This window comes from Streptomyces sp. 7N604, from assembly GCF_052245475.1.
In the GTDB taxonomy this organism is placed as follows: Bacteria; Actinomycetota; Actinomycetes; order Streptomycetales; family Streptomycetaceae; genus Streptomyces.
In genome coordinates this window covers 55,640-112,570 of sequence record NZ_JBQQBX010000013.1, presented here as the reverse complement: position 1 = coordinate 112,570, position 56,931 = coordinate 55,640, and the positions used below count along the sequence as shown (strand labels likewise).

At 68.3% G+C, this 56,931-nt stretch carries 46 protein-coding genes, 1 tRNA gene and 3 pseudogenes (1 of these 50 running past the window's edge); 17 read left to right on the top strand and 33 right to left on the bottom strand.

The window, feature by feature from the left end:
- The first annotated feature begins 12 nt into the window (after positions 1-12).
- The gene (locus tag ACTWP8_RS16185) at positions 13-462 is read left to right on the top strand and encodes a very short patch repair endonuclease (protein ID WP_443322864.1); all 450 of its coding nucleotides are present in this window, start codon (positions 13-15) and stop codon (positions 460-462) included.
- Here ACTWP8_RS16185 and ACTWP8_RS16180 read toward each other — a convergent pair.
- Complete coding sequence (locus tag ACTWP8_RS16180) at positions 397-1,554, bottom strand: DNA cytosine methyltransferase (RefSeq protein ID WP_443322863.1); 1,158 nt, start codon at positions 1,552-1,554, stop codon at positions 397-399. The two genes, ACTWP8_RS16185 and ACTWP8_RS16180, sit on opposite strands and share 66 nt — an antisense overlap.
- Positions 1,555-1,714: 160 nt before the next feature.
- Here ACTWP8_RS16180 and ACTWP8_RS16175 point away from each other — a divergent pair, with 160 nt between their 5' ends.
- A complete protein-coding gene (locus ACTWP8_RS16175) occupies positions 1,715-2,470 on the top strand; it encodes an HNH endonuclease (protein WP_443322862.1) in 756 nt (251 codons plus the stop codon).
- Positions 2,471-2,496: 26 nt separating this feature from the next.
- Here the strand turns inward: ACTWP8_RS16175 and ACTWP8_RS16170 are convergent, their stop codons facing one another.
- Positions 2,497-3,129, bottom strand: a complete 633-nt coding sequence (locus ACTWP8_RS16170) for an ATP-binding protein (RefSeq protein ID WP_443322861.1) — start codon at positions 3,127-3,129, stop codon at positions 2,497-2,499.
- Positions 3,130-3,348: 219 nt separating this feature from the next.
- Between ACTWP8_RS16170 and ACTWP8_RS16165 the strand changes: the two genes are divergently transcribed.
- The gene (locus ACTWP8_RS16165; protein ID WP_443322860.1) at positions 3,349-4,194 is read left to right on the top strand and encodes a helix-turn-helix domain-containing protein; all 846 of its coding nucleotides are present in this window, start codon (positions 3,349-3,351) and stop codon (positions 4,192-4,194) included.
- Positions 4,194-4,403: a DUF397 domain-containing protein gene (locus tag ACTWP8_RS16160; RefSeq protein ID WP_443322859.1), complete on the top strand. Its 210-nt coding sequence runs from the start codon at positions 4,194-4,196 to the stop codon at positions 4,401-4,403. The genes ACTWP8_RS16165 and ACTWP8_RS16160 overlap by 1 nt, the downstream gene beginning before the upstream one ends.
- A gap of 189 nt (positions 4,404-4,592) precedes the next feature.
- Here ACTWP8_RS16160 and drmB read toward each other — a convergent pair whose 3' ends face one another.
- From drmB to ACTWP8_RS16135, 5 genes are read right to left on the bottom strand one after another with little or no spacing between them, the layout of a single operon-like run.
- Positions 4,593-6,539: a DrmB family protein gene (drmB, locus tag ACTWP8_RS16155; RefSeq protein ID WP_443322858.1), complete on the bottom strand. Its 1,947-nt coding sequence runs from the start codon at positions 6,537-6,539 to the stop codon at positions 4,593-4,595.
- Complete coding sequence (locus ACTWP8_RS16150) at positions 6,536-9,985, bottom strand: helicase-related protein (RefSeq protein WP_443322857.1); 3,450 nt, start codon at positions 9,983-9,985, stop codon at positions 6,536-6,538. Before ACTWP8_RS16150 ends, drmB begins: the two co-directional genes overlap by 4 nt.
- 2 nt (positions 9,986-9,987) lie before the next feature.
- Positions 9,988-11,718 (bottom strand): NERD domain-containing protein, encoded by a 1,731-nt coding sequence (locus ACTWP8_RS16145; RefSeq protein WP_443322856.1) that lies wholly within the window; start codon positions 11,716-11,718, stop codon positions 9,988-9,990.
- Positions 11,718-13,283: a hypothetical protein gene (locus ACTWP8_RS16140; RefSeq protein WP_443322855.1), complete on the bottom strand. Its 1,566-nt coding sequence runs from the start codon at positions 13,281-13,283 to the stop codon at positions 11,718-11,720. The genes ACTWP8_RS16145 and ACTWP8_RS16140 overlap by 1 nt, the downstream gene beginning before the upstream one ends.
- On the bottom strand, positions 13,280-13,879 hold the full coding sequence (locus ACTWP8_RS16135) for a hypothetical protein (RefSeq protein ID WP_443322854.1): 600 nt from the start codon (positions 13,877-13,879) through the stop codon (positions 13,280-13,282). Before ACTWP8_RS16135 ends, ACTWP8_RS16140 begins: the two co-directional genes overlap by 4 nt.
- A 1,095-nt stretch (positions 13,880-14,974) precedes the next feature.
- On the opposite strand from ACTWP8_RS16135, the gene ACTWP8_RS16130 reads away from it, so the two are divergent.
- The 3 genes from ACTWP8_RS16130 to ACTWP8_RS16120 all read left to right on the top strand — a co-directional run bounded on the left by ACTWP8_RS16130 (position 14,975) and on the right by ACTWP8_RS16120 (position 19,468).
- Positions 14,975-15,190 (top strand): hypothetical protein, encoded by a 216-nt coding sequence (locus ACTWP8_RS16130; protein ID WP_443322853.1) that lies wholly within the window; start codon positions 14,975-14,977, stop codon positions 15,188-15,190.
- A 736-nt stretch (positions 15,191-15,926) separates the two neighbouring features.
- Entirely contained in the window at positions 15,927-16,754 is an 828-nt protein-coding gene (locus tag ACTWP8_RS16125) for an FAD binding domain-containing protein (protein WP_443322852.1), read from the top strand.
- Positions 16,751-19,468 (top strand): molybdopterin-dependent oxidoreductase, encoded by a 2,718-nt coding sequence (locus ACTWP8_RS16120; protein ID WP_443322851.1) that lies wholly within the window; start codon positions 16,751-16,753, stop codon positions 19,466-19,468. Before ACTWP8_RS16125 ends, ACTWP8_RS16120 begins: the two co-directional genes overlap by 4 nt.
- 262 nt (positions 19,469-19,730) lie before the next feature.
- Here ACTWP8_RS16120 and ACTWP8_RS16115 read toward each other — a convergent pair whose 3' ends face one another.
- The 4 genes from ACTWP8_RS16115 to ACTWP8_RS16100 all read right to left on the bottom strand — a co-directional run bounded on the left by ACTWP8_RS16115 (position 19,731) and on the right by ACTWP8_RS16100 (position 22,424).
- Positions 19,731-20,081 (bottom strand): DoxX family protein, encoded by a 351-nt coding sequence (locus ACTWP8_RS16115; RefSeq protein ID WP_443322850.1) that lies wholly within the window; start codon positions 20,079-20,081, stop codon positions 19,731-19,733.
- 228 nt (positions 20,082-20,309) lie between these two features.
- A complete protein-coding gene (locus ACTWP8_RS16110) occupies positions 20,310-20,528 on the bottom strand; it encodes a hypothetical protein (protein WP_443322849.1) in 219 nt (72 codons plus the stop codon).
- Between the two features lie 610 nt (positions 20,529-21,138).
- Positions 21,139-21,753, bottom strand: a complete 615-nt coding sequence (locus ACTWP8_RS16105; RefSeq protein ID WP_443322848.1) for a hypothetical protein — start codon at positions 21,751-21,753, stop codon at positions 21,139-21,141.
- Between the two features lie 77 nt (positions 21,754-21,830).
- A complete protein-coding gene (locus tag ACTWP8_RS16100; RefSeq protein WP_443322847.1) occupies positions 21,831-22,424 on the bottom strand; it encodes a hypothetical protein in 594 nt (197 codons plus the stop codon).
- A gap of 485 nt (positions 22,425-22,909) precedes the next feature.
- Between ACTWP8_RS16100 and ACTWP8_RS16095 the strand changes: the two genes are divergently transcribed.
- Positions 22,910-23,728, top strand: coding sequence for an IPT/TIG domain-containing protein (locus ACTWP8_RS16095; RefSeq protein ID WP_443322936.1), 819 nt, complete (start codon positions 22,910-22,912; stop codon positions 23,726-23,728).
- Between the two features lie 191 nt (positions 23,729-23,919).
- On the opposite strand, the gene ACTWP8_RS16090 is transcribed toward ACTWP8_RS16095, so the two are convergent.
- Entirely contained in the window at positions 23,920-24,294 is a 375-nt protein-coding gene (locus tag ACTWP8_RS16090; RefSeq protein WP_443322846.1) for a hypothetical protein, read from the bottom strand.
- Between the two features lie 22 nt (positions 24,295-24,316).
- Positions 24,317-31,258 (bottom strand): golvesin C-terminal-like domain-containing protein, encoded by a 6,942-nt coding sequence (locus ACTWP8_RS16085; protein ID WP_443322845.1) that lies wholly within the window; start codon positions 31,256-31,258, stop codon positions 24,317-24,319.
- 235 nt (positions 31,259-31,493) lie between these two features.
- Between ACTWP8_RS16085 and ACTWP8_RS16080 the strand changes: the two genes are divergently transcribed.
- Positions 31,494-31,733, top strand: a complete 240-nt coding sequence (locus tag ACTWP8_RS16080; protein ID WP_443322844.1) for a hypothetical protein — start codon at positions 31,494-31,496, stop codon at positions 31,731-31,733.
- Between the two features lie 47 nt (positions 31,734-31,780).
- On the opposite strand, the gene ACTWP8_RS16075 is transcribed toward ACTWP8_RS16080, so the two are convergent.
- Entirely contained in the window at positions 31,781-31,966 is a 186-nt protein-coding gene (locus tag ACTWP8_RS16075; RefSeq protein WP_443322843.1) for a DUF6817 domain-containing protein, read from the bottom strand.
- 258 nt (positions 31,967-32,224) lie between these two features.
- On the opposite strand from ACTWP8_RS16075, the gene ACTWP8_RS16070 reads away from it, so the two are divergent.
- A complete protein-coding gene (locus tag ACTWP8_RS16070; protein WP_443322842.1) occupies positions 32,225-33,187 on the top strand; it encodes a LysR family transcriptional regulator in 963 nt (320 codons plus the stop codon).
- Here the strand turns inward: ACTWP8_RS16070 and ACTWP8_RS16065 are convergent.
- From ACTWP8_RS16065 to ACTWP8_RS16040, 6 genes and pseudogenes are all read right to left on the bottom strand, one after another.
- A pseudogene (locus ACTWP8_RS16065) lies at positions 33,156-34,369 on the bottom strand (ABC transporter ATP-binding protein). The gene ACTWP8_RS16070 and the pseudogene ACTWP8_RS16065 overlap by 32 nt on opposite strands.
- A 19-nt stretch (positions 34,370-34,388) precedes the next feature.
- Positions 34,389-35,222, bottom strand: a complete 834-nt coding sequence (locus ACTWP8_RS16060; RefSeq protein ID WP_443322841.1) for a carbohydrate ABC transporter permease — start codon at positions 35,220-35,222, stop codon at positions 34,389-34,391.
- Positions 35,222-36,100: a carbohydrate ABC transporter permease gene (locus tag ACTWP8_RS16055; RefSeq protein WP_443322935.1), complete on the bottom strand. Its 879-nt coding sequence runs from the start codon at positions 36,098-36,100 to the stop codon at positions 35,222-35,224. The genes ACTWP8_RS16060 and ACTWP8_RS16055 overlap by 1 nt, the downstream gene beginning before the upstream one ends.
- Positions 36,101-36,171: 71 nt before the next feature.
- Complete coding sequence (locus ACTWP8_RS16050; RefSeq protein ID WP_443322840.1) at positions 36,172-37,452, bottom strand: ABC transporter substrate-binding protein; 1,281 nt, start codon at positions 37,450-37,452, stop codon at positions 36,172-36,174.
- A gap of 307 nt (positions 37,453-37,759) precedes the next feature.
- Positions 37,760-38,566: a hypothetical protein gene (locus ACTWP8_RS16045; RefSeq protein ID WP_443322839.1), complete on the bottom strand. Its 807-nt coding sequence runs from the start codon at positions 38,564-38,566 to the stop codon at positions 37,760-37,762.
- Between the two features lie 420 nt (positions 38,567-38,986).
- The gene (locus tag ACTWP8_RS16040; RefSeq protein ID WP_443322838.1) at positions 38,987-39,481 is read right to left on the bottom strand and encodes a COG4315 family predicted lipoprotein; all 495 of its coding nucleotides are present in this window, start codon (positions 39,479-39,481) and stop codon (positions 38,987-38,989) included.
- Positions 39,482-39,699: 218 nt separating this feature from the next.
- On the opposite strand from ACTWP8_RS16040, the gene ACTWP8_RS16035 reads away from it, so the two are divergent.
- Positions 39,700-40,692, top strand: a complete 993-nt coding sequence (locus tag ACTWP8_RS16035) for a CHRD domain-containing protein (protein ID WP_443322837.1) — start codon at positions 39,700-39,702, stop codon at positions 40,690-40,692.
- 45 nt (positions 40,693-40,737) lie between these two features.
- On the opposite strand, the gene ACTWP8_RS16030 is transcribed toward ACTWP8_RS16035, so the two are convergent.
- A complete protein-coding gene (locus ACTWP8_RS16030; protein WP_443322836.1) occupies positions 40,738-42,093 on the bottom strand; it encodes a DUF445 domain-containing protein in 1,356 nt (451 codons plus the stop codon).
- A gap of 289 nt (positions 42,094-42,382) precedes the next feature.
- Here ACTWP8_RS16030 and ACTWP8_RS16025 point away from each other — a divergent pair, with 289 nt between their 5' ends.
- Positions 42,383-43,693, top strand: a complete 1,311-nt coding sequence (locus ACTWP8_RS16025) for an SGNH/GDSL hydrolase family protein (protein ID WP_443322835.1) — start codon at positions 42,383-42,385, stop codon at positions 43,691-43,693.
- 133 nt (positions 43,694-43,826) lie between these two features.
- Here the strand turns inward: ACTWP8_RS16025 and ACTWP8_RS16020 are convergent, their stop codons facing one another.
- The 4 genes from ACTWP8_RS16020 to ACTWP8_RS16005 all read right to left on the bottom strand — a co-directional run bounded on the left by ACTWP8_RS16020 (position 43,827) and on the right by ACTWP8_RS16005 (position 47,244).
- Positions 43,827-44,519, bottom strand: coding sequence for a DUF1707 SHOCT-like domain-containing protein (locus ACTWP8_RS16020; protein WP_443322834.1), 693 nt, complete (start codon positions 44,517-44,519; stop codon positions 43,827-43,829).
- A 90-nt stretch (positions 44,520-44,609) separates the two neighbouring features.
- Positions 44,610-45,611, bottom strand: coding sequence for an ABC transporter ATP-binding protein (locus ACTWP8_RS16015; protein ID WP_443322833.1), 1,002 nt, complete (start codon positions 45,609-45,611; stop codon positions 44,610-44,612).
- 9 nt (positions 45,612-45,620) lie between these two features.
- On the bottom strand, positions 45,621-46,451 hold the full coding sequence (locus ACTWP8_RS16010; RefSeq protein ID WP_443322832.1) for an ABC transporter permease: 831 nt from the start codon (positions 46,449-46,451) through the stop codon (positions 45,621-45,623).
- Positions 46,444-47,244 (bottom strand): ABC transporter permease, encoded by an 801-nt coding sequence (locus ACTWP8_RS16005; protein ID WP_443322831.1) that lies wholly within the window; start codon positions 47,242-47,244, stop codon positions 46,444-46,446. Before ACTWP8_RS16005 ends, ACTWP8_RS16010 begins: the two co-directional genes overlap by 8 nt.
- Before the next feature lie 224 nt (positions 47,245-47,468).
- On the opposite strand from ACTWP8_RS16005, the gene ACTWP8_RS16000 reads away from it, so the two are divergent.
- Positions 47,469-49,736: a transglycosylase domain-containing protein gene (locus ACTWP8_RS16000; protein ID WP_443322830.1), complete on the top strand. Its 2,268-nt coding sequence runs from the start codon at positions 47,469-47,471 to the stop codon at positions 49,734-49,736.
- A 74-nt stretch (positions 49,737-49,810) separates the two neighbouring features.
- On the opposite strand, the gene ACTWP8_RS15995 is transcribed toward ACTWP8_RS16000, so the two are convergent.
- Complete coding sequence (locus ACTWP8_RS15995; protein WP_443315454.1) at positions 49,811-50,113, bottom strand: GroES family chaperonin; 303 nt, start codon at positions 50,111-50,113, stop codon at positions 49,811-49,813.
- A gap of 100 nt (positions 50,114-50,213) precedes the next feature.
- Complete coding sequence (locus tag ACTWP8_RS15990) at positions 50,214-50,534, bottom strand: DUF3618 domain-containing protein (RefSeq protein ID WP_443322829.1); 321 nt, start codon at positions 50,532-50,534, stop codon at positions 50,214-50,216.
- A gap of 133 nt (positions 50,535-50,667) precedes the next feature.
- Between ACTWP8_RS15990 and bcp the strand changes: the two genes are divergently transcribed.
- Together bcp and ACTWP8_RS15980 are read left to right on the top strand one after the other, a co-directional pair.
- The gene (gene bcp / locus ACTWP8_RS15985) at positions 50,668-51,135 is read left to right on the top strand and encodes a thioredoxin-dependent thiol peroxidase (protein ID WP_443322828.1); all 468 of its coding nucleotides are present in this window, start codon (positions 50,668-50,670) and stop codon (positions 51,133-51,135) included.
- A gap of 71 nt (positions 51,136-51,206) precedes the next feature.
- A tRNA-Leu gene (locus tag ACTWP8_RS15980) sits at positions 51,207-51,291 on the top strand.
- A gap of 66 nt (positions 51,292-51,357) precedes the next feature.
- Here ACTWP8_RS15980 and rdgB read toward each other — a convergent pair.
- The 4 genes from rdgB to ACTWP8_RS15960 form a co-directional block, all read right to left on the bottom strand.
- Positions 51,358-51,960, bottom strand: coding sequence for an RdgB/HAM1 family non-canonical purine NTP pyrophosphatase (gene rdgB / locus ACTWP8_RS15975; RefSeq protein ID WP_443322827.1), 603 nt, complete (start codon positions 51,958-51,960; stop codon positions 51,358-51,360).
- A 32-nt stretch (positions 51,961-51,992) separates the two neighbouring features.
- Complete coding sequence (locus ACTWP8_RS15970) at positions 51,993-52,364, bottom strand: hypothetical protein (protein ID WP_443322826.1); 372 nt, start codon at positions 52,362-52,364, stop codon at positions 51,993-51,995.
- A gap of 208 nt (positions 52,365-52,572) precedes the next feature.
- Positions 52,573-53,304: a ribonuclease PH gene (rph, locus tag ACTWP8_RS15965; RefSeq protein WP_443315363.1), complete on the bottom strand. Its 732-nt coding sequence runs from the start codon at positions 53,302-53,304 to the stop codon at positions 52,573-52,575.
- 75 nt (positions 53,305-53,379) lie between these two features.
- Positions 53,380-53,712, bottom strand: a complete 333-nt coding sequence (locus tag ACTWP8_RS15960) for a glucose PTS transporter subunit EIIB (RefSeq protein ID WP_443322934.1) — start codon at positions 53,710-53,712, stop codon at positions 53,380-53,382.
- A 118-nt stretch (positions 53,713-53,830) separates the two neighbouring features.
- On the opposite strand from ACTWP8_RS15960, the gene ACTWP8_RS15955 reads away from it, so the two are divergent.
- Positions 53,831-55,102, top strand: a complete 1,272-nt coding sequence (locus ACTWP8_RS15955) for a PTS transporter subunit EIIC (protein ID WP_443322825.1) — start codon at positions 53,831-53,833, stop codon at positions 55,100-55,102.
- Positions 55,103-55,270: 168 nt separating this feature from the next.
- Entirely contained in the window at positions 55,271-56,572 is a 1,302-nt protein-coding gene (locus ACTWP8_RS15950) for a PTS transporter subunit EIIC (protein ID WP_443315364.1), read from the top strand.
- Positions 56,573-56,619: 47 nt separating this feature from the next.
- Here ACTWP8_RS15950 and ACTWP8_RS15945 read toward each other — a convergent pair.
- Both ACTWP8_RS15945 and ACTWP8_RS15940 read right to left on the bottom strand, forming a co-directional pair.
- Positions 56,620-56,840, bottom strand: a pseudogene (locus ACTWP8_RS15945) (hypothetical protein); the annotation flags it as partial.
- A gap of 57 nt (positions 56,841-56,897) precedes the next feature.
- Positions 56,898-56,931: pseudogene (locus ACTWP8_RS15940) on the bottom strand (hypothetical protein); its annotated part runs 17 nt beyond the window's last position; the annotation flags it as partial.

The following is a 56,931-nucleotide window of genomic DNA, read 5'->3' as shown; positions in this document are numbered from 1 at the left end:
ACGGCGAGAGACATGGTCAACGACTGGACACCTCCGGACGGTTCGTGGGCATCATCGGCGGCCAGACGCCGGAACATGCAAGCCATCCGGAACCGCGACACCAAGCCAGAATGGCTCATCCGTCGGCTGGTGCACGCGCAGGGGTTGCGCTACCGCGTTGCCGCGCAGCCCCTCCCGGACCTCCGCCGGACGGCTGACATGGTCTTCCGTCCCGCGAAGGTCGCAGTGTTCATCGATGGCTGTTACTGGCATGGCTGCCCAGAGCACTATGTGCCCCCTCGGACCAACCCCGGTTACTGGTCAGACAAGGTGGCCCGCAATGTGGCTCGTGATCGCGAGACAGATCAGCGGCTCACTGACGCAGGCTGGACCGTACTCCGCTTCTGGGAGCATGAGTCAGCCGACACTTGCGCGCTCAAGATCGCTGCCACAGTCAGCAAGCTCCGCCCGAAGCGGCGCTGATGGCCCCGGAACGAGATCAAACAGCACCTCCTCTTGAGCCGCCTCTGGTCTGGCCTTGAGACCGGCTTCGAGGGCTTGCTTAATCTGGATTCCCACGGCTTTCGCTACCGGCGGCGGAAAAGCATTGCCCACTTGTCGGTAGGCCGCGGTCTTCCGACCTGCGAATTTCCAGTTGGCCGGGAAACCCTGGATGAGCGCTGCCTGCTCGACAGTTAGCATCGGACCTCGGTCGCTATAGAGATCGCGACCGCGATCGCAGTCTCTGGGATCGTTCGCCACCCCGAGCCCATTCACCCCCAGCGCTTTCCAGGCTTCTTTGGCTCGACTGGGGCCAAGATCTGCGCCGCCGTGTTTCTTCGATCCGCCAACTAGCGTCGGAGCGATGCCCTGCTTGGCCTGGCGATACCACTTACGGTAGGCGGCTTCCCAACCGTCGCTGCCGTCGTCCTTGAATCGCTTGCGCATTGACGTGCGCAATACCTCGCCAACGGTGCGCATCTTGCTGTTCTCGGGGTTCGGCGCTTCATAGTGCTTCGCAAACTCCGGGCGCATTGCAACGAGGATCGCCCTCGGGCGGAGCTGCGGTACCCCGTAGTCACAGGCTTCCAGTACCTCCCACATGCAGATCTCATAACCGGCTTCCATCAGACGCCGTTTGATGACGTTCTCACGGTAGTCATGGAATTTCTGAGGAGGCTCCAACAGCCCCCTGACATTCTCAATCATCACGGCCCTCGGCTCCAGGAAGTCCACGAGATCAAGCATTGTCGGGAAAAGGTCTCGGTCATCATCAGGGCCGAGCTGCTTGCCAGCCACGGAGAACGGGGGGCATGGGACGCCACCCGCCAGGAGATCAAGTTCGCCCCTTTTGAGCCCAAGAGTCCTAGGGTTGAGCTGGGTCAGGTCGCGCTTCAAGACTCTGCAGTCATCCCACCCGCGTTTCTCCTTATTGAGCTCAAGAGTCTTACATGCGTTGTCATCGATCTCGATCAAGGCAAGGTGCCGGAACCCCGCCTCGTGCAAGCCGACAGCCTGCCCGCCCGCCCCGGCGCAGATCTCCACCGAGGTGAACTTGGACTCAGTGCGGGTCATGCACCCTCCCTTCCAGACTTGCCACGGCGGACACTCATTGCAATCCGCCCTCACAGAGGGTGACAGACCCCACTGACAACGCGACCTCCCCAGTGTGCAGTACGCCTCGCGCTGCTCCGCAGTCGCACACGCCACAACGAACGCCCATACGATATTGCCCATGCGAAGCCCTGCGTGGACCACCTGGGACGAACTGCTGCTGGCCTGTGCCCTCGTCGTCGAGAACGACTGGCGTGAGCTGAGACAAGTCGATCGCCCGGTTCGAGAGCTCTCCGACCTGCTCCGCGCCCTGCCGCTGCACGGAGTTGCCGCCCGCAAGATCCCCGAGTTCCGATCCACGGGGAGCGTCAGCCACAAGACCGCGGACCTCGCCACGAACCACCCCGCCTACGCCGGGAAAGCCACCAGGTGCGGCCGCCTGGACAAGGAAGTGATTGCGGCGTTCATGGCACGTCCGACCGAGATGCTGCAAGCCGCGAGCGCGATCAAGGAAGGCATCGGCTCCGGTGAGCTCTCCCGAATACCCGAGCAGCCAGACGAGGCCGCGGAGGATGGGACCACCTCCCTCGAGGGGCGTCTGTTGGCTCGGTGGGCAATCTCCCGTGAACGCGACCCCAGGCTCCGGCGCTTGAAGATAGAGACGGCGCGCCGCCTCGGCCAGCCCCTGCAGTGCCAGGTCTGCGCATTCCACTTCGGTCGGCATTACGGAGCACTCGGGGAGGGCTACATCGAAGTGCACCACCTGCTGCCCCTCCACATATCTGGGCTGCGAGAGACCAAGCTGGATGATCTCGCCTTCCTCTGCTCTAACTGCCATCGCATGTGCCACAGAAGCCGACTCGGGGAATCATGGCGCACCCCGGCAGACCTCCGTGCTGAGATCGCAGCAGCTGACAGGATCGCTGACAGCCAGTAGTTCCGCAGCCTCCCTTCGCTCCATGGTCAAGCCGCCTCGGAATCGGCCTCGTAGTGCATCTGGGCACGGTCGAGGAAGTCATCGGGGTCACCGCCCTGGGCCACCAGCCAGTGGAGGAGGTCAGCAATGAGATTCGTCGCGACGTCTTCCAGAGCGGAGAGGCAGCGGATGGGCCACTGGGTGAGCTCGGCTACCTCACGCCCATAGGACTCAAGAACCGACGCAGCCCGCTGGATGCGGAAGCAGTTCTGACCGGGCTCAATGGGTAGCTCACACCAGACTGCCTTGCCACTTGCTGTCAGGAGTGTGCCGCAGTCGCGCGCCATCGCGGCAAGCATGTGCAGACCCCGTCCACACTCTTCATCGCACGTGGCCTGAAGCGGCGTTGGGACCTTCTGGCTCTGGTCGTGGAGTTCGACGCGGACACGTCCAGCACAGCGCTCCAGGACGAGTGTGGCCGGCGCTCCCGCCCCCACATGCTTGATGATGTTGGTAGCGAGCTCCGTGATCGCTAGCTGCACGTCTCCTACAGCAGCCGTCAGCCCCCATACGGCAAGCTGCGTTCTCGCGGCTCGTCGAAGAACGGACAGTTCAGCCGGGTCCGCCTCGAAGGGCAGTACGCAGCGGAGTCGGTTTTCAGTGGCTTCATATCCGGGCATGGCCAGACTCCCTCCCGCGCCACGACGGCACGGCGCCCGCCGTGTTTGTACGGCTGCGCTGCGTAGCGCTACGACTGGAGTATGGCATTGAGAAGTCTTGCTGTGTAACTTCTCACGAAACCCGATCGGGTGAAACTGGGGCTCCGTCAACTTCGCAGCGCCATAGCCTGATTGCTGCTGGCCCGGTGACAACCGGGCCATGAACAGGAGGTTTCCGTCATGCCAGCGAGGGCGACCACACGTCGGCGTCAGCTCGGCGCGACCATGCGCAAGCTCCGAGCCCGCAAAGGCATGACGCTGGAAGAGGCAGGTCGTCTCGTCGGCGTATCCAAGGCGACCGTAAGTCGCTACGAGACACAGGAAGGACCAGTGAAGTGGCTCGTAGTGGACGCCCTCTGCCGTGAGTACGGTGCGACCGAAGCCGAACGCGAGGCCGTCGTAGCACTGGCCAAGGATGCGAGGCAGCAAGGCTGGTGGAATTCCTTCGCCGACTCCATCCCCGAGAGCATGAATCTCCTGCTCACCCTGGAGGACGAGGCCGTACGCGAAGATCACTTCGCCTGCCTCTACGTACCTGGGCTCCTCCAGACCCGCGCCTACACGGAGGCCGTGCAGCACGCCTCCGAAATGCGGCTCGCCCCGGAGGAGGTCGATCGTCTCGTCGACATCCGCATGAAACGCCAGGAGATCCTGCGTCGCCCCAAGCCTCCGCACCTCTGGGCAATCCTCGACGAGTCAGTGATCCGCAGGGTGGTGGGCTCGCGGAAGGTGATGCGCGAGCAGCTCGACCACCTGCTCGCGGCCAACGAATCACCGGACATCACGCTCCAGGTTCTGCCGTTCGCCAAGGGCGCCCACTCGGCAGCCATGGGGAGCTTCGTGATCCTCGGCGGTGCCGAGCCCTCTCTGGACGTCGTGTATGTGGACATCCATGTCGGATCGCTGTTCATGGAGAAGGAGGAGGAGTTGGACCGATACCGGCTTGCCTTCGACTACCTCCGTGCTCAAGCGTTGGACATGGCGGCCTCGTCCGCCCTCATTGAACGCGTCCGTGAGGAGATGTGATGCTCGAGGGGTCCCCGGCGATACCGACTGACGGCTGGTTCAAGTCGTCATACAGCGGAGCCAACACTACTGAGTGCGTTGAGGCCGCTTTCATGCTGAACGGGACTGCCGTACGGGACTCGACAGACCCGCACGGGACAGTGCTGACGTTCTCGCGCCAGGCATGGACTGATTTCTTGGCGGCCGTCCGGCTCGGGAAGTTCCGCTGAAGCCGCGCGCCCTGCTGGCCTCTCTGGGTCGCCGCCAGTACCCAGTACAGGCTCTAGAGAGGTCGAACCCATCGTCAAGGCGGGCCTGTTGTACCGGTCGGCTGAGCCCGTGCTTCGACCGCCCAGCGGCACACCCTGAAGGCGATGACAGGTAGCGTCGCGGATCTACGAGCGCAGCGCGTAGATGCCTTACGTCGAAAGCACATTGAAGAAACCCATAGCGGAGTCATCGAGCGTTCCGACCACCAGGGCGCGATCGAGGAAGCGATTGAACTCCTCGCACGCGGTCTCGGGAAGCAGCGCGCAGCTGTGGCAGGCGGCGAGGTTGCACGAGTCCGGCCCCTGGCCCCGGCTGTCGATGCACACAGGGTCGGCGGAGCACCAGCCTGCGGTGGACACGGCGCTGCGGAGGGTCGGCTCGAAGCGGCCGGGCTGGCCCATGCGTACCAGGCCGCCGAGGGTGCCTTCCGAGTCTCCGGCCGCGGTGTAGATGAGCATGCCCGCCATGCCGTCGTGGCCGTCTTCCACGTAGAGGCGTTCGCGTAGGGAGGCGGAGCTGTAGCCGCACTCGTACGTCAGCTGGTTGATGAGGAGGTGGGCGAGGGTGTGCACAAGCACCAGCCTGGGTGTGATCTCGCGCTCACCGAGACGGCGTTCCTCTGCGGCCTGGTGGAACGCGGTATTCATGGGCTGCAGCCGGGTCCGCGCCTGCTCCTCCCATGCTGCCAGTCTGGTGGAGTCGAGTTCGAGGTAGATCCCCTCACCGAGGACGGTATACGCGGGCAGCCAGGACTCGTGCGGTGGGGCCTGTTCGCGGCGCAGAAGGGCGAAGCGGCTCGCAGTCTCCGTGTCGTACTCGGCGAACACTCGGTTGAAGCCCCAGAGTGCGCGGGTCTCGCGGAGCTTCTCTACCAGCCGGATCCGCGGAATGAGAGCGGACACTGGCGCCTCGTACACATTATCCGCCTGGCGTACGACGAGGTCGGGCGATTCGGCGGTGTCCCGGATGCGCTGATACTCCAGACGCCGGAACGGTGCTTGGCTGCGGTCGGGTACCTGCGCGAGAGCGCCTGGTGGGCTCGCTTCCTGCTCACCGGGCTCGTCCCGCTCGACCACAGCCAGCGCCGCCTCGAGCTGCTCGTTGTCGAACGGCTCGAGGAGGTAAGAGGCGCTGACTTTCGCCGCAGCCTTCCGGAGCCTTGCAGCGGTGATCGGGATTCCCTCTTCGTCGAGGATGTCGTGCAGCCGAGACCGCACCCGGACGATGACACGCTCCTCGAGGGCGGCGACCACCGCCGGGTCCGCCGCGCCAGCGGTTGCTTCCTCGGGGATGAAGATGGAGCTCTTGATCAGTGCGTAGTACACGTTCGCCGCGCCGCGCAGTGCCGCGCGAAGGGGCTTGCCGCACGGTTCGCCGTCCGTTTCGGAGATGCCTAGCCAGGGTGCGGCACCACGGCAGGAGTACTGCGCGCCGTGCTCCAAGTGCTCCGTTAGGTAGCTGGATTCGTCCCCATCCGAGGAGCGGACGACGGAGGTGATCCCTTCCAACGGGCGGCGCTTGTCACATCCGGTGCAGATGACCGTCTGCGATGCCAGGGTGCCACCTCCGGAGGTGCGCAGCTCCAGTCGCATGCGGGGGCACCGGTGGTCGGCGGTGCGGTGCACCCACTCCGCCCAAGGGAAGTCCTGGAGATGGCCGCGCTCGCACAAGGCGATAAACGGCACTTGGGACAGGAAGGGGCCCCTCTTGCGCTGGCCGGTCATGCAGTTTCCACACCAGGGGCGCTCCTGGTGGTGCAGGGGGTGCCTGGTGAGTCCCCGGCAGCGGGGACAGAAGCCCCATGAGGGAAAGCGGAGGACGGGGACGGAGAGGCTGAGGTTTTCCTCGTCGTGATTGTACTTGGTAGGTCGGCGATAGTCCGGCGGCGTGTACAGGGCGTTCACGCCCAGGTGGCGCTCAAGCCGCCATTCGTCAATACGGAACTCCTCGCGGTCGACATGCCGGTCGGAGTTCGGAGCGAACCAGTGGTCGAGGCCAGCGGTAATGACGGAGGTGCCGTCGGCGAGAACCTGCATGGCGCCAGGGCCGAAGGGCGCCACGAACTGGGAGCGCCGCACTGCACCTCTGATGATCACTGCTGGGCTCCTTTCATTGCGTATAGGAGGGTGATCTCGGCACGGCAGTCGGCGTCCGCGCCGCGCATCGACGTCGGGGTCGGCCAGCTCATCGCCGCGATGTTCTCGTCGACGTGGCGGCCTACGGGGTGCATAAGCTGATTGGGGTGTACCTCGCCGCCGGGCGTGCCCCAAACGGCGGGCTGCCAGTGGGTCCACTGCCGACGGAGACGGGCGAGGGCGTCGTCGACGCGGTGGCGCTCGGCCGCGTCACATACGTTTGCCCGCTGCCGCAGCAGCTCTGCTGCCTCTTCAAATCGGTTCTCGTCGAAGGGGAAAGGGGCGAATCCACTGGGGGCAGTTTGCCGGATGTACGCCACGAGCGCGGCGTGCAGCGCGCGGTCGAGGACAGGGGGCGCGAACGGGGTGGCGCTGGTGGGCTCGACCTGGGCGTACAGGCGCTGGTGGTAGCTACGGAAGCGCTCGAAGTGCGAGCGGTCTCTCGCCTTTGCCGCGCCGTAGAGCGTGACGACGAGCCCGGGGCGGTCCGGGCGGCGTCCCACTCGGCCGGTGACCTGGATGTACTGGGAGGTGCTCTTGGGCTGGCCAACGACCGCCATTAGGGACAGCCGGTCGATGTCGATGCCCACTTCGATGAGGCTGGAGGCGAGGCAGACGTCCACGGCCTTGCCGGTGTCCTCGGCGAGGGAGAGCTTCTCCATGGACTCGGGAACCTGGTCCTGGCGGAGCCGACTCGTCATCTCCTCGACGGCGTCGAGGTAGCGGAGCGCGGTGCGGTCGGCGACAGAGCGGTTATTGATGGTCTTGAGGTAGTCCGGGATGTCGGACTGCAGCAGAGAAAGCGAATTTCCCAGCTCCCGGAAGCTGTTGAAGAAGGCCATCAAGGTCCACCAAGGGTCGCGCTGACCGCCCTGGGCGTCCTTGGCAGCCTGCAGCAGGGCCGCAAAGGAGCGGACCTGGGTGGTCTGCATCGAGCCGAGGGCGGGGGCGTGCACCCCGACATACATACGCCCGGGGAAGAGTTTGCCGGTCTCGCGGTCGCGGGCGTACACGGCGAAGAATGAATCAGAGGCGTCCAAACCGTGGGGTGGGAATAAGCGTACCCTGTCGCGCCCGTACAGCGCCTTGACCTGTTCCTCGTAGCGGCGGATGGTCGCAGTGGATGCCACAAGCTTGGGCGGGACGGGGGTGTCGCCTGTCCGGTCGGTGCACAGCTCCTCGATGACGCCTTCGTACAGTCCGGCCATGGACCCGAGCGGGCCGGCGATGAGATGGAGCTCGTCCTGGATGACGAGCTCCGGGGGCGAGTAGGCACGCTCCCCGTCCTGGTCGAGGCCGAACAGGGCGCGGGCCTCCGGGCGCCAGGCCAGCAGAGCGAACTTGTCGATGGTGCCGATGACCATCGAGGGGCGTTTGGCGTAGACGTCCTCGTCCACGACGTAGACGGGGAGACGGCGGTTCTCGGCGGAGAACTCGCAGCTGCGGTTAGGGCATTGGAAGACGACTCGGCCGCTGTACGGGACGTAGCCCGCGACGGCGGTCTTCTGCTGCCGCGAGCCGGCGCTCCGCCGACGGCGGCCGCGGGGCCCAGCATCCGGTTCGCCAGTGCTGGTGACCGGGCCCATCTGCGCGGCGCACCAAGGGCACCGCAGGAGCAGGAACGGGTTGTCACCGCCGCTGCCTAGTCTGTTAAGGGCGGAGACGGCGTCGGTATGCGAGTTGGGGGTCGATTCGCCACCCACCCAGATGCCGATAGAGAACGGTTCACCGCCGAGGTCGTCCCGCCCGCGCCGGATCACCTCCAGGGCACACACTAGGGCTGCGGCGCGCAGGAACTGCTGGGTCGTCAGCAGCCGGAGCGTATAGCGCATGAGTACGGTGACGCTGCTGTCGCCGCTGTCGCGCAGACGCCGAAGGACCATGGCGAAGGCTGACAGGCCCAGGTAGGCCTCGGTCTTGCCGCCGCCCGTGGGGAAGAAAATCAGGTCGACACTGCGGCGGTCGGGGTGGGCCGGGTCCGCGGTGGAAGGGAGGGATGCGAGCAGGAAGGCTATCTGGAACGCCCGCCATTGGCCTCGAACGGGCCTCTTATCCCCTTCATTCGGTGCGCGTGCAGGCTGCACCTGTACACGCCCGGATTCGACTGTGGTGGGGCGGCGCTCGGCACCGGAGCGCTGCTGCTGGTCGTGCATGGCCTGGTTGGCGATGCGGAAGGCCCTGGCGATGTCGCTGTCCTCGTCGCTGATCAGGGCGAAGCCCTCACGCATCCGCTTCAGCGCCGTCTCACACTGCTCAACGTGCCGCTTCGCAGTGGCATGGAACTCCCCTTCGAAGAGGTCGGCTTCGCGACGGCGGGCGCTAATCCAGCTGTCGTAGGCGAACAGCAGCTCTTGGAGCTGCGCGAGACCGCCACTGTCTGGCCGAGCGAGGTCGGCCATGGAGACGGTCAGAGGCGTGCCGTCCGCGCGCCGGATGTCCGGGGTGATGCGGGGCACTTGGTATTCGGGCAGTGGGTCGGCCTTGACCCGAGAGGGGCTGCTTCCACGGTCCGGGTCCTTCCACGATGCGGCGCAACCATGGCCGACGGCGTAGGTGCGGGCGTGCCGGTACAACAGACGGAAGGAAGCGTCGTCGGGGTGCGGGCTGGCGTCACCCGCCTCTGGGTAAGGCAGCAGGCTCCCACCACGCGGCGTGGCGGTGAAGCCAGTCTGGAAGAGGCAGCGGGCCGCAAGCGCCCGCCGGTCCATGCGCGAGTTATTCGTCAGGGCCAGCGTGACGAGCAGCCCGTCCGGGTGCTGGCGCAGGTTGGCCGTGAGGCGCAGGCCTAGCCCTTCAAGTCCATAATGGTCATCCGCTGAGGGCTGGAGGTCGCGCAGTACCGCGGGCACGGCAGCGAGCTGCTGCGGGCTGAGCTGCCATACGGCGCGAACCTTGCTGCGGACCCACCAGGTGCGTGTGCCCGCGCCCGGGATGTCCACGGGAAGCTCGCGGTACCGGCCGGCGTCGAGTTCGACCTCCAGAGCGGTGCGGTCGCCGCGCTCAAGCAGGAAAGAGAGGCCCATCGCGCTAGGCTTGCGCTCGTTGGCACCGGCCAGATCGAAGTCGGCGTCGTCGGAATTCCCGGTGTGCTTCGGGTCGGGGGCGGTCCAGCGAGCATTGCCTGCCTCTCCGGGCTCCTCCGCCGCCAGTCCCGCAACCACGGTGCCGTCGGGGTCCTGAGCGGATGAGTCAGTTACGCCCGCGGGGTAGAGGACGCCGACGCCGTACCGCACGAGAGGGTCGCGTTCGAGGACCTCCTCGCCGGTCTCCTGGTCCGTCCACGGTCCATAGGACGACTCGCGGTCACGGAAGGGGACGTCGAGGGGCTTGCCCGCAGGCGCTGGGCCGAGGAGCTCCTGGCGCAATGAATCGATGATGAAGTCCCGGCCGGCGGTGGGGTGGGGCACGGTCACTCTCCCAAGACAAGTCGGCGGAGGTCGGGGCGCGCAGTGCGGGCGGCGAGGACGGTTAGGTCGTCGCGGGCGCGGGAGGACGCGATGTAAAACAACGACTCCTCCTTGGGGCTCGCGATCCGCTCGAAGTCGGTCACGATCGCTGCTGGGGCGTCCATGCCCTTGAAGCCGTGGATGGTGGCGTACGGAATCTGGTTCCCGGCGGCGCAGTCTGCGGGCGCGAGGCGGGAGGCCCAGCGAGGAGTGCCGCGGAGCCCCTCGGCGGCGCTTCCGGTGCGGAGCGGGGAGAGGACGACAATCTCGTCGGCGTCAAAGCCGTCGCTGAGGAGCCGCTGCAGGTGCTCTTCGAGGAGGCCGACTTGCTCATCCCGGGTGGACCACAGCCGCTGGACGGTCTCGCGGTCGTTCTCCGGCCGGAGGTACCCAGCGTAGCCGGGGTCCAGCCGGGAGCTCGTCTCCACGTACTGCGCCACGGCGGGGACGTTCCGGCAGTTCTTGGCAAGGTGGAAGGTCGCGCTCGACATTGTCCGGTCAAGGAGGAGATGGAGACCGTCGCCGGAAGAGTCGTAGATCGCCTGGTTTGTGAAGTCGCCGAAGAACAGCCACTGCCCTCCGGCCAGGCCGCTGCCAACCGCGGTGTCGAACACATCCAGGTACGCGTCGAGCATCAGGTCCTGCGCTTCGTCGACGACCAGGGCGTCGAACGGCGGCAGCTCGCGGTCGAGGAGTGCCTCCAGTGCACGGTCGGGCAGCTCCCGCTCGAAATAGTCGTGGGGCCTGGCCCCCTGCCTTCCACCGTCCTGGCCTGCTAGCGCAGCGAGGTAGCTGTGCAGCGTTCCCGCGGTGATGCCCGGTGCGGTCACGGTCTCCTCGCGCAGCCACTGGCCGAGCAGCTTGTTGTAGCAGCACAGCAGGACCTGGCGGCCTTCGGCGGCCAGCCGCCGCGCGGCTTCGAGCGCGATAAACGTCTTTCCGGTGCCGGCCGCACCCTTGACGGTGCAGCGCGGATTTCCGGCGATCATGTCGAGGAGCTGGAACTGCTCCTCGGTGAAGCGGGCGACCTCATCTTTGCGCCGGTAGCGCTGGATCTTGGGCGATTCGGTGAAATCGAAGGCCGGACGTAAGTGTTCGGCGATCCGCTTGGCGTCGTCCTTCGAGGGTTCTGCCGCGTCCGGGCGGAACCAGCCCCTGGCGCTGCCGGAAGCTGCTAGGTGGGCGCGGTGGTTGCGCAGGATTCCCAGGACAAGGGCGGAGACGGGGCGGCGGTGGAAGTCGGTCGCATCGAAGTACTGCCAGCTGTGCCACTCGCCGCAGTCTGGTGGGGCGAACCGGGTGTGCGTGAAGGCGACCGCCGAGGCGATAGGGACGGGCGGCAATCCGGCCGCGGAATTCCTGAGCTGCTTCTTGACGGCGTGCATGGCCTCATCCGCCTGGATGAAAGGGCTGCGGACCGTAGGCTGCTTGCTTCCGAGCTTCCAGAGGCCGTCGCTGAGCCGCTCGACTCGGCGGTACGCCTTGACCTCGATCACGACGATGCCATGCCCGGGGACGATGACAACGAAGTCCGCCTCCCCCTGGATTTGCCGCGGGTGCCGAGCAATGCCGAGGGAGTGCAGTGCGATCCAGCCTTCTGTCGCCGGATCGTCTCGCAGGCGCTCGAACAGCTCACGTTCACCAGGGCTGGGGGTGGAATCCGGGTCGTAGTACGGCGGGATCATCCGGGTCATCAGAGGTCCTCGGATACGCGGAGGGAGCACAGGGTGTACGCCGGCACTTGGTACACGCCGGGAAGGAACTGGTCGATCCGGGTGACAGATACGGTCTCGTGTGAGGAGGGCAGGACGACTTCGTCGTACCCGGATTCCGCGATGCGCCGCACGTCGCACCTGGCCAGGGCCGCCTCCAGATCGGCCTCGTACCGGTGCCCGGCCCGGCGGTGGGCACTGTCAATCCTCGTGAGGTCAGCCCAAACGGCCTCGGCATCCTCGCCGCGCCCGAGGTAACGCATCACAACCGCGAAGTCGTCCTGGCTGCGAGTACGGATGCATGGTTCGCTGATCCAATAGGCGACGTTGGCAGTTGCAGCGCCACGCCGCCGGAGATCCTCGGCGACGCCGGGGATGCCCCTTGCATGCCGGTCCACCCGCTCTTGCAGCTGCCGTTTCCAGGCAGCCTGCACCTCGCGCAGCCTTGGTCCGTCAGCGCCGAGCAGAGCGTCAGCCCGCTCGCGCACGTGCCGGTCGTGGGAGGACCGGCGCAGGGCCAGGAAGTCCCCGCAGCTCAGGTCAGCGGCGAGGAGATGCGCGACGCGCCTTCCCGGCTCTGCACCAGTGTCCACGGCGAGGACCCGGGCGTGCGCTGCCGCAGGAATCAGTACGTGCGAGCCGTCGCTGAGCACCGCGATGCGCGCCTCTACATGCACGTCCCGCGCGTCGGCGCCGCCACTCCGGCCGCCCCTTCCGCTTAGCCAGGTGAGGATTTCCTCGGCAGGGGAGCATTCATCCGCGGCCAGCGGGGCAGCCCCCTCCGCAGCGGCACTGCCGATGGAGGCGGGGGCCTCGACCGAGTATGGTCGCGCGCGCTCGACCGGACGGCTGACGGCGCGCCCCGCAGCGGCTCCGTCGAAGGCGGACGCGAAGAGCGGCTCTTGGGCAACCTGCTCGCGGAAGAAGCCGTAGTGCACGACTGCGAGGTTCTCGGCGCGCGGCGCGTCAAGCAGCCATGGCGGCAGCCAGGCAGGCCCTCCCACCGCGGCAGCGGCCTCAAAGACGTCGTCTTGCCGCAGTACGGAGTAGGTCTCCACACGCACTGGCACTCCGCGCCGACGCATGGACTCCGCCACCGGCACGGTGAACTTCCGGTCGGCGAAGACGAGGACAGCACGGTCCAGCCTCCCCAGCACAAGGAACTCGCGCGCGCAGTCGCCGAGTGGGTCCGCGCTGCCGCGCCGGAGCGTCTCCAGAGCGGCGATGGCTTCGAGGAGTTCCTCGTGCGCGGACACCGCGAGGCCTGACATGCCGTCGGCGAGCTGGCGGAGGCGTACGGAGCTTCTGGCGAAACCTAATTCGGGAGCGTGGAAGGGCAGCGGGACAGTGCAGGTGAGCCGACGGCAGGCCCGCAGGAGCCCAGCCGCCTCGCACCACAGCGGCGAGTCGGCCGAGTCATCAAGCGAGCGCAACAGGCGCGTGGCGCTGAAGACGAAGTCACGTGCGGGCCGGTACTCGACGACCTGGTCCCAGGTCTCGGCGGCCTCAGTGCAGCTGTACAGCAAGCCCGCCTGATTGAACGTCATATATGGCCTCCCTGATGGCGCCACGCAAGAACCTCGATGCCGACGGGAACACCCGCCAGGTCCTCGGGGAGGGCAAGGTCAGCCTCGCTGCGCGACCGCTGCTCGTAGAGGGCGTCGGTCGCAGCGTCGGCGCTAGGCGCGGTCCGCTCCACCAGGGCGATGGCCACGGAGGCCATGGAGCCCGCGAGCCACCGGCTCACAGCCGCGGCACCGTCGAGGACACAGACGGCGGGGCGGCGGCGAGCGACATGCGGCGTCATCTCCTCAGGGTCCTCCTGGGCAGACAGGACCAGGCTGCGGTAGGGGCGGGCTGGTCCGTGAACGCCGCGGGACCGCAGGAGGCTCTGGAAGTCCACGGCCTCAGCATGTTCGTGCGCAGCGACAAGCTGGGAGGCCTCGTCCAGGATCTGCGTCCGGTGCCCGACGAGGACGCAGTGCAGGGAGCTGAATCCATGAAAGTCCACGGGATCGCCCGGCACCAGCGGCCGGGATCCCTCCGGCACGTGGAGGTTTTCCCGGAGCAGCGGCCTGCCTTCGATGTCCTCGGACCGGTCCGGCCACGGCAGTACGTCGATGCGGTACCGGTCGGCAGGCATAGAGCTGCCGCTGACGCGGTAGTAGGCACCCCGCACAGTGGTTAACGCACCGAGGAAGATCCCAGTGTGGATGCTCAGGCCCCGTACCGGCACAAGCCGCACCAGCGTCCTGGCAGGCAAACGCCGTGCACGCTCGAACTGCTGGGATCCCGCAGTAGGGTCGAACTGAGGGCGGAAGTCGGCGTACACGGCCCCACATCCGGCGAGCACCGCGGCGTACCGGCGTGTGGGCAGGGAGAGAGCGATGGTCGCCTCGACTTGAGAGCGCGCCAGATACCCTGCCCATGAGCCGAGTTCAGCTAGCCAGGCCGCCCAGCGAGGCATTGGGGTGTAGTCGCCGTCGTCGCACAGCAGGGCAGTACTCAGCGGCGTACGTGCTCGCCCCGACACCAACTATCCCCCACGGTGGCGCGCCCGACATCCCTGAGATCGCCTCTCAGGCCGCGCCGTGCGCGCAAGAGTACAACAATCGCCCCGCAGCATGCAGGGGGTATTCCGAGATCACGTAGACATGGCTGCTCCGCACTGAAGTCGCGTACCGCACACCCTCAAAGCGCTGTGGAGCTAGATGCGGTGACGGGTTGAAATTCCATCGTATTCATGAGCACGGAACGAGCCAACAGCGCGCATTCGACGAGCTGGGCTACGTGTTGGTCCTGACGGTGGAGAATCTGTCGACCGTCACCCGGATCGAGCGGCAAGGCACCCCGGACGGTGGAATTGAACTCTCGTGTCGGGCTCCTGACTGCAGCGCCACGTTGGCGTGACAGGCCAGGGAAAGACGTGCGGCAAGAGGTTGGGGACCCATTCTCGATTACTTGATTCCGGGCAAGTTCTCTACAAGAGGCAGGCCGCCCGAAGCACTCCATGCCCCAGGTCAATGCGACGGCCCGCACGCGCTACGCGTGAGGCGCGAGACGAAAGAGGAAGACAGCCGACCGAATGCACTACGTCGGCAACTCAAGCTCGTAGCCGAAGCCGAGGCGGAACCCGAAATAGAACCAGCATCCCGGAAGTCGCGTGACCCAAAATCAGACCAACATCGGGAGCAAGACCTTTCGTTTCGAATGCGGGGACTTACTCCAGAGGGCAGCAATGAGCCCAACCAAGCTTGCTGGTTGCCTAGCCCGCGAGGTAGGTAGCCGCTGTTGGCACGACAAGCGCGAGCGCGGTGACATCGACAAGAAGCAGGTAGGCAGGATCGCGCACCCTGAGTCGCGCAGCAATGGCGCCGAGCATTATCAGAGCCAGGCCGCTCAAGGCGAGCAGACCGAGAAAAAAGAGACCTCTTCCGAACAAACCCGCCGATAGCCCCGGCAGACTCCAGTAGCCCCACCGCACGCCAGACCCCGGGTGCCATGCCGAAGTGGTCGCGCACGGCCAGGCTTTGGCGTAGGCCGATCAGCTTCACATCCGCCCGCGACGACGAATGGGCGCCGACGACAACCGGCAACACGCCGCTACCACGCCGTGCGCACCCCGCTAACTTTGATGGTGAAGGGACCAACGCCCGAAGATCGGCCGTGGCGGCACGGACCTAGAGCCAACTGTGACCAAGCCCAAGACATCGGAGGTGTTCCCGCCGCCCCCACGTCCGGTCGGCACGGACAACGCCCACCGCCGCCGCTGTGCCCCGGCGAATGTTCCGGTCACAGCATCAGAGACGCTCTACGGGTGGGCTGACGCCGTTCCCGGCGCCGGATGACGGCTGGCGCGACCTCGACCGCGTAAGGCAGGCTTCGCCAGCTCTGACCGTGGGCGACGCGCGCCATGGATGATCCACAGGCGCCGCCGGGCCGGGCGGCGCAGACTGGAGTGAGAGTGCGTGAGCCGCTCGCGAGGTGATGCCCATGAGCCGCATCCTCTCCGCAGGGTCCGCCTGCCTCCTGGCAGGAACAGTGGCGGTGGCGGGGGTCAGTGGCTGCGACTCCTCCGGCGGGGAGAAGGGGGAAGGAACGGGGCAGACGGTCACCAGCACGCGCGCTGGTTGATCGAGTTCGGTAGGCGGTCTGTCGCACGATGATCGTCGTGAGGGAGATCAGTTCCCATGGACCTCAACACCATCACCGAAGTCATCCGGCGACCGTCCGATCGGCCAGGCGTGGACTGGCGCGAAGGCGACGCTTGGCTCGCAGGCGGAACGTGGCTGTTTTCCGCGGAGCAGCCAAGCCTGCGCCGCCTCATCGATCTGACGGCGTTGCGTTGGGATCCCCTCGTCCCGAGCGACGCGGGCCTCGAGATCGGCGCAACGTGCACCATCCGCGACCTGTATGCCTTTGCGCCGCCAGGTGATTGGATCGCGGGAACCCTTTTCACGGAAAGCTGCGAGGCGTTCTTGTCCTCGTTCAAAGTCTGGAGCTCGGCGACCGTCGGAGGCAATATCTGCATGTCTTTGCCTGCCGGCCCAATGATCACGCTGACGGTCGCACTCGAGGCAAAGTACGAGCTGTGGGCTCCTGACGGGTCCGCGCGCAGCGTCGATGCCCTCGACTTCGTGACCGGCGACAATCGGAACATTCTTGCTCAAGGGGAAATATTGCGGCGCATTGACATTCCGGCGCACGCCCTGAGGAAACACGCCTCGCACCGCCGCTTCGCGCTGACCCACCTCGGCCGTTCGACGGTATTCCTCATCGGTACTCAAACGCCAGGAACGAGCGACCTGCTGCTCACCGTCACAGCCGGCACGACACGGCCGGTGCGCATTGCTTTCGACACCATGCCCGATGCCCGAACTCTGCAGCAGTGCATCGACGTTATCCCCGCCGACGTCTGGTTCGCCGATCCCAACGGGAGCCCCGACCACCGTCGCCACCTGACAAAGCACTTCGCCGAAGAGATTCGTCGCGAACTCATGGCTGGGAGCGTGGCATGACATACATCGTGAACGGCAAAAGCTTCGACGAAGAACCAGACCCCGGTCAATGCCTGCGCACTTTCCTCCGCTCACTCGGCCACTATGGCGTCAAAAAGGGTTGCGACGCAGGCGATTGCGGCGCATGCACCGTGTGGTTGGACGGCAGTCCGGTACACAGCTGTATCACCCCTGCTTTCCGCGCAGACGGTCGTGAGGTGACGACGATCGAGGGTCTCGGATCACCCGGCAATCTGCATCCAATGCAGCTACAGTTCCGCGACGCCCCGGGGTTCCAATGCGGTTTCTGCACCGCAGGGATGATCATGACGTCGGCAACGTTCACCGAGGCCCAGAAAGAGGACTTGCCACGGGCGTTGAAGGGCAACCTCTGCCGCTGCACGGGCTATCGAGGGATCGAGGATGCCGTGAAGGGCGTCGCCGGCGTAGAGACCGCGGCGCCAGGAAAGGCCGTCGGGACGAGCGTCAGCGCGCCGGCAGCCAACGACGTGGTAACCGGCCGCGCCGAGTTCACGATGGACACCCACATGGAAGGCATGCTGCACCTCAAGGTGCTGCACTCACCACACGCGCACGCCCGGATCGTCTCGATCGACAAGACCGCTGCACTCGCAGTTCCCGGCGTGCATCGGGTCTACACCTGGGAAGATGTGCCGCGCAAGCGTTTTACTACGGCGATCCACACCGACCATCTTGTCGATCCGGACGACACCTTCATCCTCGACAACACGGTCCGCTTCGTCGGCCAACGCGTCGTTGCGGTCCTGGCCGACACGGTCGGGGCGGCAGAAGAAGGCTGCCGAAGGGTCGTCGTCGAATACGAGGTACTGCCGGCGGTATTCGACCCCGAAGAAGCAATGGCCGAGGGGGCGCCACAGCTGCACGGCGCGGACGATCCATTCGTCCGCGATCCCGTCCACAACATCTTGCTCGAGCTCCATTCGCACATCGGCGATATCGAGGCAGGGTTCGCCGAAGCCGACGTGATCCACGAAGGCACGTACTTCTCTCCGCGCGTACAACACGCGCATCTTGAGACCCACGGCTCGATTGCCTGGCTGGAGGACGGTCGTCTGAACGTCCGCACCAGTTCGCAGTCGCCGTCGATCGGGAAAGCCAAACTTGCCTATCTGTTCGCGCTGCGCCCGGACCAGCTCCGCGTGTTCTGCAAACGCGTTGGCGGCGGCTTCGGCGGCAAACAGGAAGTGATCTCGGAGGATCTGGTCGCGCTCGCCACCGTGGACACCGGGCGACCTGTCTGCTTCGAGTACACCCGCGAGGAGGAGTTCACAACGGCTTCGCCACGGCATCCGATGACGTTGACGGTCAAGCTCGGCGCGAAGGCAGACGGAACGCTCACGGCGTTCCAAGTCCGCCATGTGTCGAACACGGGCGCCTACGGCAACCACGGCGGCGAAACGCTCTATGCGGGCGGCGCTGCTGTCATGATCTACCGCTGCCCCAACAAGAAGTACGACGCGTTCTCCGTCTACACGAACACCGTTCCCAGCGGGGCACTGCGCGGTTACGGATTGACGCAACCGGCGTTCGCCGTGGAATCGGCGATGGACGAACTGGCACGCGCATTGCACATCGATCCGTTCGAACTGCGACGACGCAATATCGTGCGACCGGGTGATCCGCTCGTCGTCACGCATGAGGGCCCCGACGACGTGGTGTTCACCGAGGACGGACTCGCGAAGTGCATCGATCTGGTGGATGACGCCATGGCCCGTACAGCCGATGAGCAGTCCCCTGGCCCCGAGTGGCTCGTCGGGGCCGGCGTCGCGAGTTCGTTGCACGAGACCGCGCCCCCAACCGAACACACCTCCGAGGCCTGGGTCACGCTTGGCGACGACCTCATGTACGAGTTGGCCGTCGGAACAGCCGAATTCGGCGAGGGTACGTCGACCGCACATGTCCAGATCGCGGCCAACCAGTTGGGCACGACGCCGTCGCGGATTCGCCTGGTGCAATCCGACACCGATCGCACGGGATTCGACACCGGTGCCTTTGCGAGTGCAGGCCTTTTCGTGTCGGGCAACGCTGTACTACGGGCGGCCAATGCTGTACGCGACCGCATCCTGGAATTCGCTGCCGCGCACACGGGAATCCATCTCGTAATGTGCTCGATGGACGACGAGGGTGTCGTCTGCGGCGACCAGCGCATGTCGTTGGCCGAGCTCGTCGCATTGGCCCGAGCGCGCGGAATTCGATTCACCGCCGCCCGCAAGGCCTACGGCTCGCCCCGAAGTGTCACCTTCAATACGCAGGGGTTCCGAATCGCCGTCCATCGGGTGACGGGTGAGATCCGTATCCTTTACAGCGTCCAGGCGACCGATGCCGGCGCAGTCATCAACCCCGCGCAAGTCCGGGGACAGGTGGAAGGCGGTGTCGCCCAGGGAATCGGCTTCACGCTGACCGAGAATTACCAGATCGACGCGGACGGTGTCATGGTCAACCCGAACTTCCGCAACTACCGCATCCCCACCTACGCCGATATCCCCCGCACCGACGTGCTCCTGGTGGACTCGGCGGATTCCGTTGGGCCCTTGCGGGCGAAGGGGATGGCGGAATGCTGTATCAACCCGGTGGCCCCCGCGTTGGCGAATGCGCTCCACGACGCCACGGGAGTCCGCTACCGCGCGCTGCCCTTGACTCCGGAACGGATTTACAGTCGGCTCAACGAAAAACTGTCGGTGCCGACGGCCTGAACGGAAGGCGGACACGGATCTCCGCAAAGGCCGCCTGAACCCCAACCGGCGACCGGCCTGTCCAACCGCAGACCGGCCCCAGAAACCCCTTCCCCTCTTCCCGTAGCCCGCCGCTTTGCGCCGAAGGCGCGAGACGAAAGAGGAAGACGGCCGAGCAGAATGCCGCGCCCCGTTGGCAACTCAGGCTCGCAGCCGTAGCCATAGCCGTGGCCGAAGCCGGGTTGCTTGTCGCCTGGCGAGCCCAACCAAGCCTGCTGGTGGCCTAGTCCGCAAGGTGGGTAGCCGCCGTACCCACGACAAGCGCAAGTGTGGTGACATCGACAAGAAGCAGGTAGGCAGGATCGCGCACCCTGAGTCGCGTAGCAATGGCGCCGACCATCACCAGGGCCAGGCCGCTCAAGGCGAGCAGGCCGAGGAAAGTGACCTTGATTCCGAGCAGCACGCCGATACCGCCGGCGGACTCCAGTAGCCCCACCGCTCGCCAGACCCCGGGCGCCATGCCGAAGTGGTCGCGTACGGCCAGGCTTTGGCGGAGTCCGATCACCTTCACCCCGCCCGCGACGATGAAGAGGGTGCCGACGACAACCGACAACACGGCCGCTACCACGCTCACGTGCGCACCCCGCTGACGTCGATGGTGAACGAACCAACGCGCCGATGATCGGCCATGGCGGCCAGCCGTAGGGCTGACTGTGACCGAACACACGACATCGGAGGCGTTTCCGCTGTCCCCACATCCGGTCGGCACGGACAACGCCCAGGCCGCCGAAAGCCCGGCGCACGTTCCGGGTCACAGCACCAGAGACGTTCTACCGGGGGGTGAACTTGATCTTCCAGAAGTTCAGGGGTGGGGAGTTTTGCTGAGCGGCGATCTCGGGCGGTTCAGCCGCCAGATCACGTCGGTCCCGCAGTCCGAGGGAGCCGCGGGCGGTGTTACTTGTTCGCGCCGGATCTCGGTGAAACCCAGGCGCCTGGGAATGGCGCCGCTGGCCGCGTTGGCCAGGTCGTGCACGATTTCCAGGTGCTCCACGTCCGGTAGCGCGAACGCCTCGGTGACCATGGCCGCTGCGGCCCGGGTGGCGATACCCCGTCGATGGCGGCGGGGTGCAGCCAGTACCCCAGGAAGCGGCCCTGTGGCTCGCCGGTGCGGTAGATGGAACAGCTGCCGACGAATGCGCGGTTCACGGTGATCGCGTAGTTGTACGCGTCGCTGCTCTGCCACTTCGGATCGCAGCCGGCAAGAAAGTCGCGGACGTGCTGCCGACTGTGGCGGGCCACCCACGGCATCCACGGCCTCAGGTGGTCGAGTGACTCTTCGATCATCCGGAATAGGGCGTCGAAGTCGCTCTCCGCCCGCCAGCACCGCAGGACAAGGTCCTGACAGTCAATGGTCTCATTGCGGGTGCACAAGATAACGCTGACCGTCGTCACACAGAACCGCGCCGCCCATCGCGTCTACCAGAAGGTCGGTTCGTCGAAGAAGGCAGGCTGCGCCAGGTCTTCCGACGCGACGGCCAGTGGTACGACATGTTCACCATGGGCCTCCTGGAGGCTGAACTCCGTCAGGACCTGCACGTTGCCACGTATGAGCGCCCCTCCCGGACCGGGACGCCCCTCCCGGACCGGATCGGACCTCAGGGGGCCCGGTCCGGGAAGGGCAGGACGAGGCGTCAGCCGCAGTGTTCGGCCTTCTCCTGCTCCGTCATGGGGCGGGTGTGCTGTGTCTTCGTGCTGGGCGCGTCCGGCTTGGGGCCGGTCGCGTCGAACGGCACGTACCAGATGTAGTGACCGTGGAACCTGTCCGGGAAGTGCAGCTCGTACGTGCCCGTGACGCGCTGCATCTGGGACTCGCGGGTCACCCAGCCGACCTCGCCGGGGCGGACGTCCACGTTGGTGGTGTCGGTCTCGGTGTGCGAGCTCTCCCAGGTGTGCCCGTAGGAGGTCTCGATGCTCACCTTGAAGACCTCGGCGAAGCCGTACTCCGCGCTGAGCGAGACCCCGACGCTGTTCGACTCGCCGGTCGTGTCGGCCCACGCAATGCTTGAACGCTGCAGGTCCTGGGTGCAGTTGTACGCGCTGTCGCCCACCTGGTGGGCCTCTCCCATCGAATCCGTGGCCGGGCCGTCGGGGTGGAAGACGCAGGAGTCGGTGCCGTTGTCGCACTTGTCGAGCAGCTCGCGGGTGGTGGGCGCCGGCTCGTCGGCCTGCGCGGCGGGGGCGAAGGCCATGCCGCCCGCGGTGGCCATCGTCGCCAGCAGGACGGCTATACGTGTACGGGTGATCATGCGTGATCTCCAGTGGGGGGTGTGGAACTTGTGGGGGGATACGGCGTGCATGCGGGACCGCGTTGACGGGTGGCGGTCTAGCTGAAGCCGATGGACTGGGTCCGGTCGTTCATCATCTGGCCGACGTCGGCGGTGTTCTCGTCGAACGGTCCGTCGCGGTCGCCGCCGAGGTTGGGCTCCGGGTAGAGCCAGATGGAGCAGTTGGCCCAGGGCTGCACCGAAGAAATCCGGTTCTTCCAGTCGTCGGCGAGGTCGTGCTGCCAGTTGATCCAGCCGTCCTTCTCGCACAGCTCAGGCCCGGTGATGGTCAGCGAGTCACCGGAGAAGCCCTCCTCGTCGAAGAACGTCCCCTGGACGACGTCCCCGGCCGTGCCGGCGTCGCCCTCTGCCCTGGTGCCGATCCGGGATATCTGCGCCCGGAACGTGCGGGACTCGACGGCCGCCTGTGGGGTGGCGGGGGCGTCGGTGATGCGGCCGCCGGTGGCGCGGTCGACCGCCTCGGTGAACGTGCCGAAGCAGCGCTGCTGTCCGGACTGCGCGTCAACTGCGCAGTGACGCGCGGCGGGTTCGCCGGCCGCAGCCGTCTGCACCGAGGGAGCGCAGACCAGGCCGGCGACGACGGCGACCGCGGCCCCCGCTAACCGGGTGCGGCGCGTTGTCCGTATGGCCATACGGACACCTCCTTCTCTGTCGTGGGCGTGGGTACTTCCCCTGCCTGTCTAGTGGATCTGGTCCGTACCAGGCACACGATTCCCGAATTGTTTGGCACCTCGGGCGAGTTGAGCCAAACTCGGGCAGCTCTGGTGCCCACTTCGGGCACGCCGGTGAGCACTTCGGGCATGCGATTCCCACTTCGGGGCATGGCGATTTCCCACTTCGGGGCTGCCCACACCGACCCGGCGGGCGCACGCCGGTGCAGAGGTTTATTGACCGCTCATTTGCATATGGTCATTTTGCTGGCCGAACGCATCATCAGCATTGCGTATGCGCCTTCTTCATGCCTGGCACGGACCTTACCGTCAAATGGGTCCAGCACACTCGACGGCGGCTGCTTTGACCCGAGCGAGGGGATTTGCTGCCTCAAGGAGAAGCCATGTCCGGAGTCGTACAGCAGCAAGGAGACGTGTCGTCCTCAGGTTCCTCGCCCCACCAGAGCATGGGGGATTGGCCCGGCGGGGGCGGGGGCGGGAACTGGCCCGGTTATCCGAGGCTTTATCAGGCAGTTCCGGACTCTGGGCCGGTCTCCGGAGGTAACACCGTCCTGCTCACCGGGGTGAATTTGCAGGGCGCCTACAAGGTCACCTTCGACGGCACGCAGGCCACCATCGTCGCCCAGGACCCCTCCGGGGCCTCGGTCACGGTCATCGCACCGCCGCATGCGGCAGGCACCGTGCTGGTCGTCGTCACCACGCCGAAAGGCGTCACCAACTCGGTGAGCTATACGTACGTTGCGGCACCGAGTGGTCCGACCGTCAGCGCCCTCGTGCCGGGCAGTGGGACCACCGCCGGCGGCACGGCGTTCGCCATCATCGGCACGAACCTCACCAGTGCGACCGTCACGTTCAACGGGGTCCCGGCCACCGGAGTGTCCGTCGACGCCGCAGGTACCGTCCTCGTCGGCTTCACCCCGCCGGGAGCCGCCGGAAACGTACCCGTCGTCGTCACCACCTCGATCGGCAGCACCACCGTCACCGGCGGCTTCACCTATACGGCGCCTCCGCCGCTGCCCGTGGTGACGTCGCTCGCGCCGAACTCGGGGAGCACTGCGGGCGGCAGCGCATTCGTCATCACCGGCACCAACCTCACCGGCGCAACCGTCACCTTCAACGGAATCCCCGCCACCGGAGTATCCGTCAACGCCGCAGGCACCACCCTCATCGGCTTCACCCCACCTGGAGCCGTCGGCAACGTGCCCGTCGTCGTCACCACCCCGGCCGGCAGCACGACCGTCGCCGGCGGGTACACCTACGTGTAGGCATCTACCTGTAGGCGCCGCCCATCAACGGGGCCGCGCGAACACGAGAATGCCCCCACCAAGGCGCTCTTTCCACAGGCGGCTGGCCCCATAGGGTGTCCTCGCGCCCATGCCTGAGGGGCCCGGACGCGGGGAGATGTCCGGGCGCCTCAGGTGCGCCACTGCGTCGCGGAGAGCGCAGGCTGTCGCTGTCAGCCGACCCCATCCACGGCTGTCAGCACGATGAGAAGCTCCGAGGACTCATCCTCATGATCGCCATAAATCTCGACTCGATGGCAGCTGCCGTCCACCGGGAGTTGCATCTGGACCACACCATCGGGGTCATAGAGGGCCAGGCTCTCCTCCGGCAAGGACAGCTCGCCGGAGAAAAGCAGGTCGATCTCGGATGGCACATACGGACCCTTTACGCAGGCGACGTCCACGAGTCCACTCGCCGCCGACTGTACGGAGATGTACAGGGAATCCGGCCCCGCGTGGATGGCCTCGGTGGCCGGATCCCAGTCATCGTGCGCATCGACGCTGCCGGGAGCGGAGACGACCAGCAGGCCGTGCGGGAATCGGGCCACCGTCCCACCGTAGAGCCGGTCCTCAAGATCCCCTTCGCCCAAGTACCGGAAATACCTTGTACCACCCTTGCTTGAGGGCATTGACAATCCCACCCTGCTTCTTTGTGCAGGCCTTGCAGTGCGGATAAAGCGTCCAGGGCCCGTTGGGTGCCAGCTTGTTCGGAGGGACGTGGTCGCCTGTCCAGTGACCGTCTGCGTAGCCTGACGTCGTATTCGTGCACGAAGGGTTCGAGCAGCCGTACCTGTTGCCGGCTGCATTGATCATTTCTTGCTCGTGCGGCAGAACCCTATCGCCACGCTGAGCTGAGACTCCTTGGGAACTCTGGCCACGCAGGTTGGGGCCAAGCGTCAGGTCGCAGATATCCCCTTCATCAGCGTTATGGGCCAGAAGCGGGGTCGTGCCGGCCAGGACGTAGTACGTGTGGACACCCGCGACGGTGAGATTGTGGACCGTCAGTCGCTGGGTCCGCTGTTCAATGTCCGTGACCTGTGCCCACGTGCCCCAGCGGGTCTGGATCCACTGGCCGGACTCGAGATCCTCGGCATCCACCCACTGGGCCACATCCGGGCTCCAGAAGGGGTGGTTGTCCGTCGCCGTGATGGTGCCCCTGCGGTCGCCGTCGCGGCCGTCGGTGCCCACCGTGATCGTGACGAGGCGCTTGGCGCCCTTCCCCGTGATGGTGTCCGTGACCGTACGCGCCCGGGTCTCGTCAGTCTCCACGTCCGCGCCGGCCACCTTGTCGCCGACCTTCACATCTTCGATCGCCTTGGTCGAGCCGTCGGCCATCAGGACTCGTGTCCCCGGGACGAAGCTGTTCGGTGCGCGACGGCACGTCGCGCCGCTGTTCGGTGGCGCCTCCGGCGCCTTCTGGGGGGACGCCGGGGCCGGGGCCGGGTCCTTTGCCGCGGGCGCCGGGGCCGGGTCCTTCGCCGCCGGGGCCGGAGCCGGGTCCTTCGGCGCAGGCGCCGGAGCCGGGTCCTTCGGGGCGGGGGCCGGGGCCGGATCCTTCGGCGCGGGAGCCGGGTTGTCCGGGGTCTTCGGGGCCGGCGGGTCGGCCTTCTTCGCCGTGTTGGCGGCGTCCACCGCCTTGCCGCCGTACCTCGCGCCCTTCGCCGCCGTCGCCGCGTACCCCGCGAACGGGATCGCCGAGGCACAGGACAGGCCCGCGTCCACGGCGTTGCCCTCCGCCGCGTACCAGCCGCAGTTCGCGAGGTCCGCGAACTCGCCGAGGCCCGGCACCAGCCCTGCGACATCCAGCGCCGCATGGCCGATGTCCGAGATCGACAGGCCGAAGAGATGGCCGTCGATCTCGACGAAGCTGATCGGGTTGCCGCCCGCGAAGGCATAGCGGTTGCCGGTGAACGGGTCGGTGACCAGGCCCATGTCGGCGAGCGCGCCGCCGTACATGTCGCGGGTCAGGAACCGGTTCAGGCCGGGGTCGTACGTCCGGAACCCCATGTCGTACGAGCCCGACGAGGTGTCGTAGCGCTGGGCGTTGAAGCGGTAGGAGTTGTACGGGTCCTCCTTCTCCTCGCCGTCCTCGCCCGGCTTGTCGACGCCGCTGAACTGGGCTGTGTCGTTCTTGCCGTACGCCGTGTAGCCGTACGTGGTCTTGGTCGTGCCATCCGCCTTCGTCAGCGCCTCGACGTCGCCGTGCGGGTGGTACGTGTACTGCGCCGCCTCCTCGTCCTCGTCCTTCTCCTTCTTGATCTGGGTCAGCTTCTGGCCCCAGGGTGAGTACTGGAAGGAGGTCCTGGACTCGTCGGCGATCTCCTCGCGCAGCGACTTCGACGTGATGCCGAGATAGGTGAATTTCTTCACCTTCGCGTCGTCGCCGCTGCCCGTCCGCTCCTGCGTGGTGCGGTCGAAGGGGTCGTAGGACAGGGACTTGGTCTTTTTCGCCGCGCCGGTGCCCGTCGTGGTGGACGCGATGCGGTCGAACCCGTCGTAGCGGTGCTTCTGCTGGACCTCGCCGCCCGAGGAGACGGTGTCGAGCCGCCCCAGCGGGTCGTAGTTGTACGTGGTCGAGACGCCGTCGGCTGTCGACGTCAGCAGCCGGTTGCGGTCGTACTTGTGGGTCGTGGTGGTGTCGTCCGTGGTCTGCGAGACGACGTTGCCCGCCGCGTCGTGCGTATAGGACTCCGTCGCTTCGCTGTCGCCGGACTTGGTGACCTTGGCGACGCGGTCCTGCGGGTCGTAGGTGTACGCGTACGTGTTGTCCTTGGTGTCGCCGCCTGCGTCGGCGTCCATGAGCTTCAGGACGTCCTTGGACTTGTGGCCGTTGGCGTTGTAGGTGAGCCGGTGGTCGGAGACCACGCTGCCGCCGTCGGTCTTCTCCAGCTGCCGCTCGGTCGCGCCGTCCAGGTAGTAGGAGTAGCTGACGACGTTGCCGTTGGGCTTGGTCTGCCTGGCGAGCTCGCCGCGCGCCGTGTACGAGACCGAGGTCACCTGTTTGTCGCCGACGTCCGGCGAGTCGGCGTTGGTGATCTTCTTGACCCGGTCCAGCGAGTCGTACTCGAGCTTGCTCCAGGTCAGATCGTGCTGCGTGGTCAGCGTGTTGCCGTTGGCGTCGTAGGTCAGGTCCGTGGTGTTGCGGACCGCGTCGCCGTCGTGCTCCCGCACCCGCGTGAGCTGGTTCAGGCCGTCGTACGCCATCGTGTAGCGGTCGGCCTCCGCGCCGGGGCTGCGGTCGGTGACCTCGGTCTGGTTGCCGTTGGCGTCGTAGTGGTAGGTGAAGTCCTTGGCTTCCCTGTCCGTGTCGCCGGAGTTGTCGCGGACGAGCCGCACGGCGTCGGCGACGACCGTGCCGTCGGCGGCGTCGGTGAGCGTGACGGCATGTGCGCCGTTCTCCGTGAAGTCGTACGACCCCAGGGACCGCCATTCGCCGGGCTTCTCGGTCTGGTCGACCTTCTTCTCGGCCTCGCCGTCCTTGTGCTTGATCTCGAAGGTGGCGTCGGTGGCCGCGCCGTCCACCTTCGGGTAGCGGACGAAGACCTCGTACTTGCCGCCCTTGGGGATGTTCAGCTGCCAGGCGAAGCGGGCCTCGCCACCGCCCTTGCCGTGGGTCTGGGCGTCGTAGCCGTACGAGCCCGGGGCACGGACCGCGTCCCATGACCCCTGCGTCGCCGTGTTGTTGATGTCGGAGTTGTCGACCAGGACGGCGTGCAGGCCCACCGGCACACCGTCGTCGGAGCGGGACTTCATCGCGCCGCTCGGATAGAACGCCGTGTCCAGCGTCCGGGACACCGACCCGCCCGCGCTCGTCAGCGTCGTCTGGATCTGCTGGCCGAGCTTGTTGTACTCGTAGGAGCTGACGATCCCGAAGGTGTCGGTGGACTTCTTCGTCCAGCCGTTGTCGAAGTGCGCGTACGTGGTGTCGTTGCGCACGCTCTGCCCCTGGGAGGGCGGGGCGCTCACCTTGCTCAGGTTGCCGACCTCGTCGTAGCTGTAGAACGTGCGGTCCGGCTTGTCGTAGCGCGGGTCGTCCGGGTCATACGGGGTCAGCGTCTCCTTGACGCGGTTCAGCTCGTCGAAGACGGTCTCGGCGGTGAAGTCGGCCGGGTTGCCGGTGTTGACGCCCCGCGGGCTGACGACCTTCGTCTGGTTGCCGGCCTCGTCGTACTCGTACCGGGTGGCGTTGTACGAGATGCCGCCGTCACCGTCCTTCGCGTGCGGCACGCGCTGCTCGACGAGGGAGCCGCGCGCGTCCAGCAGCTGCGAGGTGCGGTTGCCTTCGGCGTCGGTGGTGGCCGTGACCAGGCCGTCCCAGTCGTAGACGCTGGTCGTGAACTTCCCCGCCGCGTCGGTCGACTTGGTCAGCTGGTGGTTGAGGTCGTAGGCGAACCTGCTGCTGTAGTCGCCGGGGTCCGCGCTCTCGTTCTTCAGCGGGTCGGTGACCTCCACCAGGTTTCCGACGTCGTCGTACTTCGAGGTGGCCTTGTGGCCCTCGGCGTTGACGACCTCCACCGGCTGGTACAGCTCGTCGTAACGCGTGGTGGTCGTGAAGTCGTCCGGGTCATCGGTCAGGTTGCCCCTGGGCTCGGTCTCGGTGAGCCGGTTGCCGACCTTGTCGTAGGTGTAGGTGACCTTCCGCTCGGGGCCATCCGGCTCGTCCTTGGGCTTGACCTCGGCGGTGAGCTGGTCGGCGGCGTCGTATGTGCTGGTGGTGGAGGCGTTGTTGGGGGCGGTGAAGGTGACGGTGTTGTCGTTGGCGTCGTACTCGGGCGCCGGGGTGGTGATGAACTCCCCGGCCTCCTGGTCCTTGGGGACGCGGTGCTCCAGCGGACGCCCGAAGACGTCGTAGGTCTGGCTCGTCTTCGCGCCGTTGGCCTCCTCCAGCTCGGTCACGTTGCCGCGCACGTCGTACGTGGTGACGGTGCGGTTGCCGAGCGCGTCGGTGGCGGCGCGGGGATAGCCGACGGGGTCGTAGTCGCTGTAGCGGGTGGCGTGGCCGTTCGCGTCCGTGGCCTCCGTCAGCCGGCCGAGCTCGTCGTAGGCGTACGTGGTGGTGTAGTCGCCGTCCTCGTCGCTCTCGACGCCCTTGGGGTCGGTGACGGACGTCAGGTTGCCCCTGGCGTCGTGGCCGAAGAACCACTTGCGGCCCTCCGGGCTGATGCGCGACGCGAGCTCCGCGACGTAGCCGTCCTCGCCGGTCGCGTAACTCATCCTGGACGCGGGCCGGTTGCCGGCCACGGCTTCGGCGTCGCGGATCTCCAGCGGATAGCCGGTCTTCGGGTCGTATCTCCAGGTGCTGACAGCGCCGTTGTTCTCCTCGAGCCGGGTGACGTTGTTGTCGGCGTCCCAGCCGAGCTTGGTGACGCGCTGCTTGGCGTCGGTCAGCCGCGTCGGGCGGCCGTAGCCGTCGAGGAGCTGTTCGGCGGGGTTGCCCTCGGCGTCGGTGACCACCGACCGGATCGCGCGGCCCTTGTGCCCGTCCGGGTCGTAGTAGGCGTACCGGGTCTTCCCGCCGAGCCGGTCGGTGACTTCCTTCAGGTGCCCGGAGAAGTGCTTCTGCTCGTCGTCGTGCGGGGAGACGTAGTCCAGCGCGGTGGCGTGGCCGCGCGGGTCGGTGACCTTGTCGAGCTTGCTGATCGGCAGGCCCCAGGCCTTGCCGTAGTGGAAAGAGAAGACCTTCGGCTGCCGCGATCCGGCGCCGTCCTCGAGCCTGCCGAGCTGCCCGTGCCGGGTGTGCGTCAGCTCGACGCGGCGCCCTGAGATGTCGGTGAGGCTCTTGACCTTGCCGATGATGTGCGGATTGAGCAGGTGCCTGCCGGTCCTGACCTCGCCGTCCTCGTCGACGTAGCGGTACGGCTCGAGCTTTTCCCAGTAGTCGACGGTGAGGGTGCGGCGGCCGGAGGCGTCGGTGATGTACTTCAGCTGCTTGCCGAGGACGCCGAGCAGCTTCTTCTCGTACGTGAACTCCATCCGGTTGCCGTTCTTGTCCACCATGGCCGTCGGATGGCCCTGGCAGTCGTAGAGGAACCGGGTGCGGTCCGGGCGCAGCATCTCCCACGCCTCCCGCTCGTCCGAGACGATCGGCAGGCACGTCTTGACCAGCTGCTTGAGCCGCAGGTTCACGCCGGCGGGGGCGCGCCAGGTGTGCGTCCTGACGTCCTTGCGGAAGACGTGGCTGGTGCCGTCGCCGTCGGTCATGGTGACCTTCAGCGGGAGGAGGCCGGCGGGGAAGAAGTGCAGCGGGGTGCCGAGCCGCACCGGGGAGGACAGCTGGAGCGACCAGCCGCGGCCGGCGGGGGTGCTGGAGAAGTCCTGGGAGTTGTAGGCGAGGCGGGCGAAGGTGGAGAAGCCGAGGGAGGGGTTGGAGAAGGCGTTGTACGACCAGACGGCGTTGCCCGAGCGGAGGTTGCCCATCAGCGTGGAGGCCGCGCCGGTGTTCTTGCCCGCGTAGGAGTGGAACTGCTCCAGGCCCAGTTCGTCGGAGGTGGGCTTCTCGACCACGACGTCGTGGGTCGAGGGCGGGACGTCGTCGGTCTCGGACAGCCACTTCTCGGTGACCTTGTCCCGCAGGTCCCAGTGCAGCTGGTACTCGACACGGGAGGCGAGCAGATCGCCGAGCTTGGGGATCTGCAGCGTGGCCTTGAAGGTGGCGCTCTCGCCGGGCGCCAGGTCCTTCGGCAGCTCGGTGGACTTCTGGTTGAAGAGGTTGGAGACGTCGTGGCCGTCCAGAGTCCAGCGGTACGACAGCACGCGCCGGTCGGCCTTCCAGACCTGGTCGGTGGTGTTGGTGAGCGTCGCTTCGACGGTGAGCCGCTCGCCGGGGATGGCACGGGCGGGGGTGTAGGGGAGGTGATAGGTCGACTCGGCGGCCGGGTCGCGGGCCTGCTTGCGGTCGTCGCCTTCGCCCTTGAAGAGACTGCCGAGGAGCGGGAGTTCGAAGGACCGGGCGGGGCTGGTCAGCAGCTTGCCGTCCTTGGTCCGCGCCGCGATCAGGTAGGTGTACGTGCGGCCGCCGTTGCCTCCGCTGCCCTTGACGGCGGGCGGGGCGGCGCGGTCGGAGAAGCTGCGGGTGTCCGGATCCAGCGGTGCGACCAGGGTGGCGGCCGAGGGCTTGAAGTCCTTCGCAGCACTGCGGTGGACCTCGTACTCGAGGAGGTCCTTGCCCTTGTACGGGCTCCAGGACAGGTCCGCGCCGGTCGCGTGCAGCAGATCAGGGGTGTTCAGCCGTAACCCGTCGGCGGTGCCGCTCACCTTCCAGGCGCCCTGCCCGGAGCCGGCTCCGACGGAGCGGTCGAGCCGGATGCGGGGCGGCGCCGGCGTATCGGTTTCCCACTGGCCTCTGGCCTTCTCGCTGTTCGGCCGCCAGCCGTCCCGCGGATCGGTACGGGACCACGCGGGCCCGGTGCCGTCTGTCGATGCCGAAGTCAGGGCCGAAGGGGCCACGCCGGTCAGCGTGACCACTAAGGCGGTCGTGAGCGTGCCGATCAGTGCAGTACGGAGCTTTGCCATCCCCCGGGCTCCTTGTCGCCGCAGACGTGAGAGGTGTCAGTCGTGGTGCGCGCGATCCTGTCGTGGACACGACAGGCATCCGTGTCTAGTGACATCACGGAGGGCGGTCAAGGTCACGACAATCCGTTTCGGCCATGCGTCATACGCCGGAAAGGTCCAGTGGCGCGCGCTGATAACCCGGGCAAAAGCCCCGCACCTGAGACGTATCCTGCGTGCGCCCGATACGGGCGTACGCGTGGATCCTGCCCGCCGTGCCCCCCACCGGCAGGCCCGTACGCATCCCGGTCGTCGCCGTCGTCGGCTTCCAGAACACGGCCGTTCGAGCGAGCACATCTACGGGGACCAGGCCGCGATGCTCGCGCAGACGCGGCTGCTGGACGCGGAGACGGGGCGGCGGCTCCCCGTCATCGCAGCCCCCGAGGACGTACTGGAGGGCCGGAGCCCCCTCAACCGCCTCGCGGAGCCACGTCCCTGATTCCTCTCAGGAAAGAACCGCTCGGCAGTCCTGCCACGCCTGCTCGCTCAGCAGAGGACGGAGACCCGGGAGAGACCGGCGAGTTGGAGAGCCGGGCGGGCGCCCCACTCGGCGAGTGCTTCCTGGACGCGCTGCAGATGCGCCGACAGCGATCCACCCGGGTGGTCGACCCGCTCGGCGCCGAGCCGGCGCAGTAGACCGACCGCGTTGGCCGCACCTTCCCCCAAGAGCATGGCGGCTCCTTCCCCACGATTCTTCAGGGGTTACCGCGGATTCCTACGGACTCTCCCGGACTCCCCCGGACTCCTGCGGATTCCCTCACGGAGGGTCGGCACCCGTCCCGCTGTCGTCGCAGACGTCCGGCCGAGAAGGTCTCCGCGACAGGACGGAACGGGTTGCCGCCCCGGGCCCGCCACCGATCGTCGCCCACCGGCGAATTCCAAGTCAATCCTCGGGTTCCCTGGCAAACACCCAAGCTCTAGCTTGGGTTTGTGACTCTCGACGACCTCCGCGTCTTCGTCGCCGTGTGCGACTCCGGCAGCCTCAGTGCCGTGGCCCGCAGTCTGTCCTGCACACAGTCGGCCGTGAGCCAGCACGTCAAGCGCCTGGAGCGAGAACTCGGGCTCAGCCTGCTGGAACGCCGCCCCCGCGGTGTTACGCCGACCCCCGCCGGGCGCATACTCCAGGCTGCGGCCGCCGACGGCCTCGGCGGCATCGACCGCGCGCTGCGGCAGCTCCGCGACCTCCAGCACGGAGGCGGCGGCTCGGTGCGGATCGCTACGGGCGCGACGACCGTCCGGCACTTCATGTCCGACGCCGTCGTCACCTTCCGCCGCCGCTTCCCCCAGGTGAGCCTGGAATTCCAGACCGAGAACTCCAGCCGCGGCTGCTTCGCCGCGCTCGCCGCGGGCGACGCCGACCTCGCCTGGATCACCATTGACACCGCCGTACGAGTCGCCACGGCCGTACGAGGCCTCACCGCCGTACAAGGCATCGAACAGCGCCCGGTCGCCGACCTCCCCTGGGTGCTGGCCGTACGAGCCGACGACCCGCTCGCGGCCAGGAGCAGCATCGACCGCCAGGACCTGGCCCGGATCCACCACATCGGGCTGCCGGAGAGCTCCACCTCGCACGCCCACCTGCAAGCCCAATGCGAGGAACTCGGGGTCCGGCTCACCTCGACGACGGGCGTGGCCGACTGGGACACCGCCATCCTGCTGGCCGAGCTGGGGCTCGGCCACGCCATCGTGCCGGAGCTGCCGGGCTGGGCGGCCGCCCGTGCCGATCACCCGGGTGTCCGGCTGGTGCCCATACCCGGACTGTCGCCGCTCTCCGTCGGGTGGGCCGTCCGGCAGTGGGACGCACTGAGTCCGCCCGCCCGCGCCTTCGCCGACACCGTGACGCAGAGCCTGTGCGGGGGGCCTACTCCTGGCGCGCGTTCTCCGGATGCGTGAGGTTCACCCCTGTCGACGGGTCGAAGATGTGCGCCTTCCCCACGTTCAAGCACAGCTCGAGGCGCTCGCCCTCCCGCGCACGGGTGGCCGCGTTGAGGCGGGTCACGATCTGCTGGACCTGGGTGCCCGTGTCCCTGAGACCGGAGTCGGCCGCGAGCTCCTCCAGTTCGGCCGTGACGGCCCGGTGGCCTTCCTCCAGGAAGTACACGAAGACGTCGGAGCCCACCGACTCCACCACACCCACCGTCGTGGTGAAGGTGAGGAAAGGCCCGCCCCGGCTCGTATCCACCAGCGACGCGTCCTCGAAGTCCTCGGGACGGAAGCCGACGATGAGATCCCGGGGCGCGTTCTGCCGCTCCAGGGACTGCCGGGTCCTGTCGTCGACGGGCAGATCGCCCAGCGACGTACGCAGCACGCTGCCCTCGGGCCGGTCCTCCAGCGTCGCGTAGAGGAAGTTCATCGCGGGCGAGCCGATGAAGCCCGCCACGAAGAGGTTGCGCGGCTCGTCGTAAAGGTGCTGCGGCGTGCCGACCTGCTGTACGACGCCGCCCCGCAGCACCACGACCCGGTCGCCGAGCGTCATGGCCTCGGTCTGGTCGTGCGTCACGTAGACCGTCGTCGTGCCGAGGCGCTGCTGCAGCCGGGAGATCTGGGTCCGCATCTGGACGCGGAGTTTGGCGTCCAGGTTGGGTTGGACAGCGGCTCGTCCATGAGGAACGCCTTGGGGTTGCGGACGATCGCGCGCCCCATGGCCACCCGCTGCCGCTGCCCGCCGGACAGGTTGGCGGGCTTGCGGTCCAGATGCTCCGTCAGGTCGAGGATCCGGGCCGCCTCCTCGACCTTCTCCTTGATGGTCGCCTTGTCGACTTTGGCCAGACGGAGCGCGAAGCCCATGTTGTCCCGCACGCTCATGTGCGGGTAGAGCGCGTAGCTCTGGAACACCATGGCGATGTCACGGTCCTTGGGCGCCTTTTCGTTGACGACCTGGTCGCCGATCCGCAGCGTGCCCGCGGTGATGTCCTCCAGGCCCGCGATCATGTTGAGCGTGGTGGACTTGCCGCAGCCGGACGGGCCGACCAGGATCACGAACTCGCCGTCCGCGATATGGAGGTTGACGTCCTGCACGGCGAGGGCACCGTCCGGATACCGCTTGGTGATTCCTTCGAGAATGATCTCGGCCATCGGTTCAGCCCTTCTCGGTTCAGCCCTTCACCGCACCGGAGGTCAGTCCGGCGACGATGCGCCGCTGGAACAGCAGCACGAAGACGATGATCGGCACGGTGATCACCACGGCGGCCGCGGCGATCGACCCGGTGGGCTGCTGGAACTGCGAACTCCCGGTGAAGAACGCGAGCGAGGCGGGCACGGTCCGCGCCGCCTCGGTCGAGGTCAGGGAGATCGCGAACAGGAAGTCGTTCCAGCAGAAGATGAAGACGAGGATGGCGGTGGTGAAGACGCCGGGAGCCGCGAGCGGAGCGATCACCATCCGGAAGGCCTGCGCGGGCGTGGCGCCGTCGACCTTCGCCGCCTTCTCCAGGTCCCAGGGGATCTCCCGGAAGAACGCCGACAGGGTGTAGATCGCCAGCGGCAGCGAGAAGGTCATGTACGGGATGATCAGCCCCGGCCAGGTGTCGAAGAGGCCGAGGATCCGCTCGATGTTGAACAGCGGGGAGACCAGGGAGATCGGCGGGAACATCGCGATCAGCAGGGACATGCCGATCAGCAGCCGCTTGCCGGGGAAGCGCAGCCTGGCCACCGCGTAGGCGGCCATGGTGCCCAGGGCGACCGCGATCGTGGTGGCGATGACCGCGATTCCGATCGAGTTGATCAGGGCGCGGGTGAACTCGGAGGTCTCGAAGATGCCCCGGTAGTTCTCCCAGGTCCACTTGGTGGGGACGAAGTTGCCGTCCGAGAGCGTGCCGGGGTCCTTGAACGAGAGCGCGGCGATCCACCACACCGGGAACAGCGCGTACAGCACCACGACCAGGTTGACGACGTTCCAGCCGAGGACGTGCCTCTTGCCTGCCGCGGCCATCAGCGACTCACCTCCGTGCCAGGGGCGGCCGTGCCGAAGAGCTTGATGAAGACGAACGCGATGACCGCGACGCAGATGAAGATCAGCACCGAGACCGCGGACCCGATGCCGAGGTTCAGCGCGGTGAAGAGGTTGTCGTAGCCGAGGATCGACAGCGAGGCCGTGTCGTGGGCGCCCGTGGTCAGCACAAAGATGTTGTCGAAGATCCGGAAGGCGTCCAGGGTCCGGAAGAGCAGCGCCACCAGGATCGCGGGCTTCATCAGCGGGATCGTGACGAGGAACAGCCGCTGCCAGACGCCCGCGCCGTCGACCATGGAGGCCCGCAGCGTCTCCTCGGGTACGAGCGCGAGCCCGGCGAGGAGCAGCAGGGCCATGAACGGGGTGGTCTTCCACACCTCGGCGAGGATGATCAGCCCGATGGCCTGCCACTGATCGGTCAGCGGCGCACTGCCCTCGGGGAGCAGGGACGCCAGATACCCGGTGCCGGGAGTCCAGGCGTACTGCCAGGAGAAGGCCGCGACGACCGTGACGATGCCGTACGGGATGAGGATCGCCGTTCGGACGGTGCCGCGGCCGAAGACGGTGCGGTGCATGACGAGGGCGAGCGCCATGCCGAGGACCAGCTCGATGGCCACGGAGACGACGGTGATCAGGATGGTCACCCAGAACGCCTGCCACCAGAACCCGGAGGACAGCACCGCCCCGTAGTTGCTCAGGCCCACGAACTCGGCCATCGCGGGGAAGCGGAGGTCGTAGCGCTGGAGGGACAGGTAGACGGCGTAGCCGATCGGATAGGCCGTCACGGCGAGCATGACGACGACCGCGGGCGCGCACAGCAGCCAGCCCAGGCGCCGCTCCTGCCGCGCCCCGGCCGACAGCGTCTCACGGCCTCCCGCGGGGGCTGCGGCCGCCGGACCGCCGGGTTCGGGGCGAGCGCTCGGTTGTGTGGTCACGGGATCAGCCCCTTGGACTGCAGCGCGTCGTTGATCTGGCCCTTGATCTCGGCGACCGCACTCGCCGGACTGATCTCGGAGGGGGGCGAGAGGGTGTGGGAGATGACGATCGAGACGTTCTGGTAGGCCGGGGTCTTCGGGCGGACGCTCGCCGTCTCCAGGGCGCCCAGCACATCGGCGGCGAAGGGGTAGTCCTTGACGAGCGCCGGGTCGGTGTAGAGGGCGCGCAGGGTGGGCGGCAGGCCGCCTTCGAGCGCGGCGGTCAGCTGGTTCTCGCGGTTGCGCAGGCACAGGGCCGCCTCGAAGGCCAGGTCGGGGTGGCGGGAGTGGGCGCTCACGGCGAGGTCGATACCGCCGATCGTGGGGCGGGCCGGCCGGTCCGCGTCGGCCCTCGGGTAGGGCGCCCAGCGGAAGTGCTCGAAGAGCTCGGGGTTGTTGGCCTTCATCGAGGGATAGACGAAGGGGTAGTTGAGCTCGAAGGCGGCGGTGCCGGACTCCATCGCCAGCCGGTTCTCGTCCTCCATCTGATTGGTCAGCGAGGGGTCGGCCGCGGGCGAGGTCGCCAGGTCGCGCATGATCCCGGCGGCCCGGTCGGCCGGCGGGCCGAGCGAGGGCCGCTGCCCGTCCGGTGTCATGATCGAGCCGCCCGCGCTCGCCACGAGGGTGTTGAACCAGACGGTCAGCCCCTCGTACTGGGCGCCCTGGATCTCCACGAAGTGCGGCTTGCCCTGCCTGGCGAGCGCGCGGGCCATGTCGAGCATCTCGGCCCATGTCTTGGGCGGGGTGGGCACCAAGTCGTCCCGGTACCAGAGCAGTTGGGTGTTGGAGTTGTACGGGACGGCGTAGAGCTTGTCCTTCCAGGTGCCCGTCTCCAGCGATGTGCGCAGGGTGTCCTGGGTGGCGCGCTGCCGGTTCTCCCCGGTCCACGGAAGGATCCAGCCGGCCTCGGCGAACTCCGGGGGCCACGTCACGTCGAGCCCGAGGATGTCGAGCGAGGTGTCCTCGGCGGACAACCGGCGTACGAGCTGCTGCCGCTGGCCGTCGGCGGTCCGCGGGAGCTTGTGGTACGTGATGGCGTAGCGCCCGTCCGAGTCCCGGCTGCACGAGTCGGCCGCCTTCTGCAGGGCGCCGGAGTCGTCGGGGAAGTTGTACCAGTTCAGTGTGGTCCGGCCGGCCGAGTCGCCTCCGTCGCCGCCGCACGCGGCGAGCGGCAGCGCGAGGAGCGGCAGTACGGCGAGGGTCCGCCACCGCCATGCCCGCCGGGCTCGTCGGTCCATGCGCCCTCCACCTCAGTCCCGGAGCCGGCGCTTCACGGGCGCGCGGTGACCCTCCGTACCGTCTTCGGGATCGGACACTAGACCTCGGACAAACCGATATCAAGCTCTCTTATGGGGCATAGGGGAACGATCAGCGCTGGCGTGGCGCACCGTCGTCGCCCTGCGCGTCCCCATGAGCGGCCCGGCGAACCGGCGACGTCCCCTGGCTGCCCCGCGTACACCGCTCGTACGGGATGCCAGGGGACGTCGCCCCACTGCTGACCGATGCTCGCTGACCGGCGCCGGCGCTTATCACGACGGCGTCAGATCAGGCCCGGCCGCCGTTCGCGCGGCGGCGCATGACGATGAATCCGGCACCGACGGCGGCCGCGGCAAGCGCTCCGCCTGCGGCGAGCTGCGTGGCGCCCAGGCCCTGGGAGCCGCCCTCACCGCCCCGGGTTCCGCCGACGGGCCGGCGGGTGACCCTGATGGTGGTGGTGGCCGTGACCCGGTCACTATGGCCGGCGTCGGCACGAATGTCGCCCGAACGACCGTCGTCGGTACGGCCGCCCCAGTCGCCGCCGCCGTTCCAGTTACCGCCGCTGTTCGAGTTACCGCCGCTCCAGTCGTCACGTCCGTTTTCACGTCCGTTCTCACGACCGTCCTCACGCATGTCGTCACGTCCGTTCTCACGACCGTCCTCACGCATGTCGTCACGACCGTTCTCACGACCGTCCTCACGCATGTCGTCACGACCGTTCTCACGACCCTCCTCGCGCCCGTCGTCACGCCCGTCGCCGCCCCGGCCGCCGATGCAGGTGGCCCGGACGGTGTACGTGCCCGGCGCGGTGTCGCGGTGCACTCGCAGAGTGCCGTGGAAGACGCTGTGCCCGGAGTGGTCGAAGCGGACGGTGCCGGCCCGGGAGCTGCCTTCGGCGCGTTCGGCGTCACGGGGGCAGAAGAGGGTCAGGCTGACGGTCCCGCCCGGGCGGACGCTGTCCGGGTGGGCGATGAGGCGGGCACGGGACGAGCCGCCGGGATCGTCGGACAGGGGTGCGGCGGTGGCGACCGGTGCGGCCATGCTGACGAAGGCACCGGCGGCGAGGGCCACGCCGGCTGCGCGATGGAGGCGCACAGGAACTCCTTCCTGCGGACGCGAGTGCGGGACGGATGTCCCGCGGGTTGTGGGCGCCCGCGTCCTACGGGGTCCAGGGAAAGTGCTGCCGCCCGGGCCCGCGCGCTGACGGCCCGTCAGTGATCACCCGCCAGTGGCGGACTCCTTCACCCGACGGACCGTCACCTCTCCAGGTCAGCGACGCCCTGTCAGCCATTCGCGCTATGGCTGAAAATTACTCTGCACAGGCGACAGGCCACCGGCCTCCGCATGAGGCCGTCAGGGGCCACTGGCTCATTGTCGCGTCCTCGTCATCCAGTCCATCCGGAGACGGCGATTATTTCGATTCGATGAAATTTCCGAGACAACTGTGAATTCAGGGAACCGTGTGGCGACCTTTTGCGTCAGGCGGGTTTCCCGGCCCGCCCGAGTGAGCCCGAGTCAGACGGGCTTCTGAATGAGCTTGCCGTCGGCCGACACCACGAACCATTCGCCATCGAGACCCTGTCCGTTCAGTTCTCCGGGTGCCGAGTCGCCGACGTAGTAGTACAGCGGCCAAGCGCCGTAGGTGGCCTGTTCGACACCCTCGGCGCGCTCGGTCTCCCGGAGCAGCGCGGCCTTCGCGCCCTTGCCCGGCTTCACCTCGGACCCGCTCGTCAGGGCGGGCCAGACGGCGATGCAGTCGGCGTCGCAGCTGCTCGCACCGCCCTTGTCCTTGGTGAATCCGTAGAGGGTGCGGCCGGACTGGTCGACCAGAATCGGGCCGGCTTCGGAGTCGGCCACCTTGACCGAGACGGGCCGGTCGGGCTTCGCCCCGGCCTTGGATGCGCCGCCTCCGGCGCCTTCACCGTCCCCGGCGTCGCCGCCGCAGGCGGAAAGAGCGAGCAGTGCGAGCGATACGAGTGGTGCCGCGAGCAGCGCGGTTCGTGTGCGCATGAGATCTCCCCGTTCAGGTGTTCGTGTTTTGTGCCGGACCGTCAAACCACGGAAACCACAGGGGCACGGCCCAGCCGTGCATTACTACGAGGCCCACTGACACCCTGTTCAACAGAAATCCGGATTCCTTTGAGCAATCCGCGGAGCCGGTGCGTAAGTCCGGGTAGCCGACGGCAACCTGAAGTCGGTCTCGGATTGATGACGGAAGGATGAACTCAATGCGAAGGCGCATTCTGGCGCTCGCTGCCACCGCGCTCGCTCTCGGGACCATAGGGGTCTCACCGGCCGCCGCCGACCACGGGGGCCACAGCGGCTCCCACGGCAGTGACAGCTCCCACAGCAGCGGCTCCCATGGCAGCGGTAGCGGCAGCGGCCACAGTTCCGGCGCCACCCCCAAGACCCCGGCGCGGGGGCCGTCGGTCTTCCTCGCCGCCGAGCTCTCCGGCGCCGACGAGGTGCCCGTGCAGGGCGGCCCGGCCGTGAACGACCCCGACGGCAAAGCCGTCGCCCTCGTACGCGTGAAGGGCGACCGGGTCACCTTCGCCCTGCAGTGGAAGGGCATCGGCGCTCCCACGCTCGGCCACATCCACGAGGGCAAGGCCGGCGCCAACGGCGGTGTCAAGGTCACCCTGTTCGGGACGGCCATGCCGGACACCGTGCACTCCGCCGCGGGCCAGGTCGCGGTCACCGACGCCGCGCTGGCGCAGCGGATCCGTACGAACCCGGCGGGCTTCTACGTCAACCTGCACAGCAAGGAGTTCCCGGGCGGCGCCGTCCGCGGGCAGCTGGAGCCGCTCCGGCACCCCGTCAACCCGCTCGACATCATCAAGGGCGGCAAGCTGCGTGCCCTTTCCGACGGCGGCCAGGAAGTACCGAAGGACGACGCCTCGAAGGTCGGCGACCCCGACGGGCACGCCGTCACCTTCCTGCATCCCAAGGGCACCCGGGTCGACTACTCCCTGGCCTGGGTCAATGTCGCACCGCCGACGCTCGGCCACATCCACCAGGGCGCCTTCGGCAAGAACGGTGATGTGAAGTTCCCGCTGTTCGCCACCCCGGTCCCGGAGAACATCTTCGCCGTCTCAGGGACCCTCAAGGACCAGGACCAGGCCGTCGTCAAGCGGGTCCGCAAGAACCCGTCCGACTACTACGCCAACCTCCACACCGCCGAGTTCCCCGACGGCGCCGTCCGCGGCCAGCTGTTCCGCTAGCCGCCGCCCGCTGGGGGCGCGGTCCGGGGCCTGGGAGGACCCCGGCTACGCCCCCAGCGCGCGCGACACCGCGTAGATGACCAGGCCGGCCAGCGCACCCACCACCGTGCCGTTGATCCTGATGAACTGCAGGTCCCGGCCGATGTGCGCCTCGATCTTCCGCGACGTGTGCTCCGCGTCCCAGGAGGCCACCGTGTCGGTGATCAGCGATGTGATCTCGTCCCGGTACGTCGTCACCACGTGGACCGCCGCGTCCTCCAGCCAGCGGTCCACCTTCCCCTGCATCCGCTCGTCCGACGACAGCCGCCCGCCCAGCGACAGCAGCCCCGAGCGCGTACGCAGCCGCAGCTCGCTGCGCTCGTCCTCGGAGGCCGCCACCACCATCTGGCGCACCGCGCCCCACGCCGAGGCGATCAGCTCCTGCACCTCGCCGCGCCCCAGCACCTCCGTCTTCAGCCGCTCCACGCGCACCCGCGTGTCCGCGTCCGTCTGCAGATCGCCCGCGAAGTCGGTGAGGAAGCGGTCGATGGCCCCGCGCGCCGGATGGTCCGGCATGTCGCGCGTCTCGCTGATGAAGCGCAGCAGCTCCTTGTAGACCCGCTCGCCGACCCGCCTGTCCACGAAGCGCGGGGTCCAGCCGGGCGCCCCGCCCGTCACCGCCTCCATCACCGAGTCGCCGTGCAGCACGAGCCAGTCGTGGGCCCGTACGCACACCAGGTCCACGACCTTGCGGTGCCCGCCGTCCGCGACGATCTTCTCCAGCATCGTGCCCAGACCCGGCGCGATCTCCTGGGCGTCCGCCCGGCGGGTGACCGCCTCGCCGACGACCGCCTGCACGTCCGAGTCCCGCAGCACCTGGAGCGCGCCGCGCAGCGCGGTGGACAGCTCGGCCGTCACCCGGTCGGCGTTGGCGGGCTCGGCCAGCCAGCCGCCCAGCCTGCTGCTGATGCCGACCGCCCGCAGCCGCATCCGTACGACATCGGAGGAGAGGAAGTTCTCGCCGACGAAGTCGCCCAGGGTGCGGCCGAGGGTGTCCTTCTTGGTCGGGATGATCGCGGTGTGCGGAATGGGCAGGCCCATCGGCCTGCGGAACAGCGCGGTCACCGCGAACCAGTCGGCCAGCGCACCGACCATGCCCGCCTCGGCCGCCGCGGCCACATAGCCTGCCCAGGCGGGCTCCGCCCCCGAGACCTGCCGCCACTTCGCCAGGGCGTAGACCAGCGCGACGAGCAGCAGAGCCCCGGTCGCGATGGTCTTCATACGGCGTACGCCGCGCCGCCGCTCCTCGTCCGCCGCGCTGTAGGCGAAAGCGCTCCGCGGGACGGCGGATGCGACGGCTCCCGGCCGGGCAGCCTTCACCCCACTGGCTTCATCGCCTTCGCCCGACTTCGTCCGGTCCATGCGCTCCACCCGTTCGCGAGCTTTCTCTGTGCATTGTCCTTATGTGACGCACTACATGACCTACTACTGGAACGCACCAGGAGTTCCCGGCGTCTGTCAGAGCGGGCCACCGACGGGCCCCTGCGGGCCATCCCCCGGGGGACCCCCGGACCCCCCGCCGGGCGGCCAACCGACCGTGGGATCATGATGGGCCCGTCGGACCGCGCGCCACCGCAGTCGCCGCCGACCGCTTGTCCACGCTGCCGAACCGGAGCCTCGGTGCTCCGCTGTCCGAGGAGATACGCCGAGCATGACCAAACGCCATGGTTATGCCCTGCTCGCCGCGCTCGCGGCAGTAGTGGTCCTCATCTCCGCCGCGATATTCATCGGGGTCGGCGGCAGCGGCGAGAAACTCAACGAAGCCGCCACCCGCAAGCCCCGCGGTCCCGCCGCGCCCGCCTCGGCAGGCGCCTGGGTCGGCACCTGGGCCACCTCGCCCGCAGCCGCCGAGCCGAACACACCCGACGGCTACGCCGGGATGTCCATTCGGAACGTGGTGCACACCAGCGTCGGCGGCACCAGCGCGCGTATCCAGCTGTCCAACCTGTACGGGAACAGGCCGCTGACCATCAGCCACGCCTCGCTCGCCCTCGCCGCCGCGCCCAGCAACCCCACCGCCGCGGCCGGCACCATGCGCAGGCTGACCTTCGCGGGCAACACATGGGTGACGATCCCCATCGGGGAGTCCGTGATCAGCGACCCGGCCCGGCTGAATGTTCCCCCGGCCGCGGACCTGCTGGTCACCACGTACTCCCCCACCGCCTCGGGCCCGGTCACCTACCACCCGCACGCCCGGCAGACCTCCTACCTCGCGCGCGGCGACCGCGCCGAGGACGCCGCGGGCACGGCGTACACCGAGCAGACCCCCTCCTGGCGCTACCTCACCGGAGTGGACGTCCTGACCACCGAGGCGCGCGGCGCGGTCGTCGTCCTCGGCGACTCGATCACCGACGGCATCACCTCCACCGCGGGAGCCAACCGCCGCTTCACCGACTTCCTGGCCGACCGGCTGCGCAGCGAGCCCGGGGCGCCCCGCTACAGCGTGCTCAACCACGGCATCAGCGGCAACCGGGTGCTGAGCGACGGCAACCGGTTCCCGCCCGACAACCCCAGCGCGCTCAGCCGCATCGGCCGCGATGTCCTGCGCGCCACGGGCGTTCAGGCGGTCGTCGTCGAACTCGGCCTCAACGACATCCTGCGCACTCCGCAGGTGACCGACCCGCAGAAGATCACCGACGGGCTGCGGCAGCTGGTGCAGCAGGCGCACGCCCGCGGGCTACGGGTCGTCGGCGGCACGCTGACGCCCTTCGGCGGCCACCGCGGCTTCACGCCCCGGCTCAACGCCGTACGGGAGCAGGTCAACGCGGAGATCAGGGCGGGCCGGGTGTTCGACGAGGTCGTGGACTTCGACGAGGCCCTGCGCGACCCGGCGCAGCCGCTGCGGCTCTTCCCGCGCTACGACTCCGGCGACCATCTCCACCCGAGCGACGACGGCTATCGGGCGATGGCACAGGCCCTCAACGTGGCGTACCTGAAGGGCTCGGCACCGGCCGAGCTGTGAGGAGGCGGGCGCGCCGGTCGGCTGTGAGGCGGAGCGCCGTCAGCGATGAGCCTGTGAGCCGGTCAGCCGTGAGGCGGGCGCGCCGCTCAGCCGTGAGGCGGGCGCGCCGCTCCGCTAGGAGCCCGTGAGCCGGTCATCCGAGCTCCTTGCGCTGCCTGCGCTCCTCCCTCTCGAGCTGCTTGCGCTCCCTGCGCTCAGCCTTCAGCTGGTCCCGCTCGGCCCTGGGCAGCTTCCGCTCCACGCCGACCCCGCCCCAGAAGGCGAAGCCGCTGACCACGACGCGAGGCGCGCCCGGTTCGCCGGGAGCGCCCGCCTGCGTGTGGTCGAAGCCGCCCATGATGCCGATGCCGCGCACGTCGACCTCGACGCCCGGCGGCACGATGACATTGATGCCGCCCATGATCGCGAAGCACCGGATGACGACCTCCCGCTCCTCGAAGCGGGCCTCGCGCAGGTCGATCTCGCCGCCGCCCCAGAACGCGAACGAGGTGAAGCGGCGCGCCACGGTCCACTGCCCCTTGCGCTGGAAGCCGCTCATGAAGGCCATGCCCGCCGTCGAGCTCGCGCGGCCACCGATACGCCCCGCCCAGGCGCCCGGGACTCCCGAGGGCGCGGGTTCCGGTACGGCCGAGCCGGCCGCGGGCAGATCACGGGTCAGCGGCTCCAGCTCGGCGTACGTACGCGCCTTGTACGCCGCCCCCAGCCGCTCGTCGAACTCCTCCATGTCCAGGCGGCCTTCGGCGACGGCGTCGCGCAGCACCTCGGCGACCCGCTCACGGTCGGCGTCGGAGGCCCGCAGCTCCGGCAGTTCAGGGCGTTCGCTCATGGCATCAGCCTATGCGGGCCGTGTCGTTCATCACAGCGCCGGTCTCAGGGCCGCTCACCGCGCGGAGGACAGGACCGGCCACGGAGCCCGTCAGAGCGCGGACCTGTCCGCGTAGAGCTTTGCGACGACCTCCTCGATCGCGGGCTCCCGCACCGACAGGTCCACCAGCGGATAGCCGTCCGCCACCGCCGCGACCACCGGCGCCGCGCTCTCCGTGGCGGGGAACGCCAGCCACTGCCGCGGCCCCTCCACCCGCACCGTCCGCGCCCCCGGCACCCCCGTGATCGGCGGCAGCTCCCGCTCCAGGTCGACGACGAGCGTCCGCTCGCTCTCCCCCACCGCGTGCAGCCCGTCGAGACCGCCGTCGTACATGAGCCGCCCGTGGTCGATCACCATCACGCGCCGGCACAGCTGCTCGATGTCCGTCAGGTCGTGGGTCGTGAGCAGTACGGTCGTGCCGCGCTCGGCGTTGATCTCCCGCAGGAAGCCGCGCACCCTGGCCTTGCTGACGACGTCGAGCCCGATCGTCGGCTCGTCGAGGTAGAGCACCTCGGGGTCGTGCAGCAGGGCGGCCGCGATGTCGCCGCGCATCCGCTGGCCGAGCGAGAGCTGCCGTACGGGCACCTCCAGCAGCGCGCCCAGGTCGAGCAGCTCGACGCAGCGGTCCAGATTCGCCCGGTACCGGTCGTCGGGGATCCGGTACATCCGGCGCACCAGGGCGTACGAGTCGCGCAGCGGCAGGTCCCACCACAGGGTCGTGCGCTGGCCGAACACCACGCCGATGCGGCGGGCCAGCTTGGTGCGCTCCCGGGACGGGTCGATGCCCGCCACCCGCAGCCGGCCGCCGCTGGGCACCAGGATCCCGGTCAGCATCTTGATGGTGGTGGACTTTCCCGCGCCGTTCGGCCCGATGTAGCCGACCATCTCGCCGCGCCGGACGCTGAAGGTCAGCCCGTCCACGGCCCGTACCTCGCGCTTCTCGCGGCGCAGGAATCCCGCCTTCCGCCGTACCTCGAAGACCTTCTCGACGCCGTCGAGCTCGATGAACCCGTCCCCGGACCCGTGCCCGAACCCGTCCCCGAAACCGTCCACTTCTTTACCTCAGCTCCCCGTGCTCCGGTACGAACGCAGCCCCACCCGCCACGCCGCCCCCGCCAGCGCGCAGCACACCACCGCCACCACGGGCGGCGCGAAGGCCGGCCAGTCCGGCAGCCCCAGCGGATCCGGGCGCCCCAACACATACAGCGCGGGGAGCCAATTGACGAAGGCCAGCGGCACGACGAAGGTCACCCCGCGCACCAGGTCGTGTCCGAAGACCGTCGGCGGGTACTGCAGCAGCGTGCTGCCGCCGTACGTGAAGGAGTTCTGCACCTCCGACGCGTCCTGCGCCCAGAACTGGAAGGCCGCCCCGGCCACGAACACCGCCGAGAAGATCGCCGCGCCGCTGACCACCATCAGCGGCAGCATCAGCACCTTCACCGGCGTCCAGGCCACCTCCAGCTGCGCCAGCGCCCAGACCAGCACCAGCAGCCCCTGCGTGACCCGGCCGAGCCTGCGCAGCGCGAAGCGGTCGGCCGCCACCTGCGCCAGCACTGGAGCGGGCCGTGCGAGCAGCGTGTCCAGCGTGCCGTCGCGGACCCGCCGCCCGAGCCGGTCCATGCTGCCCATCACCAGATCCGCGAGCCCGAAGGCCGTCCCCGACGTGCCGTAGAGGAAGGCCACTTCCGGGAGCGTGAATCCGCCGAGCGTCGTGACGTGCGAGAACATCAGCAGAATCGCGACGAAGTCGAGCCCGGTCGCCGCGAGGTTCCCGAACGCCGTCATGGCGAAGGACGCGCGGTACGCCAAGGTGGACCGGATCCACATCGCCACGATCAGGCCGTACGCCCGCAGGCCCGTTACCAGGACCCGCTCCCCGCCCGCGTCAGCCACCCTGGACCACCACCTTCCGGGTGGCGACCGACTGCAGAGCCCGTCCCGCCAGGAGCAGGGCCACCGCCCACCCGGCCTGGAACCCGTAAGCCTCCAGCAGCCCCCACCCCGCGTACGTGCCGAGGTACACATCCGCCGGGACCTGCATCAGCGCCGACCACGGCAGCGCCCGCGCCAACTCGCCCAGCCCGCCCGGGAACACGGTCAGCGGCAGCAGCATCCCGGAGAAGAACATGCTCGCCAGGCCGGCGATCTGGAAGACGCCACCGCCGTCCAGCAGCCAGAAAGCGGTCAGCACCACCAGATAGCGGATCGCGAAGCTGACGACCACGCCGAGCACCACGGACAGCAGGAAGGCCGCCCAGGTCAGCGGATTCGCGGGCAGGACGAGGTCGAAGACCAGGGCCGCCGCCAGCATTGGCGCGATCCCGCGCCCCAGCAGGTGGAAGGCCGCCCGCCCGAGGTCCCCGGCGAGCCACCACAGCTGCAGATCGGCCGGCCGGTACAGGTCGATCGCCACGTCCCCCGTGCGGATGCGCTCGTTCAGCTCGTCCTGGAAGCCGCCGCCCATCATGGCCATCGTCATCAGCAGCGCCTGACCCAGCCACACATACGTGAGGGCCTGGGCCAGGTCGTAGCCGCCCAGGTGCGGTTTCTGCTCCCAGAGCGCGATGTAGGTGTAGGCGAGGATGAAGCCGAAGACCGTGTTGGTGAACACCCCGGCCGCCGTCGCCACCCGGTACGTCGCGTAGCGCCTGAAGCCGCTCACGGCCACGGCCCCGTACAACCGCATCGCCCACGCCCCCCGACCGCTCGGCCCACCCGGCATCCAAAGGGGAGGAGCCTAGTCAAGATGGGAACGGGCTGCCATCGGGTATTCACGCTAAGGAGTGGCCGGAAGGAGCCGAACGGCCCGTCACAGAGCGGTCACAGGAGCGCGCCGACCTGCCCGTACGCGACGGAGGATGCGACAGTTCGTTACGGGACGGGCTTACCACGCGAAACGGAGTCCCGCCGATGACCAGCCATCCGCAGCGGCCGACCACCCGCGGCACGGCACCTCCTCAGAGCTGGGCGCCGGGGGGCGGCGCCCCGCAGCGGCCCCCCCGGCCGCCCCGGCCGCCGTGGACCGGACTGCGCCGCTTCCTGCCCACCTGGCGCACGGTGCTCGGCGGACTGCTGCTGTTCCTGCTGATCCTGACCGGCGGCTTCATCGCCGGATACATGCTGGTCGACATCCCGCCCGCCAACGCGACCGCCGTCAAGCAGTCCAACGTCTACCTCTACGCCGACGGCTCGCCGCTCGCCCGCGACGGCGAGGTCAACCGCGAGAGCGTGCCGCTCACCCAGGTCCCCAGGACCGTGCAGCAGGCCGTGCTGTCCGCCGAGGACCGCGACTTCTACTCCGAGTCGGCGATCGATCCGCAGGCGATGGTCCGCGCCGCCTGGAACACCCTGACCGGCAAGGGCACGCAGTCCGGCTCGACCATCACCCAGCAATACGTCAAGAACTACTACCTGGCGCAGGAACAGACCCTCACCCGGAAGGCGAAGGAGTTCTTCATCGCGATCAAACTCGACCGCGAGAAGAGCAAGGACGAGATCCTCACCGGCTATCTGAACACCAGTTACTTCGGGCGCAACGCGTACGGCATCCAGGCCGCGGCCCAGGCGTACTACGGCAAGGACTCGGACGAGCTGACCACCGCCGAGGGCGCCTACCTCGCCGCGCTGCTCAACGCCCCCAGCGCGTACGACGTCTCGGCCCACCCGGACAACAGGGCCAGGGCCGAGGCCCGCTGGAACTACGTCCTGGACGGCATGGTCAAGGAGGGCTGGCTCGTCCAGGCCGACCGCGCCGCGCTGAAGTTCCCCGTGCCCGGCAGGAGCAAGGCGCCCGCCGGGATGTCGGGGCAGCGCGGCTATCTCGTCGAGGCCATCAACACCTACCTCAGCGGCAGCGGCGCCATCGACGAGGACACCCTGCAGGCGGGCGGCTACCGGATCACCACGACGCTCCACAAGGGCAAGCAGAAGGCCATGGCGGAGGCGGTGCAGGACCAGCTCATGAGCAAGCTGCGCGACTCCCGCAAGGTCGACACGTACGTCAGGGCGGGCGGCGCGTCGATCGACCCGGACACCGGCAAGGTCGTCGCCATGTACGGCGGCATCGACTACACCAAGCAGTACGTCAACAACGCCACCCGCCGCGACTACCAGGTCGGCTCCACCTTCAAGCCGTTCGTCTTCACCTCGGCCGTCGAGAACGGCTCCACCACCCAGGACGGCCGCAGGATCACCCCGAACACGGTCTACGACGGCAGCAACAAGCGCGAGGTGCAGGGCCGGAACGGCCCGACCGGCTACCGGCCCGCGAACGAGGACGACGCCGACTACGGCGACATCACGGTCGCCGAAGCCACCGACAGGTCCGTCAACTCGGTGTACGCGCAGATGGGCGAGGACGTCGGCCAGGGCTTGGTCAAGGAGACCGCGACCGACCTCGGCGTCCCGAAGGACGCCCCCGGCCTCGCCGAGGCCCGCCAGTCCGTGGCCCTCGGCGTGGTCAACGCCAGCGTCCTGGACATGACCAAGGCGTACGCGACGCTGGCCAATCACGGCGAGCACGGCACGTACTCCCTGGTCGAGAAGGTCACCAAGGGCGGCCAGGACGTGTCCCTTCCGGACCGGGACCCCAAGCCGGCCGTCTCCCGCGAGGCCGCCGACACGACGACCTCGATACTGCGGAGCGTCGTCGCGAGCGGCACCGGCACCGCCGCCCAGTCCGCAGGGCGCCCGGCCGCGGGCAAGACCGGCACCGCGGAGGAGGACAGAGCCGCCTGGTTCGCCGGCTACACCCCCGACCTGGCCACCGTCATCGCCGTGATGGGGCAGGACCCGGACAGCGGGGAACAGAAGCCGCTCTACGGGGCCACGGGGCTCGCGCGCATCAACGGCGGCGGGTATCCGGCGCAGATCTGGGGCCAGTACACGGCCGCGGCCCTGCGGAGCAGCCCGGCCGAGTCCTTCGATCTGGAGCTCCAGGAGGGCGCGGAGACGACGAGTCCGCCGTCGTCGGAATCGCCGTCCGGGGACCCGTCGGGATCCGGCAGCGCGTCGCCGCCCTCGGGTTCGGCGAGCCCGTCGGGCACACCGTCGTCGGCACCTCCGACATCCGGCAGCCCCACCTCGCCCACCACGGCTCCCCCGACCTCACCGACCGACGTCCCCAGCTCACCGATCACCACGCAGGACGAGGACGAGTTCTTCCCGGACGGGATGTAGCGGTTCGGGGGTGCGATAGCGGCGGGGTGCGGGCGTGCCGGGGCCGACGCCCGGCGCGGGTGCGGCCAGTGCGGCTAGAGGTAGAGCCCGGTCGAGTCCTCGGAGCCCTCGAGCCGCTCGGCCGCGACCGCGTGCAGATCGCGCTCGCGCATCAGCACGTACGCGACGCCGCGGACCTCGACCTCGGCCCGGTCCTCGGGGTCGAACAGCACCCGGTCCCCCGGCTCCACCGTCCGTACGTTCTGCCCGACCGCGACCACCTCGGCCCAGGCCAGCCGGCGACCGACGGCCGCGGTCGCGGGAATGACGATGCCGCCGCTGGAGCGGCGCTCGCCCTCAGGGATGTCGGTGCGGACGAGCACACGGTCGTGCAGCATCCGGATGGGCAGCTTGTCGTGGGTAGCGTTCGTGCTCACGCCAAGACCGTACCTGGCCGCGCGGGGGCACGGCGCGCGGAGGGCCGAGCCGACTGGCCGCTCAGCGGTGGCGGCGGCGCGCGGAGACCGCGAGCAGCCCCACTACGGCGACCGCCACCAGGGCCACCGGCACAACGCGCTCCAGCCGCGGCGAGCCGTCCGCGGAGACCAGCGTCGCGCGCACATCGGACACGGCGCGGTTGACGGCCACGTACGCCCGGCCCGCCGTACGGTCGATCGTCGAGGCCGCCCTCGCCTTCGCGTCGCCCACGATCGTCTTCGGGTGCACCCGCACCGCGATCTCGTCGAGCGTCGCCGCGAGCGCCTCGCGCCTGCCGGCGATGTCCGCCTCGATCTGCGCCGGGGTCCTGGCTTCCGACACCGCGCTGCCTCCGTCGTCTTGACTGTCCGTGGTGGACAGTCTGTCAGCTCGGCAGGGGACGCGCGCCATGGCACCCCCGCGGCCGCGGCTAATCTCTGGGGTAGCCGCAGACCGACGAGGAGAGCCTTCAGCCATGAGCGAACGACTGCAGCCCGGCGACACCGCCCCCGCCTTCACCCTGCCCGACGCCGACGGCAACGAGATCTCGCTCGCCGACCACACGGGCCGCAAGGTCATCGTCTACTTCTACCCGGCCGCCCTGACCCCGGGCTGCACCAAGCAGGCCTGCGACTTCACCGACAACCTGGAGCTGCTGGCGGGTGCGGGCTACGAGGTGATCGGCGTCTCGCCCGACAAGCCGGAGAAGCTCGCCAAGTTCCGCGACAAGGAAGACCTCAAGGTCACCCTGGTCGGCGACCCGTCGAAGGAGACCCTGGCCGCGTACGGCGCCTTCGGCGAGAAGAAGCTCTACGGCAAGACCGTCACGGGCGTCATCCGCTCGACGGTGATCGTCGACGAACAGGGCAGGGTCGAGCGGGCGCTCTACAACGTGAAGGCCACGGGCCACGTCGCCAAGCTGATCAAGGACCTGGAGATCTGACGTCGGAGAAGCGCACGATGACGGCCTGCACACCAACCCCGCCACCAGCCCGCTAACATGGCTGGCGGCTAGCGGCGGTGGCGCAGTTGGCGACGCAGCAGACTTAGGATCTGTGGCCCTTGACCGGGCTTGAGGGTTCGAATCCCTTCCGCCGCACCCGGAATGGCCTGCGACTCAAAGAATGAGTCGCAGGCCATTGCTCGTCCCTCCGGCCCCCCGGACTCACCCCAGCAGTTCCCGGATCACCGGTGCCAGCGCGCGGAAGGCGCGGCCGCGGTGGCTGATCGCGTTCTTCTCCTCCGGGGTCATCTCCGCGCACGTCCTGGACTCGCCCTCCGGCTGCAGGATCGGGTCGTAGCCGAAGCCGCCCGTGCCCGACGGGGCGTGGCGGAGGGTGCCGTGGAGGCGGCCCTCCACGACGCGTTCCGTGCCGTCCGGGAGGGCGAGGGCGGCCGCGCAGGCGAAGTGGGCCTGGCGCTGCTGGTCCGGGATGTCGGCCAGCTGGGCCAGGAGCAGGTCGAGGTTGGCCTTGTCGTCGCCGTGCCTGCCCGCCCAGCGGGCGGAGAAGATGCCGGGCGCGCCGCCGAGGACGTCCACGCACAGGCCCGAGTCGTCCGCGATCGCGGGGAGTCCGGTGGCGCGGGCCAGGGCGTGGGCCTTGATGAGGGCGTTCTCGGCGAAAGTGACGCCGGTCTCTTGGACGTCGGGGACATCGGGGTACGCGTCGGCGCCGACGAGTTCCACGGACACGCCGGCCCCCGCCAGGATGGCGCGGAGTTCGGTGACCTTGTTGGGGTTGCGGGTGGCCAGGATCAGTCGCTGCATGGGCCGATTATCCCGGCGGGCCCGTTCCGGCCTCATCCCGGGGAGCAGACCTTGGTCAGCTCGTCGGCCGCGTCCGTGACCGGCGTGACGTCGGGGTTCTTGCCCTGGTCGACCGACTCGCGGACGTTCTTCACGGCCTGGGTCAGGTCGTCAACCGCCTTGCTCACATCGGCGTTGTCGGTCTTGTCGTTCAGGTCGCCGAGGTTCTTGTCGATCCGGTCGAGGGCCCGCTCCGCGTCCGCCGGGTTCTCGGCGGCGTCGGAGGCGGCCTGCTGGAGGTCGTCGACGCTGGTGAGGATCGCGTCGGCCGTCTGGGCGCAGTCAAGGGCCTTGTTGACGGCGCTGCACGCGGTGGTGACGGGTACGGCGACGGCGAGCACGGCTACGGCTGCGACGGCGGTCATGCGGCGGCGATGGTGGTGGCGGTGGGCCATTGGGTCGGGTCCTCCCCTGGTGTACGGGTGGTGTATGGACGGGTGTGCGTACGGCCGCACGGTGTTTCCGTACGGGCGGACGGTGTTCCCGTACCGCCCGTACCCGTAAGAACGCTCGGAACCGCGTGCGAGGTTGCGCATGCGGGCGAGTCCTGGCGGGTCGGCTCCAGCGGGCCCGCTAGAGCGGTTTGGCGAGCGCCTCGCGCTGCGCCGAGTCGAGCTGGGCGCAGCCCGCGACGGCCAGGTCCAGCAGCGAGCCGAGCTCCTCGCGGGCGAACGGCGCGCCTTCCGCGGTGCCCTGGACCTCGACGAAGCGGCCGTCGCCGGTGCAGACGACGTTCATGTCGGTCTCGGCGCGGACGTCCTCCTCGTAGCAGAGATCGAGGAGCGGGACGCCGCCGACGATGCCGACGCTGACGGCCGAGACGGTGCCGGTGAGCGGCTTGCGGCCGTGCTTGATCAGTTTCTTGGCCTGAGCCCAGGCGATGGCGTCGGCCAGCGCGACGTACGCGCCGGTGATGGCGGCGGTGCGGGTGCCGCCGTCGGCCTGCAGGACGTCGCAGTCCAGCACGATGGTGTTCTCGCCGAGGGCCTTGTAGTCGATGACGGCGCGCAGTGAGCGGCCGATGAGCCGGGAGATCTCGTGGGTGCGGCCGCCGATCTTTCCTCGTACGGACTCGCGGTCGCCGCGGGTGTTGGTGGAGCGGGGCAGCATCGAGTACTCGGCGGTGACCCAGCCCTCGCCGCTGCCCTTGCGCCAGCGCGGCACGCCCTCGGTGACGCTGGCGGTGCAGAAGACCTTGGTGTCGCCGAAGGAGATGAGGACCGAGCCCTCGGCGTGCTTGCTCCATCCGCGCTCGATGGTGACGGGGCGCAGCTGGTCGGGGTTCCGACCGTCGATACGAGACATAAGGATGACCCTATCGGCTGTGCAGAGGGCCCCGTTCCGGGTTGGGAACGGGGCCCTGTGGCGTGCGGCGATGGCTTACATCATGTCTTCGATGTCGGCGGCGACCGGGTCGGCGTCGGTGCCGATGACGACCTGGATGGCGTTGCCCATCTTCACGACGCCGTGGGCGCCCGCGGCCTTGAGCGCGGCCTCGTCGACGAGCGCGGCGTCCTCGACCTCGGTGCGGAGGCGGGTGATGCACCCCTCGATCTCGACGATGTTCTCGATTCCGCCGAGCCCGGCGACGATCTTCTCAGCCTTCGTGGCCATGTCCCACTCCTGCGTGTTTTCGGGGCTTCGGTTCCGCCGCCCGACCGATTCAGACGGTAACGCACGTTTGGCCCAGCTTCCCGGGCACGTATGCGCCATGTGTCGAATGATGACGACCACTGGTTCCGTGCCCGCGGAGGCGGCGCCAACCGCGCTGGCGACTGGTCTACACCAGTATGCCGTCCCGGCCAAACCCCAGTCTCCGGGGAGGATGTCGATGAGCACCGGCACTGCCGCCGCGGCGCAGCAGCCACCGAGCAGGAAGTGGACGACGAGCCTCTTCCTGGGGCTGCAGAAGCTGGGGCGGTCGCTGCAGCTGCCCATCGCGGTGCTGCCGGCGGCGGGCCTGCTCGTGAGCCTCGGCAATCTCTTCTCGGCCTATCTGCACGGCGACTTCTGGACCAGGACGGCCCAGGTTCTGACCAGGGGCGGTACGGCCATCCTGGACGTGGAGCTCGGTCTGCCGCTGCTGTTCGCGATCGGGGTGGCGATCGGCTTCGCGAAGAAGGCCGACGGGTCCACGGCGCTGGCGGCGGTGGCGGGCTTTCTCGTCTATCACGGTGTGCTGTCGGCCTATCCGGCGCCGGGCTCGGTCACGGCCGACAATCCGGAGGGCGACCCGCAGAATCCGGGCGTGCTCGGCGGCATCGTCATCGGCCTGCTCACCGCGGTGATCTGGCAGCGCTACCACCGCACCAAACTGGTGGACTGGCTGGGCTTCTTCAACGGCCGGCGCCTCGTACCGATCATCATGGCGTTCCTGTGCTGCGCCCTCGGGGTCGCCTTCGGGCTGCTCTGGGATCCCATCGGGGACGGGCTGACGACGTTCGGCAGGCAGCTGATCGATCTGGGCGCCTGGGGCGCGGGCATCTTCGGCGTCGCGAACCGGCTGCTGATCCCGATCGGCATGCACCAGTTCCTGAACACCTTCTTCTGGTTCCAGGCGGGCCAGTTCACCACCCCGGACGGGAAGACGGTGCAGGGCGACCTGACCCGCTTCTTCGCCGAGGACCCGAACGCGGGTCTTTTCATGTCGGGCTTCTTCCCGATCATGATGTTCGGTCTGCCGGCCGCCGCGCTCGCGATCGCCCACTCCGCCCGCCCGGAGCGGCGCAAGGCCGTGATGGGCATGATGATCTCGGTCGCCCTGACCTCGTTCGTCACGGGCGTGACCGAGCCGGTCGAGTTCTCGTTCCTCTTCGCGGCACCGCTGCTCTACGGGATTCACGCCCTGCTCACCGGCGCCTCCATGGCGATCACCTGGGCACTGGGCGTGCACGCGGGCTTCAGTTTCTCGGCGGGTCTGATCGACTACATCGTCAACTGGCACCTGGATACGAAGCCCTGGCTGATCATCCCGATCGGGCTGGGGTTCGCGGTGGTCTATTACGTGGTCTTCCGCGGCCTGATCAGCCTGCTCAGGCTGCCGACGCCGGGGCGGGAGCCGGAGGACGTGGAGGCGGAGACCGAGCGGGACATCACGAAGTAGTGGCGGTGAGGAAAAGTCCGGGAACCGCGGGTTCCTTATCCCGCCTTCACCGTGCTACAACATGGTCTAAACCACTGACTGGTGTAGACCATGCGGTATAGACCAGCGGTGGAACCCCGTCCCCGGGCCGGTCAAAGCCCGCCCGCTCGCGCTCCGAAGGATCCCCCTATGAGTACGACGACCGCGAACGCGGCGCCCGCCAGAAAGCGGGGCGCCGGCCTCTTCCAGGGTCTGCAGAAAGTCGGCCGCAGCCTGCAGCTGCCGATCGCCGTCCTCCCGGCCGCCGGGATCCTGCTGCGCCTCGGCCAGCCCGACGTCTTCGGCGCCGAGGGCCTCGGCTGGGACAACGTGGCCAAGGTCTTCGCCGGCGCGGGCAGCGCGCTGCTGGACTCCTCGCTCGCGCTGCCGCTGCTGTTCTGCATCGGTGTCGCGATCGGCTTTGCGAGGAAGGCGGACGGCTCCACGGCGCTCGCCGCGGTGGCCGGCTTCCTCGTCTACTACTCGGTGATCCACCAGTTCCCGGTGGCAGGGCCCGACGGCGCCACGTTCGTACAGACCAGCTTCCTCAGCGGCGCCTGGCAGAAGGGCTCCGAAGTCACCGCGGCGAGCTACCAGAACCCGGGCGTCCTCGGCGGCATCATCATGGGCCTGCTGACCGCGGTCCTCTGGCAGCGGTTCCACCGCACCAAGCTGGTGGACTGGCTCGGCTTCTTCAACGGCCGCCGGCTCGTCCCGATCATCATGGCGTTCGTCGGCACGGGCATGGGCGTCCTGGTCGTCCTGGGCTGGCAGCCCATCGGCGAGGTGATCACGAACTTCGGCGAGTGGATGACCGGCCTGGGCGCTGCGGGCTCCGGTCTGTTCGGCCTGATCAACCGGGCGCTGATCCCGATCGGCATGCACCAGTTCGTGAACACCGTGTCCTGGTTCCAGCTCGGTGACTTCACCAACGCCGCGGGCGAGGTCGTCCACGGTGACCTGAACCGCTTCTTCGCGGGCGACCCGGCCGCCGGCCAGTACATGACCGGTTTCTTCCCGATCATGATGTTCGGCCTGCCGGCCGCCGCACTCGCCATCGCGCACTGCGCTCGCCCCGAGCGCCGCAAGGCCGTCCTCGGCATGATGGTCTCGGTCGGCCTGACCTCGTTCGTCACCGGCGTCACCGAGCCGATCGAGTTCTCGTTCATGTTCATCGCGCCGGTGCTGTACGCGATCCACGCGCTGCTCACGGCCATCTCGATGGCTCTGACCTGGGCCTTCGGTGTCCACGCCGGGTTCACCTTCTCGGCGGGAGCCATCGACTACCTATTGAACTGGAACCTGGCCACCGACCCCTGGAAGATCATCCCGATCGGCCTGGTCTTCGCGGCCGTCTACTACGCGGTCTTCCGGTTCGCGATCACCAAGTTCAACCTCGCCACCCCGGGCCGCGAACCCGAGGAAGAGGTCGAGGACCTGACCAAGGCCTGATCGCGACAGCACCTGAAGAAGGCCCCCGGAGCCCCTCGCTCCGGGGGCCTTCGCGCAGGCGGCGAGACCTCGGTCGGGAAGTCCTTGGAGAAGGTGGGGAGTTCGGTGCGCTCTCGACCAGCCGCTCGTGCATCTCCAGGACCACCTCGCCGCGGGTGTCCTCCGGGATGTGCGGGACCCCGGCCCGGTCGCACAGCCGCAGCAGGGTGCCCAGATCCGTACCGCCGTCGATCTCCTCGCCCAGTGCCTCGGACACGGAGCCGTAGACCGCGGCGTCGGCGTAGCAGAGGAACCGCGGGTGCCACTCGGGCTGGTACTTCACGTTCGACCGGTAAAGGGCCTCCAGCTGCCACCACTTG

Excerpts from the sequence above, each read along its gene's own strand:
- ACTWP8_RS16035 (WP_443322837.1), top strand. The coding sequence starts at position 39,700 with ATGCGAAGGCGCATTCTGGCGCTCGCTGCCACCGCGCTCGCTCTCGGG.
- ACTWP8_RS16180 (WP_443322863.1), bottom strand. The coding sequence starts at position 1,554 with ATGACCCGCACTGAGTCCAAGTTCACCTCGGTGGAGATCTGCGCCGGG.
- ACTWP8_RS15950 (WP_443315364.1), top strand. The coding sequence starts at position 55,271 with ATGAGTACGACGACCGCGAACGCGGCGCCCGCCAGAAAGCGGGGCGCC.
- ACTWP8_RS15960 (WP_443322934.1), bottom strand. The coding sequence starts at position 53,712 with ATGGCGCATACGTGCCCGGGAAGCTGGGCCAAACGTGCGTTACCGTCT.
- ACTWP8_RS16170 (WP_443322861.1), bottom strand. The coding sequence starts at position 3,129 with ATGCCCGGATATGAAGCCACTGAAAACCGACTCCGCTGCGTACTGCCC.
- ACTWP8_RS15970 (WP_443322826.1), bottom strand. The coding sequence starts at position 52,364 with ATGACCGCCGTCGCAGCCGTAGCCGTGCTCGCCGTCGCCGTACCCGTC.
- ACTWP8_RS16165 (WP_443322860.1), top strand. The coding sequence starts at position 3,349 with ATGCCAGCGAGGGCGACCACACGTCGGCGTCAGCTCGGCGCGACCATG.
- ACTWP8_RS16120 (WP_443322851.1), top strand. The coding sequence starts at position 16,751 with ATGACATACATCGTGAACGGCAAAAGCTTCGACGAAGAACCAGACCCC.
- ACTWP8_RS16030 (WP_443322836.1), bottom strand. The coding sequence starts at position 42,093 with ATGGACCGGACGAAGTCGGGCGAAGGCGATGAAGCCAGTGGGGTGAAG.
- ACTWP8_RS16110 (WP_443322849.1), bottom strand. The coding sequence starts at position 20,528 with ATGGTCACCGAGGCGTTCGCGCTACCGGACGTGGAGCACCTGGAAATC.
- ACTWP8_RS16095 (WP_443322936.1), top strand. The coding sequence starts at position 22,910 with ATGGGGGATTGGCCCGGCGGGGGCGGGGGCGGGAACTGGCCCGGTTAT.
- ACTWP8_RS16160 (WP_443322859.1), top strand. The coding sequence starts at position 4,194 with ATGCTCGAGGGGTCCCCGGCGATACCGACTGACGGCTGGTTCAAGTCG.
- ACTWP8_RS16050 (WP_443322840.1), bottom strand. The coding sequence starts at position 37,452 with ATGGACCGACGAGCCCGGCGGGCATGGCGGTGGCGGACCCTCGCCGTA.
- ACTWP8_RS16060 (WP_443322841.1), bottom strand. The coding sequence starts at position 35,222 with ATGGCCGCGGCAGGCAAGAGGCACGTCCTCGGCTGGAACGTCGTCAAC.
- ACTWP8_RS16000 (WP_443322830.1), top strand. The coding sequence starts at position 47,469 with ATGACCAGCCATCCGCAGCGGCCGACCACCCGCGGCACGGCACCTCCT.
- ACTWP8_RS16085 (WP_443322845.1), bottom strand. The coding sequence starts at position 31,258 with ATGGCAAAGCTCCGTACTGCACTGATCGGCACGCTCACGACCGCCTTA.
- bcp (WP_443322828.1), top strand. The coding sequence starts at position 50,668 with ATGAGCGAACGACTGCAGCCCGGCGACACCGCCCCCGCCTTCACCCTG.
- ACTWP8_RS16005 (WP_443322831.1), bottom strand. The coding sequence starts at position 47,244 with ATGCGGTTGTACGGGGCCGTGGCCGTGAGCGGCTTCAGGCGCTACGCG.
- rph (WP_443315363.1), bottom strand. The coding sequence starts at position 53,304 with ATGTCTCGTATCGACGGTCGGAACCCCGACCAGCTGCGCCCCGTCACC.
- ACTWP8_RS16135 (WP_443322854.1), bottom strand. The coding sequence starts at position 13,879 with ATGCCTGCCGACCGGTACCGCATCGACGTACTGCCGTGGCCGGACCGG.
- ACTWP8_RS16185 (WP_443322864.1), top strand. The coding sequence starts at position 13 with ATGGTCAACGACTGGACACCTCCGGACGGTTCGTGGGCATCATCGGCG.
- ACTWP8_RS16140 (WP_443322855.1), bottom strand. The coding sequence starts at position 13,283 with ATGACGTTCAATCAGGCGGGCTTGCTGTACAGCTGCACTGAGGCCGCC.
- ACTWP8_RS16025 (WP_443322835.1), top strand. The coding sequence starts at position 42,383 with ATGACCAAACGCCATGGTTATGCCCTGCTCGCCGCGCTCGCGGCAGTA.
- ACTWP8_RS16145 (WP_443322856.1), bottom strand. The coding sequence starts at position 11,718 with ATGACCCGGATGATCCCGCCGTACTACGACCCGGATTCCACCCCCAGC.
- ACTWP8_RS16125 (WP_443322852.1), top strand. The coding sequence starts at position 15,927 with ATGGACCTCAACACCATCACCGAAGTCATCCGGCGACCGTCCGATCGG.
- ACTWP8_RS16040 (WP_443322838.1), bottom strand. The coding sequence starts at position 39,481 with ATGCGCACACGAACCGCGCTGCTCGCGGCACCACTCGTATCGCTCGCA.
- ACTWP8_RS16020 (WP_443322834.1), bottom strand. The coding sequence starts at position 44,519 with ATGAGCGAACGCCCTGAACTGCCGGAGCTGCGGGCCTCCGACGCCGAC.
- ACTWP8_RS16100 (WP_443322847.1), bottom strand. The coding sequence starts at position 22,424 with ATGGCCATACGGACAACGCGCCGCACCCGGTTAGCGGGGGCCGCGGTC.
- ACTWP8_RS16105 (WP_443322848.1), bottom strand. The coding sequence starts at position 21,753 with ATGATCACCCGTACACGTATAGCCGTCCTGCTGGCGACGATGGCCACC.
- ACTWP8_RS16175 (WP_443322862.1), top strand. The coding sequence starts at position 1,715 with ATGCGAAGCCCTGCGTGGACCACCTGGGACGAACTGCTGCTGGCCTGT.
- ACTWP8_RS15995 (WP_443315454.1), bottom strand. The coding sequence starts at position 50,113 with ATGCTGCACGACCGTGTGCTCGTCCGCACCGACATCCCTGAGGGCGAG.
- ACTWP8_RS15955 (WP_443322825.1), top strand. The coding sequence starts at position 53,831 with ATGAGCACCGGCACTGCCGCCGCGGCGCAGCAGCCACCGAGCAGGAAG.
- ACTWP8_RS16130 (WP_443322853.1), top strand. The coding sequence starts at position 14,975 with ATGAGCCCAACCAAGCTTGCTGGTTGCCTAGCCCGCGAGGTAGGTAGC.
- ACTWP8_RS16075 (WP_443322843.1), bottom strand. The coding sequence starts at position 31,966 with ATGCTCTTGGGGGAAGGTGCGGCCAACGCGGTCGGTCTACTGCGCCGG.
- rdgB (WP_443322827.1), bottom strand. The coding sequence starts at position 51,960 with ATGCAGCGACTGATCCTGGCCACCCGCAACCCCAACAAGGTCACCGAA.